Source organism: Nostoc sp. CCY 9925, assembly GCF_963920935.1.
Classification (GTDB): Bacteria; Cyanobacteriota; Cyanobacteriia; order Cyanobacteriales; family Nostocaceae; genus Nostoc.
On sequence record NZ_CAWUDO010000029.1, the window covers coordinates 1 to 57,671 of the forward strand.

A 57,671-nucleotide genomic window follows, 5' to 3' on the forward strand; every position below is an offset into this window, starting at 1 on the left:
GATGAACGAGTATCTGAGGTGGATGAACGAGTATCTGAGGTGGATGAACGAGTATTTGAGGTGGATGAACGAGTATCTGAGGTGGATGAACGAGTATCTGAGGTGGATGAACGAGTATCTGAGGGATTACCAACAAATAAATTATCCAATCTTGTGGGGTGGACATCTTGTCCGCCCTTCCTTATGGGCCAATACAGTTTAGTTAGTGCCAAAAACCTTAAGCTGCGTAGGTTGGGTTGAGGAACGAAACCCAACAAACCCCGGAAATGTTGGGTTTCACTTCAGTTCAACCCAACCTATAATTATCCTTAACTGAACCGTATTGCCTTATGGGCGGGCGAGACGCCCACCCCACAAGAAAAGTCGAGTGTTTTTTATTTGGAAACCTTTAATTATCCTCGTCCCTTAATTTCCAGTTACCGTCAAGCCTTTTGCGCCAATTGTTGATGGTTAAGGTAGAAATAATGACCTTTTTTGGCGATTAATTGATCGTGAGTACCGCTTTCGACTAGAATTCCCCGGTCTAAGACTAAAATCAGGTCAGCATGACGCACCGTAGAAAGACGATGAGCAATAATTAAACTTGTGCGTCCTTGAAGAATTTTTTTGAAGTTGTTCTGAATAATCCGCTCAGATTCAGCATCTAAGTGACTGGTTGCTTCATCTAATACTAAGAAAGAGGGATTTCCTAGCAAAGCACGAGCGATGGCTAAACGTTGGCGTTGTCCACCAGATAACATACCGCCACTTTCGCCAATTTGGGTTTCGTAGCCCATTGGCATTTGCTGAATAAATTCATCTGCCCCTGCTAAATGTGCTGCTTCAATTACCTCTTCTTGAGAGGCTTCTGGATGAGCAATACTGATGTTTTCGCGAATTGTACCGCCAAATAAAAATGTATCTTGGTCAACAACACCAATTTGAGAACGTAGCGATTGCAAGGAAATATTAGTTACATCTTGAGCGTCAATCAGCACTTTACCATCTGTCGGCGGGTATAGTCCCAAAATCAATTTTGAGAGAGTTGTTTTACCAGAACCGCTACGCCCTACGACTGCGACAGTTTGCTCAGCTTTGATTTCAAAACTGAGATTTTCTAATACGTTAATGTCGCTTTCTGGATGATAGCGAAAAGTTACATTATCAAAGATTACATGACCACGTAAACTACTTAAAGTCTGACGCGGTTGATATTGTAAATCCTCCTCTGGTTCTGCTTCCAAGACATCATTAATCCGCTCTGTGGAAATAATCACTTCTTGTAATTGATTCCAGAGCACAACCAGCCTTTGAAACGGTCTAATGATGTTGCCTAACAACATATTAAAGGCTACCAATTGTCCGATAGTCAGTTGATTTTGAATTACTTGCCATGCACCAAACCAAAGTAATCCTGTAGTTACCAGGGCTTCTATACCGGAACTAAAAATTTGTAGTTGATTACCAATTATCTGTCCGCTAAAAGTCTTTTTAATGACATTATTTAACAGTTCTTCCCAACGCCAGCGTACTGTTTGCTCAATTGCCATAGAGCGAACTGAGCGAATACCAGTGAGAGATTGAATTAAATAACTGTTCTCGTTGGCTGAGGCGTTAAAAACTTCGCGGCTGATGCGGCGCAAGAAAGGTGTAGCTATGAGCGCCAATAAGACAAACGGCGGTATAATTGCTAAGCTTAATAATGCCATTTGCCAACTATACCAAAACATCAATCCTACATAGATAAATACTGTTAGTAAATCCAAGCCGATAGAAAGTGCTTCTCCAGTTAGAAACCGTTGAATTTTTTGATTTTCTTGGACGCGAGAGACAATATCACCAACATAACGCGACTCAAAAAAAGCTAGGGGCAAGCGAAAAGTATGTTTAATAAAACCTACCATCAGCGATAATCCCAAGCGATTTGCTGTGTGGTCTAGTAGATATTGCCGTAGTCCAGTGATAGCAACCCGAAAAAAACTAAAAATTAGTAATCCTAAACCAACGGCATTTAAAGTTAAGGTACTACCTTGGACAATCACTCGGTCTAATAGTAACTGAGTAAATAAAGGTGTCACAAGTCCAAGTAACTGAATTAATACCGAAGCGATAAACACTTCTATCAATACTTGGGAGTGGGGTTTTACTAAATCAAAAAACTGCCAAAATGTTGTAACTGCTTCGTCGGTTTCTCGGAGTAAATCTGTGGGTTGTAATAACAAGGCATAACCAGTCCAACCCTTTTTAAATTCGCTATGGGTAAGGCTACGTTGACCAATGGCGGGGTCGCCAATAATCACGCGCTTTTTATTAATTTCATAGACAACAACATAGTGCTTACCTTCCCAGTGAGCGATCGCTGGTAGAGATTGTTGTGCTAATTTATCTAAACTAGCTTTTACCGGACGGGTAGCAAAGCCAATACTTTCTGCGGCTGCTGTTAAACCCCTCATTGATGCGCCACTGCGGCTAATGTTAGTTAAATCCCGTATGCGGTTGACATTAAAGCGCTTACCCCAATAGCGACTAATCATTACCAAGCAAGATGCACCACAGTCTGAGGCGCTTTGTTGTTCAAAGAACGGATAACGTTTGGTCAAACGTCCTAAAAAGTGCCCTGCCGTCACTGTTGGACTAGGAAAGTAGGCTCGTTGTCTATTTTGCTTTTGTTTCGGCTCAATGCTGGGAATTGGGTATTGAGGATTTGGCATTGGCGATTGGTTAAAACTTTCCCCACTCCCCACAGACGCGATTAATCCTGTCTCTACCGACTCCCGACTCTGAATTTCAACTTGACGTTCTTGAAAATCTATTAACTCTGCTAATTGTGACCAGTGTTGTACTGCTACTTGCCAATCAGCGTTACTCAAACTGTAAGCGATGGTGGGTTGAACTACTTGCCAACTTCCATTTTTTGGATTTAGGTAGATGTTTCCGGGTGTCAATCTTCGCCCATTAGAGTCTTGTATTTCTCCGCGATGGATTAACCATAGGTGATTATCTTTGATGAGGTTATTAATCGGAGAACCACTCTCTAAATCGTGACGATGAAATAGGGAGAATGCTTTAAATATCTCCTCCACAGAGCCATTGAGACTAATTAAGGAATTGCGACAACATAACAGCAGTAAATCCCAAGTTTCTGCACGTTTTAAAAGGCGATCGCCAATGCTAGGCAATGTAGAAATTACTTCTTCTAAAATTTCTCGTCTGATACAAAAAAGCTTTAAATTTACCGAAGCTCTAGCAACATAAGAACTGAATTTATGTTCTGGAAATAAAGTCAACTCGCCAAATGATGATCCAGAAAAAAGGGTAGTAATTAAGTTATTAGAGCTATCCAGCAGTCTAACTTTACCACTCAGAATGATATAAATTCCTGGCTCGGCTGTAGTTGCCTCCCAAAACTGCTTTGCTACTGGTGGTTCGATAATTTCCAGTACTCTGAGACATTTCTGAAGTACTTCATCTGACAGCGACTCACCCAAGTTTTGGGTGAGTTGTTCAGCTAAATATTGCCGAGAAAACGCTGATGGCATTTTCTATCCTCCCAAACTGTATTTGGTCATTAGTCATTAGTCATTAGTCATTGGTCATTAGTCAAATGACAAATGACTAATGACAGTTTAGTTATTAGACTGAATTAGATTAAAAGACCAATGCATACTAGCTTCGGAGTTAGATTGCAAATCGGAGATTGTAATGCCAGCATCCTTATTTTGGTCAGTTTCTTGTGGCTGATTGTTTTTACGTTTAGTGGAAAGCCCCATTTGTTTTAGTAAACGATTAATATGGCGATCGGTAATTTGAATACCAAATTCATTTGCTAGATGTTTGCTCAACCATTGTGCTGTCCAATAACTAAATGCATAGCCATATTCACGTGGGCTATTATTTACTAATTCTTTCAAACGTTCAATATAGCGATCGTTCACAGTCTTGGGTCTACCAATAGGACGCTCATTCCATTTGTGCGCCATACCTGCTTCTGCTATCCCAATCCAGTATCGCGCCATTTCCTGTGAACAACCTAAAATCTCACAAATTTGGCTTTGAGATTTACCCATATCCGCCAGCAACATAATTTCAATCCGCCGACGATATTCTGCCTGTAAATTAGCTTGCAAATTTTTCAGCAATGCTTTGCGCTGAAAAGGCGTTAAAAACTTGCTCTCGTGCATGTCATAGCTTTCAATAGCCTTGTCTTGACCGGAATATTCTGACATAGTTTCTACCAGTTGCCGTCAACTATCAAATGTGGGCAAATTTATCTTTTGCAACTGTTTTTAAACTCTGAAAAAAGGATAAAAACTGCAAAAGAAATTAGTCCTAAAAGGTTGATTAAATATTGTGATGGTGTGTAATTAACGCTATTACTCCCTAATTTTTGAAAAAATAGGAAGATTTCTGCTGTTTTTGCTCAGATTTTAATACTTCAAGCTAGGCGTTAATGGTCTTTACTTGGAAAAAAATATCTCAAAAGCCTGAGGCATATTACGTGAGTTTTTATTATGTCAATTCAGCAAAATTTTGCTTATAGACTGCACTCTCAAGCGGCAAAAGTAAGATAGCTCGCAAATAGTAAACAGCCTTGACAAAATATGCTCATTAAGCTGTCATGCATATAACTTGCATATCTTTTCGTGTTGGCTGTTGACGTTTGACAGTTAACTGTCAAACGCCAACAAACTTAGGAAATGACTATGCAATTTAAAAGCGTAATAACTTAGACATAACTTTTATGTGCCTTGATAAATAGCAGTTAATGGTAAAACACTTAGAACCAGTAAACTCTTCACTGGTTAACGCCTAGAATTTGACAGACTTTCCTGAAGCCCGGTGCAATAATGGTACTGGTTAAAACCATTCGCCCCTGGTTGATGGTAATAGGCAAACACTTTCGAGCCTTAGGGTAGCCCTTATTTTGATAATTTTACTAAATTCTGCAATACAGTTTTACAGGTTAACTACTTAATAGTTTTAATTACCGACAAGAGATTGAATCTTGTTTGGTAAATTGAAACTTAAAAACATTCAAGGTCAGGTGTAAATACAAATCTATTTCTTATAGTATCCTACAACTAGCTACTTTCTCATCAGCAGATAGTGATAGATTTGAACGTCTCTGAAATAAAAGCTCAACAAAAAAGTGACAGTTATTCAATCTTTATTTTCATCCACTGTTATTTATTTAAAAATAATCCAGGATTTAGTCAAGAGTTTTTACAAAAAATATGATATTTTTGTAGAAACTTGATAATAACTTTATTGAAATTTTACAATTGATATTTGTTGAGAAGCAATAGCTTATTTATTAAATTTTTGTTGAAATAATAATCTATAATTTAAAATTTTTATCAATAAACACTACAAGATATTTAACTTCTTGTTTGTTAAAAAATGGGTCTAAAAATGCAGTTATTTCATAAATTTATCCTAGATTTACATCTGTCCATAGTAAGAAAACTATGTAAATTACTATCTGCTATATTTGGCATATCTGTATCTATCTTGAGAATGAAAATAATTTAGGTTGGCGCAAAACATTAGAAATAAGTAAGCCATCGTTAATAATTCAAGGTGTGTTGTGCTGCACTACAGGAGGACAGCATCTGGTATTAGGCACTATCCACAACGTAAAAATCACGGTTACAGCCCACACCAAGCAGTATTCAGGCTGTAAACTAAATAATTTTCTTCACATATCAGGAAATGACTCAGGACGATTTGTAGTAACAAATAGAAACTAAATCAGGAACCGAAGCCTCTGGAGATTCCAGAGGTTTTTTTCTTTAATCAACGCTTATATATGTTTAACCGAGCTTATACATATATTTTATGAAGATTTTTAAGCACGCGATCGCCAACAACAAGCTGTAGCGTATTTAAGCGATAAAGCCGCAAAAATTGTCACAGCCCCTCAGCCAACTGGAGTAAGCTAAATTTAGGTTTGAGCTACTGGGAGTGGAGATGATGTTGTTGGAACTAAAGCGCATCCATGTTCCACCGGGACAAAGAGTGCTAGTGCAAGATGTAACCTGGCAGGAATTGGAAACAATTCTAGAGGAATTAGGGGAACACCGTGCAGCCCGAATTGCTTATGACAGGGGAACATTAGAGATTATGGCACCACTGCCAGAACATGAATATGACAAAGAAATTATTAGCGATTTACTCAAAGCACTTCTAGAAGAACTAAATACTGAGTTTATCAGCCTTGGTTCTACGACTTTCAAAAACCAAGCAATGGTTCAAGGTATAGAACCCGACCAGTGTTTCTATATAAAAAATGAATCGAAGGTTCGCGGGAAGAAGCGACTAGATTTAACAGTAGACCCGCCTCCAGATTTAGCTTTAGAAATTGATATTACTTCTCGGACTCATCCTAATATTTATCAAGCACTAAAAGTGCCTGAACTTTGGCGTTTTGAACGAGGAAAGCTCCAAATTAATATTTTGCGAGATGGTCATTATGTAGAGTCTCAGCAAAGCTTAAACTTTCCTTTATTTCCACTAATTGAAGTAATTCCCAAATATCTTGAACAAAGTGTAATATCAGGCAGAAATGTAACAATTAAGGCTTTTCGTCTTTGGGTACAAAAGCACATATAACAATAATCAATACAGTCCATGTAAACCCAAAACCCTCATATAGAGACGCGATAAATCGCGTCTTCAAATACCGCCATCACCATTCCAAATATAAAAAATAGGGTAGCAACTGCTGTGCTACCCCATAACTCACCTGTATTTTCTTCTACAAAAGTTTCAGATTATAAATCCAAGTAAATTAGTAATGATTCAAGTTAAGACCAGCTTCTTTTGCCATTGCTTCTATCCCTTTAGTTTCTAGGGATTTGATTGCTTTAGTAGAAAGCTTTAATTTCACCCAGCGATTTCCGCTTGGCCACCAAACACGCTTTACTTGTAGATTAGCGTGCTGAAGGCGTTTAGTACGGCGGTGGGAGTGGGAAACAGAAAAAGCGTTATTTGCCTTTTTACCAGTTAAGTCGCAGCGACGAGACATAAAAACTATCTCCAGATTGTTATTTTAATACAGCCTTTCCATTTTAGGGCTTAGGCAACAGAAGTGGAGAGGGGAATGGGAAGATGGGGGGATGGGGAGATGGGGAGATGGGGAGGTGTGGGGAGTGTGGGGGAAATAGAATTTATATTTCCCCCTCTTTCCGTTCCCTTCTTCCCACACCTCCCACACTCCCTGCTTGCCCCATGCCCCATGCCCAACTACTTACTAGCTTGTTCTGTCAGCTTAGTAAGTACTTCATTCGATCGCTCAACAAAAGATTTCATGCCATCAGCGTCAAAGCCTTTTTGAGACATCAGCGCTAAATCGTAGACGTGTTGGCAAATCATTTTTACTAACTGATCTGTAGGTGATTCGCCATCACCTTGAATGATACTACCTTGGCTGAGATGCGCCAGATTTTGAATCAGCGGATGAGCAGTATTCACCAGCAAAATGTGGTCTTCGGGAAACTCTGCTGTCTGCTGCATCATCATGGCGTTCATTTCCCGCAAGCGGCGGAGAATTTCTGGTAAAAGCACCATCGCCGGTGGTGTTCCTTGGGGATCGTCTGATTTTAAGGCTTCGGTGCGGATGTTCAGTTTGGGTTTGTTGAGGGATTTCTCGAATAACTCTTTGATGGACTCACTGCGGGTTTTGTTGGTTTTGGGATCAACAATTTCCGTAGATTTGTCTTGTTCGAGCAGAGTATTATCTAAGTCGGAGTCTACACGCGTAAACTTGACATCATTGTATTCCCGCTCTAGGAAATTAATGAAGTGGGTATCGATGAAAGAGTCCATAAACAGGACTTCCAAGCCTTGATTTTTGTGTAATTCTATGTAGGTAGCTTGGGTAGCTTCATCGGTGCTGTAAAAAACCCGGTTTTCGTGGCGTTCTTTGTTACGCTCTAAGTATTCTTTCAGCGTGGTGTAAGGAGTCGTAGGTGTTGAGTTTTCATCACTGGAGGAAGCAGGAGTCACATCTTGCCAAGCGTCCCCTTCAGCAGATTGAACTTCAACTGCTGGAGTGTCGGCAGCAGGTTTTTCTGTCAGCTTGGCGGTGCTGCGAAAGATGATGATGTCTTCGATTTGTTTTTTGAATTTTTCGTCGTTGAGGACGCCGAATTTCACAAAGGTGCCGAGGTCTTTCCAGACGCTAGTGTATTGTTCGCGGTTGTCGCGGAAAAGTTCTTTGAGGCGATCGCCAACTTTTTTGGCTATGTAATCACCAATTCGCTTCACGGTGCGATCGCCTTGCAATGCACTGCGGGATACGTTCAAAGGAATATCGGCGCTATCAATCACACCCCGCATCGGCATCAAAAATTGCGGGATAATTTCTTCGCAGTTATCGCTAACAAAAACTTGATTGCAAAATAGCTTGATCTGCCCTTTAGTAACATCTACATCCGGTCTCATTTTCGGAAAATACAAAATCCCGTTGATGATAAACGGATAGTCAGTATTTAGATGTACCCACAACAGTGGTTCTTCTTGGAAAGGATACAGATAGCGGTAAAACTCTAAATAATCTTCCTTAGTCAGGTTACTCGGAGACTCTCGCCACGGTGCTTTTTGCTGATTTAATACTTCTCCATCCAGCTTAATTGGTACTGGTATGAAGTCGCAGTAAGTCTTGACAAGATTTTTAATCCGTGCAGATTCGAGAAATTCTTCCTCTTCTCCTTGTAAGCTGAGAGTGATAGTCGTGCCGCGAGTTGTCCGGGATGACTCTTCTAAGGTGAATGCTGGAGAACCATCACAAGTCCAGTGAACCGCCTGCGCTCCTTCTTGGTAGGAAAGAGTATCTATTTCTACCTTTTGCGCCACCATGAAGGAGGAATAGAAGCCAAGACCGAAATGACCGATGATCGGTTGATCGGATTTGCCTTGATACTTATGAATAAATTCTTCAGCACTAGAAAAGGCAACTTGGTTGATATATTTCTTGACTTCTTCAGCGGTCATCCCAATACCGTTATCGGAGATGGAAAGCGTCTTGTTACTTTTGTCAATGGCAATTACAATTTCTGGTTCGCCTATCTCTCCGGTATAATCTCCGGCGCGGGATACCATTTTCAGCTTTTGAATGGCGTCTACAGCGTTGGATACCAGTTCCCGCAAGAAGATTTGGTGATCTGAGTAGAGCGACTTCTTGATGATCGGGAAAATATTCTCAGTATGAATACTGATAGTGCCTTGTTCTAACATGATTCGTAATCTTTGATGTTAGTATCTGAAATGATGATATCGCCCTCTGCTTTCAGGGATAAACCCGGAGAATACAAGAGAGCATGATACCAATTAGGATTTTAAAAGCATAGCTTAAGCGATCGCTGCTTGTTTGAGCGTTGTTTGCCCCCACTTGATGATTCGGATTTCCCTACTCCCGACTCCCAATTTTCCAGAGCATGAAAAGCGCTGAGTTAGGAGAGACGCGATTAATCGCGTCTACAAGCAAGAGTTAGGAGTTATTATTCTCCCCTCCGTCTCTCGCCTCACCATCTCTCGACTCCCTAAATACTGTGAGTATTTTTTTCTAGCACCAAAAAATAATGGTATGGATAGGTGGGATCGATATATTCTTGTTTGACAGTTAACCCAGCTTTGCTAACAGAGTCTAAAATCCGCTGCTTGGGATATCCTTTGAGACCCATTTCCCAGAAATGTTCGTCGCACACTGGCGTTGTACTCCAGAATTTCGGCATATTGAATAATAAATGCCTTGGTCTACCTGAGAAAGAAGTTTTGATTTGTAATGACAAATATTGAGTGCAATAAGGAATTGAAATTACCAAAAATTTCTTTGTTGCTTGTGCAAGTGTTTTCAAAGCTTGTTCTGACTGTTCATAAGGGAAGTGTTCCAATACTTGAAACAAGACAATCGCATCAAATTTATCTTTTGGCAAAGAAAAATCTGTGGTCAAATCCAAAATCATATCTGGCTTGAGATTAGGATCAACATCAGCGGTGGCGACGTTGTATCCATTGTTCTTTAATAGGTCTGTTAACAGCGAATTAAAAATCCCAATTTCCAAAACATTTTTGACCTGATTACCCAGTGAAAAAATTAGACGCAACTGATGGTGGTAACTGATAAGGCGATTTTTTGATAAATATTCGGAATTTCTAATATCTAAAGAGGTGATGAGTTGCATAAATAATGCTTACCTAGACTGATGGAGTGACAAATCCAGTGAGTATACAACTACAGGATTCCCAGAAAAATAGCAAAAATAACAGCATGATGATTTTGATTGTCTTTAAATAATTCCACAGACAGAAGAAGCATTTGCAACAATTACTTAGGATTCCAACATATACTAGTAACGTATTTTTCACTAAAATCAAGGTATATAGGATTCTTCTTTGGATACCATAGGCGATCGCGTAGTACAGCTAACTATACTACCCTACAAAGGCAAGCCAATTTGCCTGTCTAACTTTCACGCGCCTTATAGAAATTTCCAGATTGTTAAGAAAGACGTAACTACTGGATAGCTCTTGTATTGGAAAGGTTTCTAGAGAAGTTTTTCAGATTTCGTGAAAAATTCAGTTAGTTATCAGTAATATCTATCGTTGTAAGAGTATAAGAAAAATGAGGTTTACAGACTGGGCGACTAGAGTAATGTTCATCTCGCTGATGCTCGCCGCTCTAAGTATAGTGCTGCTCATTGGACGAGGAACACAAGTAGAAAATAATACAATTACATCTAATACATCAAAACCAGAGGTTACAGTCTGGAGTCAATATCCGCAAGCGGAATTTCAATCAGCTAAAGAACCAAAGCAAAAATCTCAGGGTGTTCTCAAGTCCCCAGTCAAGACAAATCAGCCTGTAGCAAGGTACGCAACTACTCAAGCTTTTGCACAGTACAAACCTAATTATCAAATTGTCTCAGTTGACCCAAGTAACTATGGAGAACGTTACACCACAGACGTTAATGGTACACCTCTCAACAACCAACCAATTATCGTTCTCCATGAAACTGGCTATTCTGCTTCCAGTGCGATTAATTTTTTTCAAGTCACTCATACTGATGAAAATGTGCAAGCAAGTTATCACGCTTTAATCAAGTTAGATGGGACGGTAGTTTATCTAGTACCGCCAGACAAACGAGCTTTTGGTGCAGCTAACTCAGTATTTGAGGGTTCCGAGGGTTTGGAAACTGTGAAAACTAATCCAACTTTGCCTCCGTCTGTGAATAATTTTGCTTATCACGTTTCTTTAGAAACACCACCAGATAGCTATGACAGTGGCAGCCAAGAAACCCATAGCGGCTATACGGAAGCTCAATATAATTCTCTTGCTTGGTTAATTGCTCAAAGTCAAGTTCCAGAAGATCGCATTACCACCCACAAATTAGTAGACCGTTCGAGTAAAAAAGTTGATCCAATTAATTTTGATGGTAACAAGCTTTTAGATTTACTAAATATTTACCGCCAGGTAAGACCAATTTATAGATGAATTAAGCTTCGCGTTGACTGTTGACTGATGACTGTTAACCGTCAACCGTCAACCGTCAATACGGACTGCCAATATAAGGACATAGTTTGTCCCTATTTGCTAAAGCTATAAATTTGCTGTGTCTCTAAGCGATCGCTAATCGATGAAGGCAGTGTACCATCCGAGAACATCTGCCGATCTAGTTGAACTTGTAAATTACTCAAAGGATCGCAACCAGAAGAAATCAGAAATTCTAGTTTCTGGATGTATGGTAAAGTTGCGAGTTTATCTAGAATCTGGAAGATTGCTTGCACGTAAGGATGGCCGGTTTGGCGATACCAATCACAGCTAGCAACTTTTGGCTGATCTAAACCCAAGTGTATTGTTAAAGATGGCTCATCAAATAGAGCGATCGCCAAAGGACGCGCTTCTTCCTGCAATAATAGATCGTGACTTCTTGCTATATGTCGCAGTTTTTCTAAGCGTTCATAGCGTTTTGTCACCAACTGCGGGTCATCTTGCCAGTGAATTGCCACTGTTACCAAATATGTTTGTAACAGCATATGACCCAGCTTTTTAGCTTTTGTGGCTAGGTAATAAGAATTGTAATCATTGGCCTCAATCAATAATGGCACGCGATCGACTACTTCCAAACCATAGCCCTTGACTCCAGCAATTTTACGAGGGTTATTGGTAATTAGGCGAATTTTTTTGACGCCCAAATCCATGAGCATTTGCGCCCCCATACCGTAGTCTCGCAAGTCGGCGGGAAATCCCAAGCGCTCGTTGGCTTCCACTGTATCCAGCCCCATATCCTGCAACGAATAGGCTTTGAGCTTATTAATCAAGCCGATTCCTCGCCCTTCTTGCCGTAGGTATACAACGACACCCTGACCAGCATTTTCAATCATTTTGAGTGCTGCTACCAACTGCATCCGACAGTCGCAACGCAAAGAACCCAAAGCATCGCCAGTTAAGCATTCTGAGTGCATCCGCACCATAACTGGCTCATCTTTGAAATTAGCGGGATCTCCCTTGACAATCGCCACATGTTCTGTATTATCTAGGGTGTGGCGGTAAGCGTAAATTTCAAACTGACCGAACTGACTAGGTAACTTAGTAACGACCTCACGATACACCAGGCGATCGTGTTTGAGGCGATAACTAATTAAATCTGCAATACTGATAATTTTTAAATTGTGGTGTTTCGCATATTCAATTAACTGCTGCAACCTCGCCATTGAGCCATCAGGGTTTTGGATTTCACAAATTACCCCAGCTGGGTATAACCCTGCTAACCTAGCTAAGTCTACAGCTGCTTCTGTATGTCCTGCGCGTTTGAGTACGCCTCCAGCTTTAGCCCGAATGGGAAAAATATGTCCAGGACGACGTAAATCGGTAGGTGTTGTAGCTGGATTGAGAGTAACCTGGATAGTGCGGGCGCGGTCTTCGGCTGAAATGCCTGTTGTCACACCCAAATGCGGGCCGGCGTCGATACTAACAGTGAAGGCTGTCTGGTTAGTATCTGTAATATTGCTCACCATCAAGGGTAAGTCTAATTCGTCTAAGCGATCGCCTGTCATTGCCAAACAAATTAGCCCTCTAGCTTCCACCGCCATAAAATTAATCATGTCGGGTGTGGCAAATTGAGCAGCACAAATCAAATCGCCTTCATTTTCTCTATTTTCATCATCTACCACCACAATGACACGACCAGCTTTGAGGTCTGCCAAGGCGGCATCAATTGTATCAAATTGAAAAACTTGGGTAGTCTTAGGCTGTGACACAGAAAAATTTCCAGCTACCAACGTAAATTTTTTTAACAATTTCTTCTTTTAGATTGTAGCTCCTTTATAAGCCAGAGAAGTAGACTAGCAATGATTTGATAACATGGCAAAAATTTCTGCCACTATGGGGGACGTGGGGATATGGAGACGCGGGGACGCGGGGACACGGGGACGCTTGGGACGCGGGGACGCGGGGAGTTATTTCCACACGTCTTTGTGTCACCCCCTCCCTACGTCCTCCTCTTTCGCCGCGTCCCCGCGTCACCCCCTCCCCGCGTCCTCTTTTGTACGCTCTGGATTTGGTGGCTGATATGTTGATGGCTGGGAACGAATTAACCATTCATGGGATAAGGATTTGGGATCATGGGCAAATTTAGACGCGTACCCGTTGGGATTGTTGGCGCGTCGGGCTATGGCGGAGTACAGTTAGTACGGCTGCTGATGGATCATCCAGAAGTCGAACTGGTTTATTTAGGTGGTGAGAACAGTATCGGAAGATCCTTGGGGGATCTTTACCCTCACTTGGCTCATGCAGCTAATCTGCCAATAGAGGCGGTAGAACCAGAAATAATTGCTCACCGCTGTGAAGTAGTTTTCCTGTCTTTACCGGATGGTCTGGCTTGCCAAATCGCGCCCACACTGTTGGAAAAAGGATGTAAAGTACTGGATTTGAGTGCAGACTATCGGTTCAGTGATTTGGCAACTTATACAAGTTGGTATGGTGTTGAAAGAAGCGACCGCTCTACTGCTGTAACAGCTGTTTATGGATTACCAGAACTTTACCGCGATCGCATTGCCGAAGCTCAACTTATTGGCTGTCCTGGTTGCTATCCCACTGCGAGTTTGCTTGCACTTTCGCCACTCTTAAAGCAAGGCTTAATTGTGCCACAAACAGCGATTATTGATGCCAAGTCTGGCACATCCGGCAGCGGACGGCAAGCTAAAACTAACTTATTACTAGCTGAAGCAGACAACTCCATTGCAGCTTACAACATTGGTTGTCACCGTGATACCCCAGAAATTGAGCAAATATGCAGTGACTTAGCTGGTCATGAATTGACGATTCAATTTACACCACACCTCATCCCAATGGTGCGCGGCATTTTAGCAACCATATACGCCACAATGCGCGATCCCGGTCTCGTGCGAGACGATTTGATTACAATTTTCTCTGCCTTCTACCGCAATTCTCCTTGGATAAAAGTCTGCGGTAGCGGCGTTTATCCCCAAACCAAATGGGCTAATGGCAGCAATCTTTGTTACATCGGCGTAGAAGTTGACCCGCGCACAGGTCGCGTGATTGTCATTTCAGCAATTGACAACCTAATTAAAGGGCAAGCGGGTCAAGCGATTCAGTGTTTAAACCTGATGATGGGCTGGGATGAAACCTTGGGGTTGCCGAAGTTGGGGTTTTATCCGTAATTGGGCATGGGGCATGGGGTATGGGGTATGGGGAAAGGGAAAGGGTAAGGGGAAAAGGGGAAAAGGGGAAAAGGGGAAAGATTAAATTTATTCCTTTTCCCTTTTCCCTTTAACCTTTTCCCCTGCCCCAGTCCCTACTTCGGCCCTAAGCCTACAGCACCAGCATACACGGCGCGATCGCCTAGTTCATCTTCAATTCGCAGCAAGCGATTATATTTTGCTACGCGTTCGCTGCGACAGAGGGAACCTGTTTTGATTTGACCGGCGCGGGTGGCTACGGCTAAATCGGCGATGGTTGTGTCTTCAGTTTCACCGGAACGATGGCTGATTACTGAACGGAAACCGTTGCGAGTTGCCAAGTCAATTGTTTCTAAAGTTTCAGTCAGCGAACCAATTTGATTGAGTTTAATCAAAATGGCGTTACCAGCTTTTTCTTCGATACCTCTTTGCAAGCGAGTAGCATTAGTGACAAATAAGTCATCTCCTACCAATTGCACCCGCGAACCTAATTTCTGGGTGAGCAATTGCCAACTTTGCCAATCTTCTTCGTGTAAGCCATCTTCAATTGAGACGATGGGATATTGGTCTACTAATTGTCCCAGGTAATCAATAAACTCAGCAGGCGCATGAGGTTTACCATCGTAAACATACTGACCGTTTTTGTAAAACTCGCTAGCCGCCACATCCAAGGCTAAAGCTACTTGCTCACCTGGCTTGTACCCAGCTTTTTCAATCGCAGCAACCAGCAATTCCAAAGCTACTTGATTGGACTCTAAGTTAGGCGCAAAGCCGCCTTCATCACCTACACCAGTTAGCAAACCTTTCTCGTCTAATACCTTGCTGAGGGTAGCAAACACCTCGGCACCCCAGCGCAGGGCTTCGCGGAAGGAAGTCGCCCCAACTGGAACAATCATAAATTCTTGGAAATCAACGTTGTTGGCTGCGTGTGCGCCACCGTTAATCACATTCATCAACGGTACCGGCAGTAAATTTGCTAGTGGCCCGCCTAAATAGCGATAAAGAGGAATTGCTAGAGATTCGGCACCCGCTTTGGCTGCTGCCAGGGAAACCGCCAAAATCGCATTTGCACCCAAATTGGATTTGTTAGCAGAACCATCGATCGCAATCATTGTACGGTCTAATAGTTCTTGGTTGAGGACATCCAAGTCAAGTAATTTTGGGGCAAACACCTCTTTGACGTTTTGTACCGCCTTGAGGACTCCTTTGCCGCCATAACGGCTCTTATCGCCATCACGCAGTTCGTGGGCTTCAAAAGAGCCAGTGGAGGCACCGCTGGGAACTTGCGCCAGTCCTACGACACCGTTGGCTACATGCACTTCGGCTTCAATTGTCGGTCTACCCCGTGAATCAAGAACTTCACGAGCTGCGATCGCTTCAATTGCAGTATCTAGAATGTTACTCATTTATACTTTGTCCTTTGTTCGACTGTTTTACTTACGCACATAGTCCAGTGGCCTAACCCAATCGTTAGCATAGGCGTTGAAGGAGCTTTGTCGGCTGAGATTAAAGAATATTTCCAGAGATTTTGTCAATGAATTTTGAATTTTCTATTTTCGGTTCAACTGACTTTCATTTACCGGATTTTCTCAGCCAATCGTTAAAATTGAGTAAAATTTGGCACTACCAACTATATAGAAAATTTGCTTTCTGTATAGTAAATATATAAATAGTTACAATTATTTGTACTATAGAGAAATAATATTCCATGTCAAAATTTCAGATGAATCGAACATACTGGTAAATCTGATGATAGGCAAAATCCTGGATGGGCGCTACGAAATTATCAGCAAACTGGGAGAAGGTGGTTTTGGTGCTACTTACCTAGCTATTGATAGGAAATTGCCTGACAAAGACCAGTGTGTTGTAAAGCACTTTTCGCCTAAAGCAACGGATATAAATACTTTATCCCATGCGCGACGGCTATTTGAGACGGAAGCTAAAGTACTTAACCGCTTAGGTAACCACGACCGGGTTCCGCGTTTGTTGGCGCATTTTGAAGAAGACCAAAAGTTTTATTTAGTTCAAGAATTTATTGACGGATATGACTTGAGCCGTGAAATTAATCGCAATAAACAATGGACTGAAGAAAAGGTAATTGCTCTGTTGCAGGATATCTTAGAACCGTTAGAATTCCTCCATCAGCATCATGTCATTCACCGAGATATTAAGCCCTCAAATTTAATGCGGCGTCAACAGGATGGGAAAATTGTTCTGATTGATTTTGGAGCAGTCAAACAAATCAGTTCTCAAGGGATGAACAGTCAAGGGCAAATGACGGCAACAGTTGTAGTTGGCACACCTGGTTATATACCCAGCGAACAAAGTCAAGGTCAACCCAGGTTATGCAGTGATGTTTATGCAGTTGGAATCATTGCGATCGAAGCTCTTACTAATCTAAATCCGATGCAATTACCCAGGGATCATCTTACAGGTGAAATCATCTGGCGTGACCAAGCAAAAATTAGCTATCAGTTCGCGCAAATTATCGACAAAATGGTCAAATATGACTTTCGCCAAAGATATCAATCGGCAACAGAAGTATTACAAGCGCTGCAACAATTGACAACAGCCAATCATCCGCAAAAATCAGTTTTGCGGAAGGCTATTGTTGGTTTGTTAATAGCTAGCACAGCTACTTTTATTGCCTTTTTGTTTATCTTAATCCCGCGTAATAATACTTTTGAAGCTTATAACAATGCTATTTATGGTATTACGATCAAATATCCTTCAAATTGGGAAAAAACTGGAACTCCAGACCGCATTACGGGAAATGTGGTGAAATTTATTTCTCCAAAAGAAGCTGAGGCAGATAGCTATTTGGAAAATGTTAATTTAATTATTCAAGATTTACCAGAAAATCGTAGAGAACTAGAGCAATTTACTAACTTTTATTTGGATGAAGTCCAACAGTCAGATGCAAATATAAAAATTTTGGAACAGGGTAAAACTCAACTAACAAACCGACCCGCTTATCAGGTAATTTACACTCTTGAAGAGGAAGGAGTCAAAATTCAACGCTTGCAAGTTTGGATGGTCAAACATAACAAAGCTTATATCATTACTTATACGGCTGATGTTGCTAAATATTCAAAATATTTACAAACAGCACAAACTATGATTGATTCTTTGCAAATTAATTAGCCTAGAGTCTTTGTACGCAAATACGCAAATAAATTTTTACATTATTTTACAATGTAATATTGTTGTCGTTTTGTGGTAAATACATAGTATCTATGCTTTCCTCATCTCTTAGTGAGAACTACCAACGATGAAACCCCAGCTATTTTTGCAAGTACTGACCGCAGGTACAATTATTCTGGGTAGTATTGCTAGCATCAGTTCACCCAGTTTTGCTCAAGCTAAAACTTACTTTTGTGAAAAAAGTGGCGATGGTGTATGGACGACATACGCCAAAAACTACAACAATAAGAAGATTCCCATAATTCGCTGGGTTAAAACTTTAGGCAACTACACTCCAAAAATACGCTGCCAAGAAGTATCTTCCAGATTCCAGAGTGCCTATGAAAAAGGTATTTTGAACTACTTGACCTCTGGTATTTCTGGCAATCAAGCTGTGATCTGCGCGGCTAGTCAATACGGTGGCCCTTGTAGTCAATTACTCTTCACACTAAAATCTCATAAAGACGCAAGTTCAGTACTTCAAAACCTTGTAGAAATCGGTTATCGCGCTCGCGGCCCGATTCTGCAATCTGAAGATGCTTCTTCTCAAGTGTACATCGATATGAGTATGTTACTAAGTGAGAAAGCACCAGAGGCGGAAAACTAATACTCAGTTTAGTAAGTAGCAGAATGCTCGTTAAGCATATTTGTATAGAAATTTGCAAGCGGTAAAAGCAACATGAAACAAAAATTAATGTATCAGCGCTCACTGGCTATGATTGCCTGGATGGGCATAGTGTTGACGTTGCCTATACAAACTGTTTATCTGAGCATTTTTTCCCCAAGAGTTTATGCTCAACAGTCAAATTCTGAGCGATCGCCAGAACAACTCAAACAATTAGCTAGAACGATAACCGTAAAGATTTTATCTGGCGAAAACAGAGGCTCAGGGATTTTACTTAAAAAACAAGGTCAAACTTATACGGTTATCACCAATCGACACGTTTTAGAATCAGGCAAACCCGTTCAAATTCAAACAGCAGACGGGAAAATATACCAAGGCAATTTGGTTAAAGGAGTAAACTTTCAGGGCAAGGATCTGGCCTTATTGGAGTTCCGTGCTACCGGAAACTATAGCTTAGCCCCCCTGGGAAATTTATCAACGATCGCAGTTAACGAACCAATATATGCAGCTGGATTTCCCTTTGAGGGGAATCCGTCCCAATCCCAGGGGTTTGTCTTCAAAGCAGGCCAAATTTTGCTAGTAGCAGACCGAGCTTTTAAGGAAGGATATCAGCTAGGCTACAGCAACGAAATTGAAAAGGGCATGAGCGGCGGCCCGATACTGAATCGTCGAGGTCAAGTAATTGGTATCAATGGTATCCATGCCTATCCGCTTTGGGGTAACCCTTACGTTTATGAAGATGGTTCCCAACCGACCGAAGCTTTACGAGATTTAATGAGTCGTTATAGTTGGGGAATTCCCATCCAAACATTTGCTCGGTTAGCTCCTCAGTACACTTCAAAAGAAACCTTACCCGCAGCTAACGCAGCCTCTACCCCAAGCCTTCCTCCCATCGCCAATGAAGTTAACAACATCGCCCAAGAAATTACGGTGCGAATAGATGTGCCAACTTTACGCGAGTGTAGCGGATCGGGAGCGATCGTTGCCAAACAGGGAAATACCTACAGTGTCCTCACAGCAGAACACGTTGTTCGGGGATCTCAAAAATGCGATCGCACCATTTTAGAAATCATCGCCCCTGATGGCAAACAACATCAAGTCAGGGTGAATGATAATAATCTGAAAACCGTCCCAGACACAGATTTAGCCATATTACAGTTTACTAGCGACCAAAATTACCGCGTCGCTACTCTGGCAAACTACGACATTGTTAAAGATAAAAACTTCATTTTTGTTTCCGGTTGGCTGGGGCTAAAACCTGGAACTGGAGAAACACAACGCCAGCTAACCACAGGGAACGTAGCATCTAAAATATTTGCGTCCATTGTTGCCAAGAACTCTTTATCTTTGAGTTATGGATATGAATTAATTTATACAAATTTGACTGAGCAAGGAATGAGCGGCGGCCCAGTATTAGATACTCGCGGACGAGTCATTGGCATTCATGGAACAGCAGAACTGGAAAAAATTACTGACAAAACAGGTCAGCCTCGTTTAATCACATTGGGTTTTAGTTGGGGAGTTCCCATCCGTAGCTTTGTGCGTTGGGCCCAGTCAGTTGGCATGACTCCTATGTTGCGAGTCGAGAATACTTTACCACCACCACTGACCACACAAGAAACAAATTCAATTCTCGAAGCTTTACTGAAAATAGAAAAACCCAAAAATAATGCAGACGCCATTGATTGGCTCAATTATGGTTGGCAAATGGCGCGCAACTCTCAAGAAGGAACAATAGGAGAAGAAGAAAGAAAAGAAGCAATCAAAGGTATTGAAAAAGCAATTGAACTTGAGCCTAACTTTTATCAAGCTTGGTATTTACGCGGCTTTGTGCTGATGATTAGTAAACAATACGAAGAAGCCCTGAAATCTTTCGATCGTGCTAAACAAATAGAACCAAAATTTACTTCTGCTTGGCGTTTTCATGGGCTGACACTTCTTGGCTTAGAACGATTCCCACAAGCATTAGAATCCTTCGACCAAGTAGCAAAATTAGACCCCGATGATACTAGCGTTCAGATGTTTCGGAGCTTGATATTATTTGGAACAGGGCGTTTTCAACAAGCACTAGATCTATCAAACCAAGTTGTCAAAAAGAATCCTAGTTCTTGGGCGTACTTTACTCGAGGCGCAGCGCGTTTTGGTGTACAAGATTTAAAAGGAGCGCTGGCTGATTTAAATGAAGCAATTCGCTTAAATCCAGAATATATAGAAGACACAGCCTACTCGGTTCGAGGTTCGATCCGCGCTCAACAGGGAGATTTAAAGGGAGCGATCGCTGATTTAAATGAAGCTGTACGTCTTGATCCAGAAGATGCCAACAATTTTAAAAATCGTGGGGAAATTCGCTTTCAACAGAAAGACTACCAAGGAGCTTTAGCAGATTTTAGCGAAGGAATTCGACTCAAACCGAAATATTTTGAAGCTCTCAAAGCTCGTGGGTCACTCCATTTCATACAGCAAGACTACAAAAACGCAATTGCAGATTTGAATGAAGCACTTAGTCTGAAACCTGAAGATATTGAGGCTATACAAATACGGGCAGGAGTTCGCTTTCAACAGAAAGACTACCAAGGGGCCTTAGCAGATTTTAGCGAAGTAATTCGGCTCGAACCTAAAAATTTTCCAGCTCTCAAAGCTCGTGGATCAGTCCGTTTCCTACAGCAAGACTACAAAGGGGCGGTAGCAGATTTGAGTGAAGCACTTCGTCTGAAACCAGAAGATGCTGAAAGCAAAAAAATTCTGATGGCAGCTACTCGCTTGCTAGACTCAAAACCAGGAAATGTAGATGCTATTAAAACTCGTGGGAGGAGTTTTTAGCGCTAACTGAACTGTATTGGATTATAAAGGAGCGATCGCGGATTCTAGCGAATTAATTCGGCTCAAGCCTGACGATGTTGAAGCTTACTACAATCGGGGACAAGCTCAGGCTGAAATTAAAGATTAAGCTGTTCCACATCTAGCTTGCATATCTAAATTTGGTAAAAGTCTTGTGGGGTGGGCATCTTGCCATTGGTGTCAACTTAAGCTCAAACACGCAATTTTACCTCGTTTTAGATCCCCCAACCCCCTTAAAAAGGGGGCACAAGATTCTAGTTCCCCCCTCTTAAAAAGGGGGGTTAGGGGGGATCGAAAATCTAGGTGGTACATCGACAAATGTTCAAATGCTTATCAGGCTGGGCTTTAACGTTAACTTGACACCAATGGCATCTTGTTCGCCCTAATTATGCAATTTAAATGTGCAGCAGCTTATCAGCGTCATAGTTTATTACTCATCACTCAGAACTCAGCACTTTGCCATAAGATAATGCCAAACCTGAAAGAAGATGATAACGCCCTGCGTCACGTGTTGACCCAAGCCAAAATTATTGCTGTTGTCGGTCACTCTGATAAACGCCATCGCACCAGCTATCAAATTGCCCAATTCTTACGGCAAGTGGGCTACACAGTCTATGCAGTCAACCCGCTAGTTAAAGAAATTGACGGAAAGCCCAGTTATGCTGCACTTGAGCAGTTACCAGAACCCGTGGATATTGTTAACGTATTTCGTCGTTCTGAATACTTACCAGAAATTGTAGATGAAGCAATTGCCGTTAACGTTAAAACAGTGTGGGCACAATTGGGCATTTGGCATCAACCATCAGCACAAAAAGCTTTAAATGCAGGACTCAATGTGGTGATGGATGCGTGTATCAAAATTGAGTATCTGCGGTTAAAAGTAGATTTAGCAAGCGATGTCTAATTTTCCATCCTTCGTTATGCGTAGAGATAACACAAAAAGCAATGTAGATTGTAATTATTATGCAATCAACCAGCATTGAGAGATTCTATGTGTAGAGATATTGCATACCAAGTCATTGGTTGAGTTACTCGCCTAAACCCTTCTAGAATGAAAACTATTGTGGAAAAATTTTATTACTAAACAAGTTTTTATTGTGGGAGGAAGCATGAGCCGTCCAATAATTCTTGGTATTGTAGGCGACAGCGCAGCTGGAAAAACAACACTAACGCGGGGAATCGCTCAGGTACTCGGCCCAGAAAATGTCACGCTCATTTGCACAGATGATTACCACCGTTACGATCGCCAACAACGTGCAGAAATTGGCATCACCGCCCTCCACCCTGACTGCAACCACTTAGATATTATGCAGCAGCACCTGTCGCTACTACGCACAGGACAGCCGATTCTCAAGCCAGTTTACAGCCATAAAACAGGCACATTTGAGCCACCGCAGTATATCAAGCCGAATAAATTCGTGATTATTGAGGGATTACTCGGTTATTCTACCCGCGCCGCCCGCGATTCTTACGACGTGAAAGTTTACCTTGCGCCTCCCGAACAAATACGCGCTAAGTGGAAAGTGAAACGAGACACGCAAAAGCGGGGCTACAGTGCTGAACAAGTGTTGGCGGAACTAGAAAAGCGCGAACCAGACTCAGCACAATTTATCCGTCCCCAGCGGCAATGGTCTGATATTGTTATCAGTTTCTACCCACCCACCGAAGAAGAAGATGAAACTAACGGACACCTGAATGTCCGCCTAGTACTGCGTCCGACAATTCCTCATCCAGATTTCACCACAATTACTAACTCTGGCGGTAATTCCGAGTCAGCTATCCGCCTGGGACTAGACAGGGATATGGGCAAACCTGTAGATGTGTTAGAAGTTGATGGTCATGCCACCTTAGAACAGGTGAATAAATTAGAGCATATTATCTGTTCTGATATGCCTCATTTAAGAAGCATTTGCGATCGCGAAAGCAACCCAGAACTTGGCAAAATTGCTGGTACAACTGGGGAAACACTCCAAAGTTACCCCCTTGCTCTCACCCAGTTAATAATTACCTACCACATGCTCAAAGCAACGCAAATGTTTTTATAAAAATACATTGTAGAGACGGCGATTTATCGCGTCTGGTAAACCCACAATTTTGTACAATTAGCCTTTAACTGAACCGTATTAATTTATAAAATACGCATTATGTGGATTAGACGCTAAAATCCTTAATTTATCGTTGTAGAGACGTTGCAATGCAACGTCTCTACAGGACGGATAATTCTTGATATTTCGTTGATTTGGATAATTCACATCAGACGTAAAATACAACGAGTTAAAGATAACTGTTTCCGCTTTCCTTGTAGCACTTTCCGCCTTCCCTGTAAGAGCTTCCGCCTTGACATTTCTGTGTTTCGCGCACCCTGTAAGAACTTCCGCCTTCCCTGTAAGAGCTTCCGCCTTGACATTTCCGTGTTTCGCGCACCCTGTAAGAGCTTCCGCCTTCCCTGTAGCAGCTTCCGTTTTCACGTTTGCGTGTTCCGCGCAAGCTGTAGCAGCTTCCGCCTTGACGTTTGCGTATTAGGCGCAGCCTGTAGCATTAAAATTGAAATATTGCTCATGATTGTGGCTTAACGGGGGCTTGCAGCAGTTCAATGTCTCTAATCTCAAGAATGCCACTACTCTCAAATTGCACGCTAATTTGAACTTTTGCAGCATCCGCTTCTTTTTTAAAATGGGCACGCACTTCGTAAGGCTGAAAATCTTGAGTTGGTGAAATTCCTGTAGACCATGAAGTTGTTGTCATTGCACCCCACTGTCCAGGCTTACGTAAACCTAAGCTTATTTTGATTGGTTTTTCTGTGTTTAAAGCTTTCGCGTTAAATTGACAAGCAAAAACACACTCTTGGACATCGGGTTCTGCAACTTCAAACAAGATGACATTTCGCAAAGGATCGACACTGCTTATCAACCGCTGAGTATTATCGTCATAAGCTTCAATTTCCCAGGTTTCTCCTACAGTTCTAATGCCTCCCCTGGTAATTGTGGAATCAGCAGTCGTGAATCGACGAATCAGCACAAACGGCTCTGCGGGTTCGGGAATGCCAAAGCGCTTTTGCAGCTCGTTACCAACTTCTTGAATTTTAGAATCAATAAAACCTTTGAGATTATTGAATAGATCGTCAAACATAGCGATCGCCACAAAATCATAATATTTTTAGTATTCCCTGAGAAAGTTGCAAATGAGATTAGCCGTAGAAATTCCCCAAAATTAAAGATTTTTTCAAATAAAGATAATTTTGAAAACAAACAAGGGATAACTAAAGATACTTCCATCTTTGGTGACTATTCCCAGAGTTTTCTATGACCGAAAACGCAAAGGATACAGAGCAACTAAATTGATTTATGGGAGTGATTAATTTTGAATTTTGAATTTTGAATTCGGAGCAAAGCGACGTGACCTATTGCCTTAGAATTGCTGACCTACCTACAAATGAGCGTCCGCGTGAACGGCTAATGACGCATGGTGCCAAAATTTTAGGCACAGCTGAGTTAATCGCAATTCTACTAGGCACTGGTCAAGGGCCAGGGAAACTCTCAGCTGTGGGTTTGGGACAATATATTTTGAGTGAATTGGGCAAACATCAGCGCGATCCTTTGGCAGTTCTGCGAGAAGTTACACCCTCAGAATTGATGCTAATTCCCGGTGTTGGCCCAGCGAAAGCGACAAGTATCTTAGCTGCAATTGAATTGGGCAAACGTGCTTTTCAATTTAGACCTTCCGAAGGGACACTAATTGATAGTCCACTTGCTGCTGCTGCTACCCTCAGTCAAGATTTGATGTGGCAGAGACAAGAACGTTTTGCAGTCTTATTGTTAGATGTGAAGAATCGTTTGCTAGGTACGCAAGTAATTACTATTGGCACCGCAACCGAAACCCTAGCCTCTCCCCGTGAAATTTTTCGGGAAGTTATTCGTCAAGGCGCAACCCAGGTAATAGTTGCCCACAACCACCCTTCTGGTAACGTTGAACCCAGCCAAGAAGATATAGAATTGACGCGCCAGTTATTAGCAGGGGCGCAGTTTTTGGGTATTCCCCTACTAGATCATCTCATTCTGGGTAATGGCAATCATCAAAGTTTACGTGAACTGACAACCTTGTGGGATGAGCATCCGCAGGGAGATTAGGAAGAGATAGGGAAATGGGGAGATAAGTTACTCGCTTGGGCGACTAGAAATCGCGGCTACACAGACAAAACCCACCTTCGTGGGTTAAAAACCTTGATTTTTCGTTAGTCCGTGCAGGCGGACTTTGCTTGTGTAGTAGCGAATTATAGCAGAAGGCAGAAGGCAGGAGGCAGGAGGCAGGAGGTAAAAGTATTACTATTCCTAGCTTCCATGCTTTCAAAATGTCCTAACCTGTGTGACTACGGCTATATATTTGCCCAAAACTTTTCAAACAACCTCTTAAGTCAACACTCCTAATGCCCATTTATTTTTAAGATTTAAAGTGCTCAATAAATAACTTTTTTTTGACTTCACAAACCTTTACTAAATATCTCTTAACTTCAGATGTTAAGTTACTAAAATTCAGTTGATAAAATAAAAATTATATTGCATCATTCAATTAACCACATTAGTGGGGATCATCGTCTTGATGATGTAAATCGGGAGCAGGATTGACCGAAAATTTAACTTACTGGCATACTGGCTGCACGTTTTGGCTGCTGCTTGTAATTTTGCACTGAATTGATTATCACGACCATCTATTTTAGAGGCCATTTGTAAAGTAAATATTAAATTCCCATTATGGAAAGCAGCGTCAATAGTGGCTTCTGCCGCTAATTGCTGCTGTTGTGTGAGGCGCAATTTCAGGTGTAATTTATTGACTAATTTACAAATTTTGATGCGGTAACACACCATTAATGGCTGTGCATCATACTCCTTTAATGCACATGAAAGCTTAAGATTTTCTTTATAAATCAAATCTTAAAAATATGGGTCAATGTCAGTAATTTTGTTATTTTGTTCTAGGCAGATTCAAGGAAATTTTTAACATCAAAATAGCCTTGGTATCTAGGGTTGACGAGATTTTAAATAATTTGCCAGGAGATGAAAATCATGTTTGGAATTCCGTGGCATAAATTGCCGACTCCCCTTGGACTTTTAAAATTAGTTCAATTCCGTGGAAAGCTGCGAAAAGAGAACCTCCACGATACTTCGCAACTACCGAATAAGGACAACCTGCCTAAGCCTGTTCCAAGCGCTGATGGTCGCCATTTGAAGGTTCGTAGCGCAGATGGCAGCTACAATGACCTTGAGCATCCAGAAATGGGTATGGCTGGAACTCGGTTTGGGCGCAATGTGCCACTGCAAGATGCAAAATTTGATGAAAAAAACCTACTCACCCCAAATCCCCGCACTGTCAGCCGAGTCTTATTGGCACGAGGTGAATTTCAACCTGCAACAATCTTGAATTTACTCGCTGCTTCATGGATTCAATTTCAAACACATGATTGGTTCAGTCATGGTGGAAACCAGCGCGATAACAAATTTGAAATTCCTGTAGAGCAAGATGACCCCTGGTTACCAGAACACGGGCGTCTAACAATCAACAAAACTTTAGAAGACAAAACCCGTAGCGGGGATACTAAAAAGCCTCCCAGTTTTATTAATGAAGTGACTCACTGGTGGGATGCTTCACAAATTTATGGTAGTAATCAAGAAACCATTGATGCACTGCGCTCTCATGTTGATGGCAAAATGCTGATTGGTGAAGACGGTTTATTACCATTTCACCCAGAAAATGGTATTGACAAAGTAGGCTTTGCTGGTGCTTGGTGGGTAGGACTAAGCATGTTGCACACCTTATTTGTCAAAGAACATAATACGGTCTGCGACCACCTCAAAAAAATATATCCTGAGTGGACAGACGAGCAACTCTTCGACCATGCTCGCCTGATTATCGCAGCTTTGACAGCTAAAATTCATACTGTTGAATGGACTCCTGCCATCCTGCCACATCCTGTGACCGATATAGCTTTGAATTCCAACTGGTGGGGATTACTCGGAGAAGATTTTAAAAAGCGCTGGGGTCGCGTTGGTGAGAGTGAATTGTTGAGTGGAATTGTTGGTTCACCAACTGACCACCATACCGCTCCTTATTACCTCACCCAAGAATTCGTATCTGTATATCGGATGCATCCTTTAATTCCAGATGACTTGGAGTTCCACGCAGTTAGTAATGGCAAATTATTACACAAAAAAGAATTTCCTGAAGTAGCTGGTAAAAATACTCGTGGGATTTTAAAAGAAATTTCCATGCAAGATTTGTTTTACTCTTTTGGAACTTCTTACCCTGGTGCTGTCAGATTGCATAATTATCCCCGCTTTTTGCGACAGTTGACAGGAGAACTGTTAGGAGATGACACACCAGCATTTGATTTGGCTGCTGTTGATATTTTACGCGATCGCGAAAGAGGCGTTCCTCGCTATAACCGTTTTCGTGAATTATTGGGTCGGGGTAAAGTCAATTCTTTTGAAGAGATTACAAGTAATAAACAATGGGTTAAAGAACTACGCGAAGTCTATAACAACGACATTGACAGCGTAGATTTGATGGTGGGTCTATTTGCAGAGGATCTTCCAGACGGTTTTGGTTTTAGTGATACTGCTTTTCGTGTATTTATTCTGATGGCATCTCGAAGACTGAAAAGCGATCGCTTTTTTACCAAAGATTACACAGCTGAAGTTTACACTCAATTTGGATTGGATTGGATTGACAACAACACCTTCCTAACAATCCTCCGCCGTCATTATCCCGAACTGGCACCTGCTTTCTTCGGCGTCAGCAACGGCTTTGCACCTTGGAGAAAGGTCGGTTAAATCGGGCATGGGGCATGGGGCAAGCAGGAAGTGTGGGAGGGGTGGGAGGATGGGGAAGAAATCTTTCCCCCCACACCTCCCTATCTCCCTATCTCCCTATCTCCCCTGCCTCCCCTGCCTCCCCTGCTCCCTCATCCCCCCAGTCCCCAATAAGAGAAACATCATGCAACATTTAGAAGAAATTCGGAAATTTTGGCATAATGCTCAAGATTTGGGTTCTTTGCCTGATGATTATCAGTCCTGGAAAGCTGCTCAAAAACAAGATTTTTTGTGGAATTCTAGAATTCTCAAGTCGAAATATGATCAACTTCCTCCGTTGAGGAAAATTGATATTGTTAGTTTATTTTTTACTGCTCTCAAAACTAAGATGGATCGTCAATTAGACGAAGCTCCTAGTAATTGGAAGAAAGCGATTCATGCTCACGGAAGTGTAGCTAAAATCAAGTTTATTTCCACAAATAATACTTCATTTTCTGGTTTATTTAAGGGAGCAGACTACGGACTTTTGCGTTTATCTGTAACTGGAGATCCCAGCGATCGCGGATTTGCTCCAGGTCTAGCACTGAAGTTGTTTGTGGATGAAAATCCTTCAGGTAATTTCTCGGCTTTAGTATCTTTAGTGGGGCAAGACAAAAACTATAATTTCTTCGCAAATGAATTATCAAATATCGTTCCCATAGCTAAGAGTTTTGGACCTATTGTCACCAACTTGATCTTTACCCGAGTTACCAAATATCCGACCAAACTCTATTTAGAGGATTTGGGAGAAATTGGTCAGCACGGGCAAAAAGAAAGTAAAGCTTATTATCCTGCACAAGTATTTCTTGTTCCTAATCCAAATATCAAGTTTGCTGAAAGTCCACCACATGACTTTAGGAATGACCTGGCTACTATCCCAACTGGAACATCTGTATATACTGTCTATGGCGTTAGTCAGGAAGAAGCTACAGATAAGAATGATAATCGTCAAAAAGCTAAGATTATAGGACACATTGAAACCACATCGGAATTTGTATCATCATTTTATGGTGATAGTCAATTGTTTTTTAGACATCAAAGATTTCGTAATCGCTAGTAGAGACGCGATTCATCGCATCTGTAGATAATGGGAAAATTTTTTATTGATTAATTTTTTCTCACGCAAAGACGCAGAGAAAGAGAACTTGAAAATATCCAAGTTATTGGTTGAAAAATTACGCGTTTGAATAAACAAAAATTATGAATAAAGAAGCTGAGTACGACTATATTGTTGTTGGTTCGGGTGCTGGAGGAGGCCCGGTAGCTGCAAATTTAGCAAAAGCAGGCTACAAAGTTTTGCTATTAGAAGCAGGTGGAGATCCGTTACGCGATGAAAAGGACAAAGATAGGGAACGGTACACTTACTCAGTACCAGCGTTTCATGCGCGGGCGACGGAAGATAACGATCTGAGGTGGGATTTTTTTGTTAAACACTACTCGGATGAGAAGCAGCAGCAGCGTGATTCTAAGTTTAGCCCAGAGCATAAGGGTATTTTGTATCCGCGAGCCGGGACGTTGGGAGGATGCACTGCTCATAATGCGATGATTACGGTGTATCCTCACAATAGTGACTGGGACAAAATTGCAGAAATTACAGGAGATGCTTCCTGGAACAGCGATAATATGCGGAAGTATTTTGAAAGGCTAGAGCGCTGCAATTATCTCGATCGCCCCATTAATCTTAATGATAATCCGACTCGCCACGGCTTTGATGGCTGGCTAACAACCAACTTAGCAGATCCTAAGTTAGTTGTGCGCGATCGCCAACTCTTAAAAGTTATTGTTAAATCTGCTATTCAAGCTTTAGGGGAACAAGGTAAAAGTTTACCCCAAGTAATTAAGGTAGTTTTTAAGAGTTTCTTGGCTAATATATTAGCTTTTCTCAAACTCCGCCAAAAAGATCCTCTGGAGTTCTTAGACACACTTTTAGACCCGAATGACTGGAAAATTACCAAAGTTAGTGGTGAAGGTGTTTTTTCTGTTCCACTCGCTATTAAAGATGGCAAACGCACTGGTACAAGGGAATATATTCGCGAAACCGAACGCCAGTTTCCCGACAAATTGATTGTGAAAACTCATGCATTGGTAACCAAGGTTTTATTTGATGAAAATAACACTGCGATCGGCGTAGAGTATCTTGAAGGTAAACACATATATCGTGCAGATCCTCAAGCCAATAAAACAGAAAATAACTCCCAAGATAGCCACACAGTGTTTGTGAAAAGAGAAGTTATTTTATCTGGAGGTGCTTTCAATACTCCCCAAATACTCAAATTATCTGGAATTGGTCCGAAAGAAGAATTAACTAATTTAGGAATAAAAGTGCGGGTGGATCTTCCAGGTGTTGGTACGAATTTACAGGATCGCTACGAAGTGGGTGTAGTAAGTGAAATGAATCAGAACTTTAGCATCCTGGATAATTGTACATTTACCGAACCAGAACCGGGACAGAAAATTAGTGATACTTGTTTATTAGAATGGAATCGTTCCAAATCAGGTGTATATGTAACTAATGGAGCGGTGTTAGGAATTATCAAGAAATCGCATGGAGATAGACCAGAACCAGATTTATTTATTTTTGGATTACCTGCTTTTTTCAAAGGTTATTTTCTCAAATATTCTGAAGATATTGGTAAGTATAAAAACCTGTTTACCTGGGCGGTACTCAAGGCTCATACCAACAACACAGCCGGTTCAGTAACACTGAGAACAACTGACCCTAGAGATATTCCAGAAATTAATTTTAAATACTTCGATGAAGGTAACGATGTCAACGAACAAGACTTATTATCTGTTGTCGAAGGAGTAGAATTTGTCAGACGCTTAACAGAACGTACTCAGTTGTTCACCAAAGCGGAAATGCTGCCAGGAAAGAGTATAGATGAACAACATGAAATCAAGCAATTTATCAAAGATGAAGCTTGGGGACACCATGCTTGTGGTACTTGTAAAATTGGGCGCAAAGATGACACAATGGCAGTTTTAGATAGCGACTTCCGAGTATATGGAACACAGAATTTACGAGTGGTAGATGCATCTGTGTTTCCTTTTATTCCTGGATTCTTTATTGTGACGCCCATATACATGATTAGTGAAAAAGCCAGCGATGTGATTCTGCAACACGCTGCAAATAAATCATCTTCAGCCAATTTTTAAATTTTAGACATCGGCTCCTTTCGGCTTAGCTCAAGGCAAGTCGCTCAGTCGAACGATTTTGGATTTTGGATTAAAAATCTGGCACAGGCGAATTAAATTTTATTCATCAAATTTTATCCTGATTATTTAAATATTCTGACTCGTGAATTCTAAATTTTTAACAATAAGGAATTTATATATGGAAGGTAAATTACCACACTTTGAAATTGGTTTAGTCATGGCTGGTGCTGTTTCAGCTGGTGCATACACTTCTGGTGTAATTGACTTTCTTTTTGAAGCTTTAGATCAGTGGTATGAGCAAAAAGCAAAACAGCAACAGCAATATGGTGATGATTTTTCCCAATGGGAAATTCCACCCCATGATGTTTTCATTAAGGCGATGTCTGGAGCATCCGCAGGTGCGATTGTTGCTGCAATTACAGCATCCTCGTTATATAGCGATATCATCCCTGTAACGGGGTATCCATTGAATAATCCAGTCAGGAATAAGCTTTATGAAAGTTGGGTACAAAGAATAGACATTTCTGAACTTTTAAAGACTCAGGATTTAGAAAATCCGAAAGCTCCTGTTTTATCTTTTCTTGATTCTACTATTCTTGACGATCTTGGCAAAGATGTTCTGAAGTTAAAATCTACAGGTACAAAACGACCTTACATTGACGATCCGTTTGAGGTTTATTTGTGTATTACTAACTTGCGTGGCGTTCCTTATGTAATTAAATCTCAAGGAGCCAATTCCAGCATTAAAGGACATTGTATGGTTAAACATGCAGATTTCATGCATTTTGCCATTGGTGACAAAAGTGATGAGGTTGAAGGTGCGATCGCTCTAAATCCAGATAAAATTGATATCAGTAATTGGAAACTATTAGTTGATTCAGCATTAGCCAGCAGCGCTTTTCCTGTGGGGTTTCCTCCTCGTGAACTTAAGCGAAGTAGTATAGATGAATACGAAAAACGTAAGTGGGAAATACCTGTTCGCAACCCAATGCTAACGGGTACGTGTTCAGAGTATCGCTGTATCACTCCTGATAAAGATTTACTGACCCAAGGTTCTTATGATTTTGTAACAGTAGATGGCGGGATTATTAGCAACGAACCCATAGAACTTGTTCGCTTGGCGCTGCGAGGTAATCAACAGCGAAATCCCCGTGATGGAGAGCAAGCAAACCGAGCTACTTTATTAATCGATCCATTTCCCAATGATGTAGATGCCGTGAATCCAAAGAATAATTTACTCAACATAGTATCGCGAATATTTAGGAGTTTTATCAATCAAAATAGATTCAAACCAGATGAATTAATTCTCGCTTTGGATGAAGATGTTTACAGCCGATTTATGATTGCTCCTGAACGTAGCGATAACGACCTTAAAAAACCCCTAGCTTGCGGTAGCCTCAATGCTTTTGGTGGTTTCCTATCCCAGGAATTTCGCCATCACGACTATATACTTGGTCGTCGTAATTGCCAAAGATTTCTTCAAAAATATTTTGTCTTACCAGCTTCTAATCCTCTGTTTGATTCATGGTCACAAGCACTGAGAAATAATCCGCAATTGCAAGTTGAAAAGGAAGGAGAAAAAGATATCTTTCTCCCAATAATTCCTCTGGTTGGTTCAGCAAAAAAAGAAGTTCATTTGCCACCTTGGCCTAAATATCAAAAAGAAAACTTTAAATCTCTTGAAAAACAAATACAAGAACGTATTGGGGTTCTTGTTCCTCGCTTAATTAATCAATCTATAAACGATTCTTTTACCCGTACTGCTCTCAAGATTCTTTGGTTTTTCAAGCGTGGAAGTTTAGCTAAAATGTTACGAAATATAATTAAAGACAATTTAGGAAAATACGATCAGCTATAGGATCGGAATTAATTAAAAAAATAAAAGGTAAGAGGCAATGGTCAATAGGCAATTAATCATTTTATATTCCACACTATATTATAGAAATCAGATTAAATTGCTGAATGAAATTCCCAAGAATTTAATCTTCTATAATTCTATTGCCTTTTGCCTTTCTTACTTCTCGTACCCATTTTGAAAAACATCTTCAAGTAAAGAAGCGAGTTCTTTATTTAACCGACCAGACTTGACAAATTCTGCATAGGTATCTGCTTCAATTGCCAATAATTCCCCTCGAAATTGTTCAGTAGTAAAGCTCTGAAGATTCGGATACTCAGTTTGTAATTTATTAATTTTTGTCTGTAAATTTGCAAGTTCACCTTCGAGAAGTTTCCCTTGGTAACGACGAAATTCTGGGTCGATACCAGGGCGTTTATCTGCTTGCAGGTGTTGTAAAACGCGTTCTAGCGCAACATTACGGGCTACTAATTCTAAATATTCCTCGCGTAAGGGTGCATCACCCAGCAAATTGAGTTTTTCTAGCAAAGGTTTGATGGTCAACCCTTGCACAAGCAAAGTAAATAAAACTACGCCAAACACCGTAGCAATGATTTTTTCTCGCTCTGGCAGTATTGTCGGTACACTCAATGCTAGGGCAATGGAGACGGAACCCCTTAGTCCACCCCACCATAAGATAGTTTGGTCTGGTAAAGTAATTTCCGCTTTGGTGATGCTGGTACTCAATTTGCTGAGAATGAAAATAGCAACTGCCCGCATCAAAATCATTGCTCCCACTGTCACCAGAATAATTTGCAGGTTGTCTCCCACGCTGGCAAAGCGTATTTGGTCCCCAATTAACAGGAAGACAATGGAGTTAACAAAGAACGCCAAAAATTCCCAAAACTCAGAAACAATAACGCGGGTGCGGGGATTCATCCCTATACGAGAGCCAAAGTTGCCCAAAATCAAACCTGTGGTTACAACCCCAATTACCCCAGAACCACCCAAGTCTTCAATAATCAGGTATGTACCGTAAGCGGAAACCAAAGTTAAAGATTGTTCTACTAAAGGCAAATCAAAGCGCTGGGTAAGGTAGGAAATACCAAACCCAATGAAAGCCCCGACTGCGATACCGATGCCGACAACTGTAAAAAGCTCAACTAAGATTGGCTGAAATTCTAATTCTACAGTTCTCAAAGAGAACGATACCAAAAAACCAAAGGCAACTACCGCCATCCCATCATTGAATAAGCTTTCGCCTTCCATTAAGGTGACAAGACGACTACCTACGCCTAGTTCACGAAACAAAGCGGTGACAGAAACAGGGTCAGTAGCAGATAAACTGGCTGCAATGAGTAAAGCTGTAGTCAGGGAGACAGCAACAAATTGATTGAGAGCGATCGCCACGCCTGCTATTGTTATCAATACCCCCAAAACTGCATACAAGCAAATTGGTACTAAATCCCGCTTCAGTTCCGACCATTTCAAATTCCATGCAGCTTCAAACAACAGCGGTGGCAAAAAAATGAACAAAATTAATTCTGGCGAAAGAATCACTAAACGAACATCGGCAAATGCCAACCCTAAGCCAACAATCACCAATAGTAAAGTGTAAGGTATCTGGCGAAACCAACTAAATATCTGCGGTAGTGTCGCCACACCTAAAGACACTGAAAGCACCAACAGAAATTGCTTGAGATTGTTGGTAATAACTTCCTCGGCGATCGCACCTTCAAGTACCATAAAAAGATTCCTAGTAGAATTTTGTACTTCTGCTCATCTGACTATTTTCAGATGACACCAAATTAATGTCAGACTTTCATTACCACAGAAAGAAGATTTAACAGTTAACCAAGTATTTAGGAGGAAGGTCTTGGGTAGCAACATTCGAGACCGCTTTAAAAATTTCCGCCGTCAGGGTTCCCAGCCAGAAAAACTCCAACAGCTACAAACAGAGTTGCTAGCAGAATCAACCCTAGACTCAGCTTACATAATTTTGATTATCAGTTCTTGTGCGATCGCAACTTTTGGTTTACTCTCCAACAGTGCGGCTGTAATTATTGGCGCGATGATTATTGCCCCCCTGATGTTACCGATTCGCGGTTTAGCTTTTGGTGCTTTACAAGCAGACATTACCTTATTTCGCAAGGGGGTAATCGCCGTAGCAGTCGGCACATTATTAGCAGTGGCGATCGCTTGTTTTTTCGGTTGGCTGGTGGGGTTGCCTAGGTACGGTAGTGAAATCCTGGCTCGTTCCAGACCAACATTGTTAGATTTAGGGATTGCGGTAGCGGCTGGTGGTATCAGTGGCTACGGTAAAATCGAACCGAAAATCTCAGGTACTGTGGCGGGAACTGCGATTGCAGTTGCCCTCATGCCGCCCATCTGTGTCATCGGTTTAGGCTTGGCCCAAGGAAATTGGTCGCTAAGTTTAGGAGCAACCTTACTCTACCTCACTAACTTACTGGGTATTGCCCTCGCCTGCATGGTGACATTCTCACTAGCAGGTTACACTTCAATGGCGCGGGCACGTCGTCCCCTAATTTTGACTATGGCATTGACAGCTATCTTGGTAATTCCCTTGGGTGTCAGTTTTGCCCGACTTATACGACAAACGCAACTAGAAACCAGCTTGCGAAAAGCCTTATTAAACCGCACCGTTACCTTTGGGCGATTGCAGTTGCTCAACAGCAATACCAACTGGTTGGCTAATCCCCCAGAAGTACGTTTGAGCGTCCGAGCAAGGGAATCAGTCACACCTCGACAAGTAGAGCTATTAGAAGAATTTATCGAACGAGAAATGGGGCAACGATTCACCCTAATTTTTGAAGTTGGTCAGGTGGAAGAAATTCGACGTTCCCAGCCTACACCCTGAAATATGGGGGCAAGGGCAATACAGTTCAGTTAAGCTTTTATTCTCTTCCCCTGCTTCCCCTGCTCAAGAACAGCCTGCCTTAACAGATAAATTTGCTTAACCCAAGCGTATTGGGGAAGTTGTCATTGGTGTCAACTTAAAATAGAACCGATGTCTCGCAAGGAACTTCAGTTCCTTGCTGATAGCAAAAGTAATCTAAAGATTACTAAATATCCCACAAGATTTTGAGTCTACTTCAGTAGACTTAAGCTAAAAGCCCGTGAAATTTATTTCTTGGCGGGTGAGGAAGCCAACACCGAAGCTATTTCTAGCTTAAGTTGACACCAATGGACAGCTGTTTTGCCCCTACTATAATCTGTACCTCACCAACTTGCAATCTGGTGTAAAAAGTTTTTGATACTTGGGCGATGAATCCCACGGCTTAAAGCCGTGGGAGCGTCAATTAGCCTGCAACTGCTTGAGTTTATTATTCGCTGATAGTAGTAACTCTTGAGCTTTGAGATACGCCGTTGTGCCATTCTGCACTTTTTCTAATTCATTAATAATACTCTGCAATTGGCTGCTGACACGATTGCGGTCTAGAGTTTGAGGATCGTCAGGAATTGAAGCTAGCAAGTTTTCAATTTCTCGTTGCGCTGCTGATAAAGCCTCCACAGCATCTCCCTCAGCTTGCCGTCTGACTTTAACTTGACCTAAATTAGTCTCATAAATAGCTAGTAACTGTTGTGCTTCGGTATAACCAGCCACATCGTTTGTAGGAACGTCTTTAAGTCTTTCAATAGCTTCTTCCCACAAATGTTCTATCTGTCGCCATTCGCTGACAGTGTGGGGCGGATTTTGACCAGCTTTGGCAGCTTGCCAGGAAAATTGCCGTGCTGCGGTGATTAAGGCGCTGATGCGTTCATTTCCGGCGGCCAGTCCTACAACTTCCTGAAACTCACGGTTGTAGGCATCTAGTTGATTTCGTGTAGTTTTTCCTGCTAGGGTTTGACTGGGAATTTGTTCTAATTGATTTAGTGCTGTTTGCCAAGCAGCGATCGCTATTTTTTTATCGGTTACTGTTGCAGACTGTTGATATTGCTGTTTTGCATTTAATAAAGCCTGCATATTATCTGTGAGCAAAGTTTGAGCATTCTTTTCCTGAAAAACCTTAGCTTCTAACTGCCCAACTAAACGACGAGATGTATTAAAACCGTAGATGCTAAACTGCCCATGATACCACCAATATCTATATTCAGACAAATCGCTGACAAACCAAGTCGGCAATTCATCGAGATGTTTTTGGGCTTCTTGTAGCTTCTGTTCTCCCAAAGCCAAATCGGCTGGACTGGTAGCTTTTTCAATCAATTGTTCGGCTTGTTCGACTGTTACTAATGCCTGTCGATAGTGACGATCCACATTCATATAGCTAGGTAATAATAAAACAGGCGCATTTCGCAACACCGGACGGCGAATCACTGCGTAAGGCAGGTTTGCCACCCAAATCACACCAACAGGAATGCCTATAAGTATTGCCATCCAAATAAGTTTAGTGCCTATACCCCGCTTGGTTTTGACAGTTGGTTGATGGCGGGATTGGACTACAGTTTGTTGGCTAGTACTAGGCGAATATATCCCAGAACCATTTTGAGAATTTTTACGCAGAATATTCCAGTTAAGTTTGTTGAGAAAACTCATAAATATAGCCATTACTGTGTTTATTATTCCCAGTTTTTTCCAAGAAATATAAACAACAGACTATTTCGGGTTTTCTAGAGAATTCAATATTATTAACTGACTCTTTTTGAGGATAATTTCAAAGTATTTTATCAAAAAAAGTTTCTTTAAATCTAGTCTTTGGAATTGCGATCGTTAATAACTAAAGCACAAAATTCAAACCGTTTCTCCTTCTATGAGAGAATTTAAAAGTAGATTTCGGGATTGCTCGGACATCCTCTAAGATGAAAATTGATCGATATTGTTCAAATAAGTTTTCAGAACGTAATAGTGGATGTAACTCAACTAGTCAAAATTTCAATTATTCTCTTGCTGCTGGCTACAGGTGTAGCTTTGCTATCTCGGCAGTTACGAATTCCTTATGTCACCGGTTTAGTATTGGCAGGTTTACCAATCACTGAATTGTTGTCTCGTCCCCTTGGTTTAAATCCAACCCTTGTTTTAAATCTTTTTCTGCCAATTCTGATCTTTGAAGCTGGTATTAATACAGATGTCAGCCGCCTACGCAGCACCTTTAAACCAATTGCCCTGTTAGCCGGGCCTGGGGCTGTGCTTTCCAGTGGTATTATTGCCGTCCTCTTGAAATTTGGGCTGGGACTAAGTTGGATACCTGCCTTATTTGTCGGAGTAATTTTGGCAAACACTGATACAGTTTCCATGATTGCCGTCTTTAAGGAAATACCAGTACCTTCTCGGCTTTCCACCATTGTGGAAGGAGAAACCTTATTTAATGATGCTGCTGCCCTAGTTTCCTTCAACCTAATATCGCAAGTATATTCCACAGGTTCACTCACCTTACTAGAGGGAATTCAACAACTGTTATTTATTTCTCTAGGAGGCTGTATCGTCGGGTTAGTCTTGGGCTACTTAAGCATACCTGTGTTCGCTCGTTTAGACGATCCTCTCAGCAGCCTATTATTAACAGTTGCAGTTGCCTTAGGAACTTTTCAGGTCGGCCAATATCTAGGAGTATCCGGTGCTGTAGCTGTAGTTGTAGCTGGATTAATTTTTGGGAATTTAGGACTTTCTCGCAATACTTCTGCTTCTAATCGCATCACGTTATTGAGTTTCTGGGAATATGCCAGTTTTACCGTCAACACCTTTATTTTTCTATTGATTGGTGTAGAAATAGACCTGGGAACGCTCTGGAAAACTTTACCCGCAATTCTATTTGCAGTTTTAGCTTATCAAGTCGGGCGATTTCTTACAGTCTATCCCTTGCTAGCAGGAATTCGTTGGTTTGACCGCCCAATTCCTCTGCGCTGGCAACATTTACTGTTTTTAGGCAATATTAAAGGTTCACTCTCAATGGCTTTGGCTTTGAGCTTACCCACCACACTACCGGGGCGAGAAATCCTCATTGCTTTAGTATTTGGCAGTGTGTTGGTGTCATTAGTGGGACAAGGTTTGAGTTTACCTTGGGTAGTAAAACGCTTAAAATTATCTCAATTTTCAGAAGCTCAGCAACAAGTTGAAGAATTGCAAGCCGAGTTGATGACGAGTAAATCTGCACAAGAGGAATTAGATAGCCTGTTGAAATCAGGAGTGTTGCCAAAAGCCGTCTATGAAGAAATGCGTTCAGCTTATCAGGTGCGAATCGCAAAAGCTGAAAAAGCACTGCGGGAACTTTATAATCGCCGCCCTGAAAAGTTAGAAGCCAAAAATGGCGAACTCAGTAAACTCGACGCCATCCGTCGCCGTTTACTCTTGGCAGAAAAAGGAGCGCTCAATGATGCATTGCGAAAGCGAATTCTTTCAGAAGAAATTGTGCAAGGGCGGATACGAATTATTGATGAACAATTGCTGAAACTTGAAGATGATTAATTAGTTGTTGGGCATGGGGCATGGGGCATTGGGCATGAGTCTTGGATACTCGTGAACGAGTCTTTAATACTCGTGAACCAATACAGTTCAGTTAAGACTGTAGGCTAATGCATCCTACTTAAGGTTTACTAAGCTGTTCCACATTTACAACATGTGTACACTGTAGCCCTGTAAAGGGGTTTATTTTCTGCTATTTTGAGAGCGATCGCTGTCCATTATTTTGACTTTTAATAACTCTACCACTACTAGTAAAAGAAATTCCTTGCTGAAAATCAGTGCCAATCATCACTGCTTCTACTATCGGTTCAGATATTTGTGTTTGCGCTACCCACTCAACAATAAAGTTGGCTCCTAAACCTCCACTAGTGTCATTTCTATTAATAAAAAAATCTGTAGAAGCTAGGGCATCAAGTTGAATCGGACGCTCTAAATATTGCTTAACTAATTTACCGTCTGAGTTATAGTAACGCACAGAAGTCACAACCATCGAATTATTCAAATCTGTATTCCGAATGCTCAGGGTAATTGCTAACTCAAAAATTTCCTGTCGATTGTGATGATAAATATGAGAATAGACAGGAACATAGATAGTTTGACCCATTGCAATCTGAAAATTTTTATCAAGAGTCACTATCTTTTGAGATGTGCTTGTTTGAGTAGTGTTAGTTTTGGATTCTGGCGGAATTTCTGTTGATTGACAAGACGTAAGAAAAATTATAATAATTGCCAGATAAATATGGGGATACAGCTTCATCAAAACTATTAAAACCAATTAAATAGAAGGCAGTTTTGTATGGTGTGTTATTGACTAAGGTTGATAACACACCAAAAATGTAGGATCGTCATGTATCCTCAGCACTTATGAACTTAGTTTAAATCGTCTAATTGCCACCGGAGTGCCTTTTTAGCTTTGATAAGTGCGATCGCGGCTTTGGCATTCTCATCTAATACGCATTCTGGAAACACTGCCACAATTTCTTCAATCTTTTCTAGAGGATACCACCAACTCTCGCTTTCTCGATGAAAACGCCATCCCTCTATCGACCTGGCTTTAATCTGAAAACTTCCTCTTGGGTCATAGGGGCCAATCACCACAACTGCATTATATTCTTGACGAATTTCAATGCGTTTGTCTGGTTTTTGTGCATCCAGTTGGCGAGCGTACTGCAACACCTTTTGCACAAACACCTCTGGTACACGAATCGATTTAGTCGGTAAATGCTGCCATTTTGGAAGATAAGGGATTAAATTTGCAGCCTTGCCGCGTTTATTCACCATCTTTATCTCTGTAATTTCTAATTTATCAGGTTTTTGTTGCTAATTTTACTGATTGTTAACAGAGAAATATGGTTAACAGCCTCTATCTCTAGAAATATATACTGAGAAAACTTTTACCTACAGCCATGGTGGATTTTCTGCAATAATGCAACTTAGCGCGAAACCCTGGAAGTGACGGATCTGCGTAAATTAGCTAGAGCGCGATTGTAATCCAAGATAGCTGTAACTCGATTTCCCTGTGCTCTTGTCAGGTCGTTTTCCGCAGCAATTACCTCTGTTTGAGTCCCGACACCAGCTTGCAATCTCAACCTGGCTAAATCCAAAGCCTGCGTAGCTTGATTTAAAGCCACACTAGAAGTTTGCACATTATTTAAATTGGATTGTAATTGAGAATAATACTGTTCTACATTAAAGCGAATTTGGTCGCGCTGGCTAGCAAATTGAACTTCTGCGATCGCAATATTAGCTTTCGATTGAGCCGCACGTGCTTTTGCTGCTCCGCCATCAAATACATTTAAACTTGCTTGCAGTCCCACAGAATAGCTATCACTAGAACTAACGCCATCATTAAAGCGATCGCGCAGGCTGTAGCTACCTGCTAAACTAATTTGCGGCCCCAGTTGTGAAAGTGCCTGTCGTCGCTGTTGTTCGCTAATATTACGTTGTGCTAATTGCTGTTGCAATTCCGGACGATTTTGAAAAGCTTGGACAATAGTTTCTTCCACCGTTGGCTGCCAAAGACCTGCTATTTGTACAGGATCTGAGGCAGTGATATTAACTGACTGTGCCAAACTTAACAGGGTTGCAAGTTGCCGACGGGCGATTTGCTGCTGAGAAATAGCATTAGTCAGTTCTTGTTGAGCGTTAGCTAAATTCACCTGAGCTTGCAGTACATCAAACCCGGTACCGACTCCAGCGTCTTCTCTAGCTTGAGTATCCCGTAAACTCGCTTGGGCATTATCTACAGCAGACTGATTAATTCGTACTTGTTCATCTGCCTGTTGCAAATCATAATATTGAGTCGTGACATTCAGCTGAACTTCCAAAGATCTGCTTTCAACATCTAATTCATCTACCCGTAACTGTTCCTCAGCGGCTCGAATAGTAGCTTCTCGGTTACCAGAGGTATACAAATCATAATTGAGTTGTGCTGAACCATTAAAAGAAGTACTGGCTTGAGACGAATTGCTCCTAAAACCGTTACCACTGTTAGTCAAATTTCCGCTGATTCCAAGAGTAGGAAATAAGGCCGCTTGAGACTCCCGGAGTGCTGAACGACTGCGTTCTAGTTCTAAGATGGCTATTTGTAAATCTCGATTATTGCGTTGAGCTAATTCCAAAGCTTGTGTCAAACTGATTGACACAGTTTGCTGAACCCTCACTTCCTCAGGCTTGGTAGGAAATTGTAGAGGATTGGGATTGGGATTGAGAGAATTAGGAACCTGTAAAGTGCTTGAGGAATTTTGTGGTTTTGGGGGAGTTGTTGCACTTGCGAAAGTTGGAAAAAAAATAGCGATGCCTGACGGCAAGGCTACCGCCAACGCTAAAATAACCCAGGTAGAATTTACACACCAATAAATCAAATTCACATTCATAATTCATAATTCGTAATTAGATAGGATGTTGGCGAATGAAGGAATGGAGAATAACTGATGAAAAATGCCCCATGCCCAATGCCCCATGCCCTAATTTACAATCAAACCATCTTGAACTCGGATAATTCTTTTAGTTTGAGCAGCGATATCTGGTTCATGAGTGACAATTACAATTGTGATGCCTTGCTGATTCAGTTCTGTCAATAAATTCATCACTTCATAAGAAGTCTCAGTATCTAAAGCACCTGTTGGTTCGTCTGCCAAAACTAATGCAGGTCGGTTGACTAAAGCACGAGCAATAGCTACCCGTTGTTGTTGTCCACCAGAAAGTTGACTAGGACGGTTAGAAATGCGTTCTCCTAGTCCTACCTTTTCCAATGCTTCCAATGCCCTTTCGCGGCGTTTTGGTTTAGGTAAGTTAGCATAAACCATTGGCAACATGACATTTTCCAATGCTGTCGCCCGTGCCAATAAATTAAATTGCTGGAAAACAAAACCTATCCTTTGATTGCGGATATAAGCTAATTCATCATCATCAAAAGTTGTGAGGTTTCTGCCTTCAAAAATATAGTCTCCAGTTGTGGGTCTATCCAGACATCCCAAAATATTCATGAGCGTGGATTTACCCGAACCTGATGCACCCATAATGGAGACATATTCACCTTCTTCAATAGAGAGTTCAATACCTTTGAGTATGGGAACATTGATTTCTCCTAAATGGTAGGTCTTAGTAATAGATTCCATCCAAATCATTGTTGGCATATTGATTTTTGATTAATAAATAGTTAGTTATGAGTTTCAATTAAAAAAACTACTTAGTTCCTGAAATCCAATACGATAATCACCATCTAATTAAAATTGGTAATTCCGAGCCAAAATCTTGGGAATTACCTTCCTTGGCATTATCAAACTCTATTTCTAGTTGGTAAAAATTTCCCTGTGAAAATTGCACTAATCCAAGTTCAATTAGCGTTCTAACTTCAGGAGAAAAGTTTTGACCGCTGGGTAAGGTGACTTGTAATGCTGTAATTTCTTTGAATCCAACTTGATGAACTAAAGGAATTTGCCGTTCTAAAGCGTAATCTGTAGGTTTTTTAGTTGTGGGTGAAATGAAAATTAATGGTTCTGATAAATTGTCACTATTGGTTGCGATGGGAATAGAAGCTTTTGGTGGCAGGTATTCTGCATGGTAATCCCAAGTAGGAAATGGTATTTCTCGTGAATCTGATGCTCCTGTTGACCGGAATGCAATGCCAAAAGGGCAAGCCTGTGTTTCTTGCCAACGGCAGCGTTCCCACAAACCTGTAGGTCGAACAAGAGGAGATTGAGCTTCGTTAGCGTCAGAAAGCCAAAGTAACTCAAGATAAGCATTCTCAAAGAAAAAGCAAACGTTTGCACTCCCTTGACCTTGATGAATTCTCCGAGTACCTTCTGTGAGTCCAAAAACAGTTAGCAAATCTGCTGGTGGTGCTTCTGGTTCAACACACACAAAGATATGGTCTAGTTGAAGTTGCATATATTCACCTCTTTTCAGACAAACTTTTAATTTTTAAATTTTTAAATTTAAATTATTTAGTCACTACGTAAAGCGGTAATTGGATCTAATTTGGAAGCGTTGCGTGCGGGAACAACTCCAGCAATTAAGCCAACGGTTATCGAAAGCCCAAATCCAGCAATAATTGATAAAAAAGAAATTACGAATGGAAATTTAAAAATATTTGCAGCTGCATAAGCAATCATAATACCACTTACCATACCAATGCATCCGCCAACAATGGAAATGACGATCGCCTCCGCTAAAAATTGATTCAGGATTGCTGAATTGGTGGCACCTACGGCTTTACGAATACCGATTTCCCGTGTGCGTTCGACTACGGAAACTAACATGATGTTGGCAATACCAATGCCACCAACTACTAAAGAAATGCCAGCGATCGCTACTACCATGACTGTAAATAAACCCACAACATTAGTGAAGGTACTAACAATATCAGCTTGGTTAGTGAGCCGGAAATCATCAGCTTGTGGTGGATAAATATTATGCCGCAAACGTAATAGATTGGTGACTTGAAACTGAGCCGCTTCTAAATCTTCTTGATTGGGGGATTTGACTAAAATTCCGGTTACAGAAACGCCGACCAAAGCATTATTACCAACTAGTCTTGCTGACATACTAGTTAGAGGAATGAAAATTTGGTCATCTCGATCCATCGGTCCTTGAGAACCTTTAGGTTCCATCACCCCAATGACTTCGTAAGCTTCTCCCTGAATCCGAATTCTTTGGCCAATAACATTGCTACTTTGTCCAAAGAGTGTGCGTTGGACTGTAGGGCCAAGAACAGCTACTTGGACAGCGCTATTTAGTTCTTCTTCAGTAAAATATCTCCCCTGCTGGGGGTGGGTATTTCTCACTTCTGGATAGTTTAAATCTGTACCATAAATTGTTGTTGAGGTGTTCTGTCCTGTATAAACAACTTGGGCACTTCGTTGCAGGTAGGCAGAAACAAGTTGAACTGATGGCGCTTCTGTGGCGATCGCTTTGGCATCTTCCCAAGTTAAGGTACTGCTAGAACCTATTCCTTGACGGACATTCCCGCTTCTGGCTGCACCAGCCAAGATTTGCAGCACATCTGTACCCAATGCTTGGATTTGTTGTTCAACTCCCTTTTGCACTCCTTGACCGACAGAGGTAATCGCAATCACTGAGGAAATGCCAATAACTACGCCCAACATAGTTAATCCTGTGCGTAATTTATTACTCCACAGTGTTTCTACCGCCATTGACAATATTTCGGACAACGGCACTGTACGGTTATTCTTAACTTTGTAAAAACCCTTAAATATCTTAAACATAAGGTTGTATTTAAAACTAACTTTAAGGGGAACCGCCGCCTGAACGACCTCCTCTTCCTCCACCACCACCGCCACCACCGCCTCCGAGGCCTGGAAAAACTCCTCCTCGTGGTGTTGATTGGGGACGCGATCCTGGTGGGAAACTCAGCAGCACCCTTTCATCTCCTGTCAATCCAGACTTAACTTCAGTAAAGTTATTTGCGGTGACGCCGGTCTCAATGGGAGTGAACACAGGTCTGTTATTGTTTCCTGGTACAAACACGCCTGTGGCATTTTCTTGACGCACCACCGAGGCTGTTGGCACCACTAGGGCATTTTTCACTTCACCGACTTGAAAGTCTGCTTCTACATTCATCCCAGACCGTAGTACCCTTTGAGGGTCTGAAAGTGAGACTCTGACTTCAAAACTGGTAACGTTTTGTTCCACTACAGATTGAGCAGCAATTTGCCTAACTTTCCCTTCAAAGATTTTTCCTGGGTAGGCATCCGCCTGAATGGTGACTTTTTGACCAACGCTAATTTTGGAAATATTGGTTTCGGCTAAATTAGCGACAACTTCATTTGTGGAAGCCAGAGCCAAGATTGAAGAAGAAGTGGCAGAAGATAACTCACTACTGGCAGTTGTGGGAGTTACGAAAGCACCTGGATCGGCATACTTTTTGGTCACCACGCCATCAAAAGGAGCGCGAATGATCGTGTCATTGATTTCGGCTTGGATATTTTGCAGTGAACCACGAGCAGATGTTACCTGGGCGCGGGCTGCGTCTATATCTTCTTGGCGGGTTCCGGCTTTGAGGAGTGCCAAAGCTTGTTGTCTTTGATTGACTACAGCTCGTGCTTGTTCGATGTCTTCTGGACGCGACCCAGCTTTTTGTAGAGCCAGTGCTTGCTGTGCTTCATTAACAGCACCTTGGGCACTATCCTTGTCGGCACGGGTTTGATTTAGAGCTTGAAGAGAAATTCCCCGTGCATTGTAAAGTTGTTGATTGCGGCGAAAATCATCTTCCGCTCTGCTCAAGTTTGCTTGAGCGCTTTGTAAACGTGCTTGTGCTTGGGCAATATCTTGAGAGCGATTACCTGCTTGTACCTTTTGCAGATTCGCTTGGGCTTCGTCGAGTTGTGCCTGTGCTTGGGCAATATCCTGAGGGCGATTACCTGCCTGTGCTTTTTGCAGATTCGCTTGGGCTTGTGCCAATTGTCCTTGAGCGGAAGTCAGTTGTCCCCGCAGATTGGAATCATCCATGTAAGCCAAAATCTGCCCTTGTCTGACGAGATCTCCTTCCTTCACCAGTAGTGTTTTGAGTACGCCTGAATTTTTCGGGCTGAGGTTGATTGACCGTTCCGGCTTCACTTCTCCATTTGCTGAAACTTTGATTACTAAATTCTGCCTTTGTACAGGCCTTGTTAGCACTCGGCGTCTGGCTTCTTGACGGGGAACAAGGGCTACTTGGTAATAAACCGCGTAACCAATGCCACCCAACAGGGCAAGTACGAGTAGCCAAGAGAGCCAATTTTTCTTGCCCTTTTTTTTCTTTACCTCTGGAACCAAAACTGGTGAATCTACAGTGTCTGGTGTATTAAATTGCATATTCATTTAAGTCTAGAAGGAACGGCTACCGAGCTGTTCTTCACGGCTAAAACTATAGCCTGGTAGCTCCATACTGACAATTATTTTGAGTTTTTAGTTTTAAAGGTTAATTTGCAGTACCAGTCCATCAGGAAGCCTGAAATAACCATCACGTACTCTAACTAACCTTGCAGCAGGAACAATTTCCTGACTGGGAAGAAGAATATCCCCATTGGGAAGTCTAAAGTAACCTTGATTACGTAGTCTAACTATGCTCCTAGCAGGAATAATTTGTCCATTAGGATATCTAATGTCACCATTACCAAGTCTGACTACTCTGCCATAAGGTTGGTTGTCACGGTTCCAATTGTCCCAGTTTGAGCGATTTCTGACTTCTCTGGGATTGGGTCTGCCGTCACGGTTCCAATTGTCCCAGTTTGAGCGATTTCTAACTTCTCTAGGATTGGGTCTGCCGTCGCGGTTCCAATTGTCCCAGTTTGAGCGATTTCTGACTTCTCTGGGATTAGGTCTACCGTCCCGGTTCCAATTGTCCGGGCTTGGGAGAGTTCTGACTTCTGTAGAATTGGGTCTGCCATCGCGGTTCCAATCTCGATCGCTCTCACCAATCACGTAAACTTCAGTTTGAGCATTTGCAGGCGCACTCAAAAGAGCAGGAAAAGCGATCGCGGCAGCAGTTAAGACTATACATGCACAGTTTTGTTTCAACATAATATTGACTCCTTTGTGCTTCGATTTTGATTCAACAATTTTTAGACAGTTGCTTTGTTTTGGTATTACAGCAGAACTGAGAATTTGGAATTTTAGCAGGCAATAGGCAACAGTTGAAAAAACCCATCTGCCAAACAGGCTTAATGTCTGGCTACCAAAGCCAAGCTGTATAATTCATCAAGTTGAAATCCGCTGTAAAATGTATAATTTTTACCTCCTCGTATAAATTCATACATAACAATTATCGATCAAAACGTCCAAACTGATGTAGGACTAAAGTCACAAGTAATTCCAGCCTGGTGTATGACCAAAGTCATCAGTTTTTTTAATGGGGGAGTGGGGAGGCAGGGGAGGCAGGGGGAGAAATAATCAATGCCCAATGCCCAATACAAGATTTTACTGCCGCCAATAGCGGAGATCGTTTAAGCTAGCTGAAAGATTCTTTGATTAGTGGCTTAGAGGCGGTAGTGTGCCTAAACATTTTTATTTGATTTTTCTTGTGGTTGTCTGTAGTTTGTGGAGTGTACCAAAAGCCGCTAACGGGCAGGCATTAATACCCCATACACTGCAACTAGATGCAGCAAAGTTAGAAAAGCAGGGGTTGACTCTGGCGCAAGAAGCGGCTCAACTAGCTCAGTTTCAACAGGTTGACTTAGCTTTGCCACGAGCGCGACTGGCTGCTCAACTGGCTCCCAATAACGATAAAGTATGGTTACTCTTGGGTGGATTGCAGTTACAAACCAAAGAGTTTGATGCAGCGATCGCCACCTTAAAAAAAGCTCAATCTCTCAACCCCAAAAATGCTGATATTGTGTTTGCTATAGGATCGGCTAATTTCCAACAGCAAAAGTACCAAGAGGCTGTTGTTAATTACCAAGAGGGTTTGAAGTTAAAACCTAACGATCCAGAAGGATTGTTTAATTTGGGTAATGCTTACTTTCTCTTGGGTCGATTGCCAGATGCTATCGCTCAGTACAATCAAGCTGTGACTTACGATAAAAAATTCTGGCCGGCGATCAACAACATAGGCTTAATCAACTACGAACAAGGTGATACCTCAGGAGCGATTAAGCAATGGCAATCGGCTGTAACCATTGATAAACAAGCCGCAGAACCTTTACTAGCTTTAGCAGTGGCACTGTATACTAAAGGCGATGCCTCCGGCGAGCTACGCTTACGCCAACAAGGACTCAGCCTGGGAGAAGCCGCACTCCGCATCGATCCGCGCTATGGTAGTTTGAATTTTCTCAAAGAAAATCTTTGGGGCGAGCGCCTACTATCTGATACGAAAAAATTCCTAGAATTACCTCGTATTCAAGCAGCTCTACAGCAAGGGGGAAACTCATCAGTCCCTGAACAACGGCCTACCCAATAGGGGTGGGGAGTGGGGAGGCAGGGGAGATGGGGGGATAGGGAAGTGTGGGAAGTGTGGGAAGTGTGGGAAGTGTGGGGAGTGTGGGGGGAAAGATTTCTTCCCCATCCTCCCACCCCTCCCACACTTCCTGCTTGTCCCATGCCCAATGCCCAACTCCTATTACCACTTGCGGAACAGTATCTGCTTGTAGTACATATATACTTAATTAAAGATAGGAACTAGTCGGCCAAAAACATTGTTGGGCGAGTATTCCGAAAATCAGTCGTGATTTTTCAGTCGTTGTCTGTGGGTAGAAGTGTGATAATTTGCTCAACAAACTGTTGATGGTCAACAACTGGCTTAGAAATGTAGCCATCAGCACCGCTTTGCTTGAGGAAATTCTCGCGATCGCCTTCCATAGCGTGCGCTGTCACGAGAATAACGGGTAAGTTTGCTGTTTTTGGGTCTGATTTCAACATTTGTGTAATCTTGATGCCATCAACTGACTTGCCTTGATAAACACTTCTTGAGAGAGAAACGTCCATCAAAATCAAGTCTGCTTCTCCTGATTGGGCAATTTTTATTACTTCTTCCACATTTTCAGTGTGTTTTACACCCAAGCCGCCGCGCTTGGACAAAATCTTGGAAAAAACACGAGCATTAATTAGATCGTCTTCGACAATTAAAACAGTTTTCATGAGAATTTTAGTTATGGAGGTGGGGGATTCAAAAATTGGTCTTGGACAGTTTTGAGCGTTAACCGTACCCTTTGGAATATTGCTACGCTCAGGGGCGACCATAAGAGAAGTTCTGAACTCAATCAGCTACAAACTTTTGGTAAAATTCAAAATTCCTGTGGAAAATTTGAGCCACTTTGTTGTACGGCTATCCTAGCTTGTTTACCTTTGGCCTTCCTAGAGGATTTAAGTGGCGTCTGTTTGCCTTTAAGGTTGGCACAGCCATCACCTCAACTGGCTCAGAGTTTGCCCAAAATTTCAAATTAAGAAATGCAATCATGGTAAATATCCTGGCTACTAAATGTATGTAGATTATAGTCGTCTGCCTTCTTTTTAATAGTCAATCAAGAGCCTCATCATCAAGGATGATACTACTGCTTTTTCTTCTGTGACTATCAAGATTTTGTCAGGAATCCCATTTCATCCGTTATGCTGTGGTTGCTGGAGTATTGAGTTTCGTCGGTTTTTGTGTAGTTAAATTTCAGGGAAAAAACTCATGGCAAAACAGTTAAACCTTCTCTCAACGGGACAGGTCATTACAACAGCCCTGCACACCGAGATGCAACGGTCTTACTTAGAATATGCCATGAGCGTGATTGTCGGGCGAGCGTTACCAGACGTGCGTGATGGCTTAAAACCAGTGCATCGCCGTATTTTGTATGCAATGCACGAACTCGGTTTAGTACCAGATAGACCCTATCGGAAATGTGCCCGTGTAGTAGGTGATGTACTGGGTAAATACCATCCCCACGGTGACCAATCAGTTTACGATGCCTTAGTAAGGCTGGTGCAGGACTTTTCTAGCCGCTATCCTTTACTGGCAGGACATGGTAACTTTGGTAGCGTCGATAATGACCCTCCAGCAGCGATGCGCTACACAGAAACGCGTCTTGCACCCATCAGCTATGAGGGAATGCTGACCGAAATTGGCGAAGAAACGGTGGAATTTGTCGGCAACTTCGATAATTCCCAGCAAGAACCAACGGTGTTACCTGCTCAGTTACCATTTTTGTTACTCAATGGTTGTTCTGGTATTGCCGTAGGGATGGCGACGAATGTCCCACCGCACAACTTAGGGGAAGTGGTCGATGGATTGATTGCCTTAATCGACAGCCCAGATTTGTCAGATGAAAAGTTATTCGAGCTAATTCCAGGGCCGGATTTTCCCACTGGTGGGGAAATAGTTGGTGAGGCGGGAATTCGGGAGGCTTACACTACGGGTAAGGGTGGAATTGTGCTGCGGGGACTGGCGACGTTGGAGGAAATTCCAGCAACGAGAGGAAGCAAGCGCCGAACGGCAATTATTATCACAGAATTGCCATATCAAGTAAATAAAGCAGGCTGGATTGAGAAGGTAGCGGACTTAGTAAATCAAGGTCGCCTACAAGGAATTTCCGATCTCCGAGACGAAAGCGATCGCGAAGGTATGCGGGTGGTAATCGAACTTAAACGCGATACAAATCCCCAAGAAGTTCTGCAAAATTTATATCACCAAACTGCTTTACAAAGTAACTTTGGGGCAATTCTGTTGGCAATAGTCGATGGACAACCCCGCCAGTTAAGTTTGCGGCAACTTTTACAGGAGTTTTTGAGTTTCCGAGAACAAACTCTCAACCGTCGCTATAGTTATGAGTTGGGGAAAGCCCAAAATCGATCGCATTTGGTGGAAGGTTTGCTGAAAGCTTTGTCTAATTTAGATGAAGTAATTGAAATTTTGCGCCAAGCTACTGATGGTAGTACTGCCAAAATCAACCTTTGCAGCCGACTCGATTTAAGTGAGGTACAAGGAGATGCAATTCTAGCTATGCCGTTGCGCCGCCTCACCAGTTTAGAGCAGCAAAACTTACAGCAGGAATTTGAAGAACTCAGCGAGCAAATCGATTTATTACAAAGATTACTAAGCGATCGCCACGAATTACTCAAGGCGCTAAAAAAAGATTTGCGATCGCTCAAACGCAAGTACAACGATGCCCGACGCACAAAAATATTAGAGGAACAAAAAGGCACAGTAGGCCAGGAGCACAGGAGTAGAGGAGCAGAGGGGCAGAGGGGCAAAGGAGCAGAGGAGGAAGAAGAAAACGTCAAACCTTCCGAACCAGCACAGGAAGCAATTTTAGAGTTTACCCAACGGGGTTATGTCCGCCGCATTCAGACATCTGGGAAGAAGTCGAAAATTGAAAATGGTCTGCACGACCATGATTTTCTGATCCAAACTGTATTGACAGATACAGAGAAAGATTTGCTAATACTAACCAGTGGCGGTAAAGTCTACCCTGTGAAGGTGGGAGAAATTCCCCAAACCACTGGACGTTCTCCACGGGGAACACCACTGATTACCATGCTCAGCAATACTGCTCAAGGCGCTCAAGAAGATGTGGTTAGCCGATTTTTACTACCAGAAAATCTTGAAACTAACCAGATGGTTCTCCTGACAAAACAGGGACGAATTAAGCGTTTGTCTTTGGAGGAATTTACTAATTTGACTCGTCGCGGAATTACAATTTTGAAACTCAAAGACGACGATCAATTGTCATTTACCCAGTTCACTATTCCAGGGGAGCATCTGATTTTAGCTAGTTCTGGTGGGCGAGTATTACGCTTTGCTGTTAATGACGAACAACTACCAATCATGGGTCGTACAGCGATGGGTTTACAAGCATTTCGACTATTGAGAAATCAGCAAATGGTTGGTTGTGTGAATGTCAGCAAAGATGACCAGCTATTGTTAGTGACTCAAGAAGGATATGCTAAGCGGATGGTTGCGAGTCAATTAAGAGGAGCTAATCGAGGCGATTTAGGCACGCAAGCGCTGAAATTTACCAGCAAAACTGACAATTTAGCTGCTATGGTAAAGGCGATCGCTTCTAGGGAAGTAGCTCTAGTGACAAACAAAGATCGGGTAGTGCGGATACCTGTAGAAGCAATCCCTATTTTAGGCAGAGATGTTAAAGGTGAAAGCATCATCCAACTTAACCGGGATGAAAAAATTATCACCGTCGTTGAAGTCCGCTCATAAAGAACGCCAAGGATTCGTAGAGTGTGCGTAAGTCCTAACTAAGTAAAAATCAAGCAACATCAACAGTGAGCGCGAAGACAGATTGAGTAGCAAGCATTTTCCTTACCACTTCTTTCTCGATGCCCAAAATTTCTAAGCAGCTTAACTCGTCTATGATGTTCAACATACTATGTTCTGTTACACGAAAACCTTGTTCGTAAACAAACTGCCGTGCTAGATCGAGTGTGCCAAAATTATTATTTACTAAAGACCTGCCTGTGAGGTTAGTGCCTGTTTGTAATAGCTTTTGTAAACCTGAGTCATCTTGTTGCGATCGCACTAAACTACCTGTATCAATGAAATCAGGAGTAATCCAAACACCACCATAAGAGTGAAGCATGTCGCGGATATTGGCACACACAAGTTGTTTTTCTGCCAAAGTTAGATGTGTCAGCAATCCTTCACACAAAATCATCACTGGTTGTTTGGATTTGAGTAAAGGAGTACTCTTGGAAAACTCGCTAGGACGCCTTGTAGCATCAATTTCTATAAAATGCAGGTTAGGACGTTCCCCGACTAATTGCCGAATTAGTTGCTGTTTGCAACGAATCATCTCAGGTAAGTCACTTTCAATAAAAGTGATATTCGGATTGCTAGACATCAAAAGTCCACGCGGTAACAAACCAGATGCCAGTTCTAAAACTTGTGTTATTTGATATTTAGCTATGACCTGGTTGATGGCTTTATAACGAGCTTCCACACGCGCGGTAAGCAAAACACTTCTGTCTTGATTTTGTGGTTGAGGTAGCTTTACCAACCCTTGCTTTTCTATTAATTGTGCCAACTCCTTAGCATAAGGAATATCTGTGAACTGTCTAGCTAGACTAACCAGGAAACCAGTAAGGACAATTTTGTCAAAGTCATTAGTTTGCTGTTTGTTCATAAGTTTTTCAATCTACTAACAAACAGTCTAGATATTAATTTATTAAATTGAAATTGGTTTAAATTATAAATTAGTTTTATTGGTAATAACTCTAACTTAACTATCTCGATGACAAAGCTAAATTAATAATTTTAGTAAGTGCGTAGATAACAAGCACTCTTAATTATTTAACTCTTTAACCACAAGATTTCTAAACAAGGTACTTTCAACCTAAGTAGAATGGCGCAAAAAAACCAAAGTATGTAACGGAAAGTAAAGTTGCTCAAAAAGCTTTTCCCTTCTGCCTCCTGCCTTGTCATAACGACAATTTTCAACACCGACCTACTTATGAACCGTACCCTAGATTCTGAATTAATGCTAATAAATCCTAATTAAATTCTAGTTAATACATATTATTTAGAATTTAAATTGTTGTTTTTAAAAGGTTATAGTTATCCATAACTAGTTAAATGTTAAAATAATTGATAAATACTCTCAATAATTTTATCTACTCTGCAAAAGTCTTCAATAGTTGTATCGAAAGATAGATGTTTCAATTCTTGTAAATTCACTATTACATTAAATGTCAAGAAGTCGCAACAAAAATATAATAATCGTTGTTTTTATTAAAATATTTGTTATATTAGTTTACGTAAGGCAATAAAGCTTAAAAATTTAATTTGGAGTGTCAACAATGACAAATGCAACCACAACAAAAGTTACTACTCCTGTAGTTGAAGATCGTAATGCTTGGCGTTGGGGCTTTACTCCACAAGCAGAAATTTGGAACGGCCGTTTAGCAATGATTGGCTTTTTAGCGGCAGTACTCGTTGAAGTTTTTTCTGGCCAAGGTTTCTTACACTTTTGGGGCATCCTTTAATACCATTTTGGATTGAGAATTTCTTTTCCACAAAAGGTTCTGCTAATTCATTTTTCAAATTGGTATAAGTTTCAATATCTAAGATGACCCATAAATAAAAAAACCTGGAGTGATTACCCACTACCAGGTTTTTTATTTGTCATTTGTCCTTTGCGTTTTGTTTCTTCACTAATGACTAATGACTAATGACTAATGACCAATGACTATTGATAAATGACTCTTGATTACCGAATATATTCCTTGAGAACGCTGTTGCGATTTGGGTGACGTAGCTTGCGGAGTGCCTTCGCTTCAATTTGACGAATGCGTTCGCGGGTGACGTTGAAAATCTGCCCAATTTCTTCAAGTGTCTTCATTCGACCATCATCCAAGCCGTACCGCAGTCTGAGAACATCGCGTTCGCGAGGGCTGAGACTGTCGAGAACTTTTTCTAGGTCTTCGCGCAGCAGATTTTTGGAGACTTGATCTTCTGGTGTTTCACCATCGGATTCAATAAAATCGCCCAACCGAGAGTCTTCTTCTTTCCCAATGGGCGTTTCTAACGAAATAGGTAACTGGGCGGATTTAGCAATAAACCGCAACTTCTCAATGGTCATTTCCATGCGAGTGGCGATTTCTTCTTCCGTGGGTTTGCGACCCATTTCTTGAGATAATAATTTGGTGGTTTTCTTAATTCGAGAAATGGTTTCGTAAAGGTGGACTGGAAGGCGAATTGTGCGGGATTGATCGGCGATCGCGCGGGTAATTGCTTGACGAATCCACCATGTAGCGTAGGTAGAAAACTTATAACCCTTTTCGTGGTCAAACTTTTCAGCGGCACGAATCAAACCAAGACTGCCTTCTTGAATTAAGTCTTGGAATGACAAACCACGATTCATGTATTTCTTAGCAATTGAAACTACAAGACGCAAGTTAGATTGCACCATCTTGTCTTTCGCTCTGCGTCCAACATGCAGGCGATAACGAAAAGCTGGTAGTGGCAGTTGCACGGCTTCTGCCCATTCACTATCGCGAGGATCGCGATCTAACTGTTCTGAAAGTCTTTCCCTTACCCTTTCTAATTCGAGTAAATCAGCAATTTTACGGGCTAATTCAATTTCTTCATCTGCCCGCAATAGCCGAATTCTACCAATCTCTTGCAAGTAAAGCCGAATCGAATCTTCTGTGTAGTGCTTTTTCTTGCTTTGTGTCCGACGACGCGATTTAGCGGCTTTTCCAGACTTTGCGTCGTCCTCATCAGACTGAGGCTCTAAAAACTCATCTTCACCTTCATCTACGATCAGCAAGTCCTCTTCATCATCAATTAAGAGTTCTTCTAACTCGAGCTCAGGCTGATTCATTATTTCTAGGTCAGGCTGATATATGCTTTCGAGTACGTTGTTAGCCTGGTTCATGCCGCGTTCCTCATGCTCCTTGCAGAATCAATTACTCAAGATGTGTTTAATGCTCTTTAAAACGAGCTTGTTGACAACCGAAAATAAGCTTTTTGGCAGATTTACCAGAGATATTTTCGGCACTTTTGCACCTCTTTTAGAGGGCTTTTTACTTTAGTTTAAGTCACTAACAAAAGGTGACTTGCTCAATGAAAGTAAATGTCATATGTGTTGCTATCACACATATTTTTTAAGTGACTGGTCTTAAAAAAAGACTCACCTTTACCAAAAACTTGCCACTCAATACAAACTAATTCAGACTTTTGGCAGATTTTCGTATAAAGACTCTTCCGATTGTAGCCTGTTTCACAGAAATTGCACTCTATTTTGTGTATCGATCATGAATTTATTAAACAAGTGTTAGCCACTTTTACCAAAAAGACATTAAACACGGGAATTACACCCTTAAACATTTTCTAGACTTTTCGGAATTGCAGTGGTTCTTTGATTACGTTTAAAAGTTAAGTACACTTTGTTTTGCTCAATTTCATGTATTTTACACAACATTAATTACTGAGAAAGAGTGCATTGTTATGTTAACTCAGGCGAAAAGTCTTAACCTACCTATTTTACATTTCCTTCATAAATCATTCAGTCCTTGGATCGAAGTGGATTTTTCCTATGAGTAAATACAACAACAGTGGTGGTACTTGCCTTAAACCAGTTAACCTTCTGCGTAATAATTACCTTAACTAAGGAGTTGAGGTTGTCACAGAATCGACCTGATAGCAGATCGCTTTAGGTTTAACTAATTTGGCCTTATTCACACGTTAGCGCACTGTGGCGATTTCAGCCCTATGAAACTTGACAAACTCTTCTTATTGTATACAACGATATTTTAATCAATTCAAAAATGATTTGCCCTGAAAGATCGTTGATATTAGTTTACCTAAGGCACAAGTACATTGAATACATGCGATGCAATAACTATTCCCCGAGTCGTACATGAAGATATTAACAAGTTTTCAGCCAGATGGTGTTTGCTCCCAGTAGGCATTGCCTTGAGGAAAGAAAACTCAAAGATTTGCCTGATGACTTGGTTGAGAAGCTTTTGTAAGTAAAGTATTTGTAATCTTAGATACTTTAAATTCAGTAAAATTTTGTCATTTTGTCATCTGATTATGAGAAATCCTCAAGATACTTATTAACTGTTGTTTGATAGATGATATTTAGTTATGTTATCCAAGCATAACAAATGTGTTTCTCGCTGGTGGGCAAAAAGCATTAATCGACTATTTTCCAACAATGTTGGTAGTTTTACAGGTACTTTTGCATTGATTTTTTTAAATCTTTACAATAACTTAAATTATATGATGAGTTGCTAGCTGAAAAATTGAGATTTTATGTAGTATGTGTATTAATGAATTATAGTTTTTGCAGGCTTGAATTTATTGGCTCTTAAGCGCTGAAGACAAGGACGTTTTTCTTTTTACCCTTGTTCGATAAAGGTTAAGTGGCGTTTCAACAATGTAGATGTATTAACTTTCTTGAACTAACGTGGTGTTGGTGTGGCATTTAGACTTGCGGGAAAATTGGGTGGCAAGATTACCTGGTCAACGATGTGAACGATGCCATTGCTAGCTGGAATATCAGGCTGAGTCACTTTAGCATTGTTAACGGTTATAGTTTTAGTACTAGGATCAACTGTGATTTTAACGGTAGCACCCTCGACAGTTTTAACTTGTCCAGATTTCAACTCTTGGGAGGTAATTCGTTCGGGTATAACGTGGTAAGCCAAAAGTCTGACTAATTG

The 57,671-nt window shown here is 41.5% G+C and carries 44 protein-coding genes (1 of these 44 running past the window's edge); 21 read left to right on the forward strand and 23 right to left on the reverse strand.

What is annotated here, in order from left to right; translation table 11 throughout:
* A partial coding sequence (locus ACM0OY_RS16630; protein ID WP_414569951.1) for a hypothetical protein occupies positions 1-240 on the forward strand: 240 nt, incomplete at its 5' end.
* Between the two features lie 182 nt (positions 241-422).
* Here the strand turns inward: ACM0OY_RS16630 and ACM0OY_RS16635 are convergent.
* On the reverse strand, positions 423-3,518 hold the full coding sequence (locus tag ACM0OY_RS16635; RefSeq protein WP_414569952.1) for a peptidase domain-containing ABC transporter: 3,096 nt from the start codon (positions 3,516-3,518) through the stop codon (positions 423-425).
* Positions 3,519-3,605: 87 nt separating this feature from the next.
* Entirely contained in the window at positions 3,606-4,205 is a 600-nt protein-coding gene (locus ACM0OY_RS16640) for a helix-turn-helix domain-containing protein (protein WP_414569953.1), read from the reverse strand.
* Positions 4,206-5,952: 1,747 nt separating this feature from the next.
* Here ACM0OY_RS16640 and ACM0OY_RS16645 point away from each other — a divergent pair.
* A complete protein-coding gene (locus ACM0OY_RS16645; protein WP_414569954.1) occupies positions 5,953-6,591 on the forward strand; it encodes a Uma2 family endonuclease in 639 nt (212 codons plus the stop codon).
* Between the two features lie 178 nt (positions 6,592-6,769).
* Here the strand turns inward: ACM0OY_RS16645 and rpmB are convergent, their stop codons facing one another.
* From rpmB to ACM0OY_RS16660, 3 genes are all read right to left on the reverse strand, one after another.
* Positions 6,770-7,006, reverse strand: coding sequence for a 50S ribosomal protein L28 (gene rpmB, locus ACM0OY_RS16650; RefSeq protein ID WP_073639460.1), 237 nt, complete (start codon positions 7,004-7,006; stop codon positions 6,770-6,772).
* 218 nt (positions 7,007-7,224) lie between these two features.
* Positions 7,225-9,216 (reverse strand): molecular chaperone HtpG, encoded by a 1,992-nt coding sequence (htpG, locus tag ACM0OY_RS16655; protein ID WP_414569955.1) that lies wholly within the window; start codon positions 9,214-9,216, stop codon positions 7,225-7,227.
* Between the two features lie 305 nt (positions 9,217-9,521).
* Entirely contained in the window at positions 9,522-10,163 is a 642-nt protein-coding gene (locus ACM0OY_RS16660; RefSeq protein ID WP_414569956.1) for a class I SAM-dependent methyltransferase, read from the reverse strand.
* Positions 10,164-10,603: 440 nt separating this feature from the next.
* Here ACM0OY_RS16660 and ACM0OY_RS16665 point away from each other — a divergent pair, with 440 nt between their 5' ends.
* A complete protein-coding gene (locus ACM0OY_RS16665) occupies positions 10,604-11,473 on the forward strand; it encodes an N-acetylmuramoyl-L-alanine amidase (RefSeq protein WP_414569957.1) in 870 nt (289 codons plus the stop codon).
* A 92-nt stretch (positions 11,474-11,565) separates the two neighbouring features.
* On the opposite strand, the gene ribBA is transcribed toward ACM0OY_RS16665, so the two are convergent.
* Complete coding sequence (gene ribBA, locus ACM0OY_RS16670) at positions 11,566-13,239, reverse strand: bifunctional 3,4-dihydroxy-2-butanone-4-phosphate synthase/GTP cyclohydrolase II (protein ID WP_414569958.1); 1,674 nt, start codon at positions 13,237-13,239, stop codon at positions 11,566-11,568.
* A gap of 95 nt (positions 13,240-13,334) precedes the next feature.
* On the opposite strand from ribBA, the gene ACM0OY_RS16675 reads away from it, so the two are divergent.
* Positions 13,335-13,616: a hypothetical protein gene (locus ACM0OY_RS16675; RefSeq protein WP_414569959.1), complete on the forward strand. Its 282-nt coding sequence runs from the start codon at positions 13,335-13,337 to the stop codon at positions 13,614-13,616.
* Positions 13,603-14,661 (forward strand): N-acetyl-gamma-glutamyl-phosphate reductase, encoded by a 1,059-nt coding sequence (gene argC, locus ACM0OY_RS16680; RefSeq protein WP_414569960.1) that lies wholly within the window; start codon positions 13,603-13,605, stop codon positions 14,659-14,661. Before ACM0OY_RS16675 ends, argC begins: the two co-directional genes overlap by 14 nt.
* Before the next feature lie 134 nt (positions 14,662-14,795).
* Here the strand turns inward: argC and eno are convergent, their stop codons facing one another.
* The gene (eno, locus tag ACM0OY_RS16685) at positions 14,796-16,085 is read right to left on the reverse strand and encodes a phosphopyruvate hydratase (RefSeq protein ID WP_414569961.1); all 1,290 of its coding nucleotides are present in this window, start codon (positions 16,083-16,085) and stop codon (positions 14,796-14,798) included.
* A 343-nt stretch (positions 16,086-16,428) separates the two neighbouring features.
* On the opposite strand from eno, the gene ACM0OY_RS16690 reads away from it, so the two are divergent.
* From ACM0OY_RS16690 to ACM0OY_RS16715, 6 genes are all read left to right on the forward strand, one after another.
* Positions 16,429-17,823, forward strand: a complete 1,395-nt coding sequence (locus ACM0OY_RS16690) for a protein kinase domain-containing protein (protein WP_414569962.1) — start codon at positions 16,429-16,431, stop codon at positions 17,821-17,823.
* Between the two features lie 127 nt (positions 17,824-17,950).
* Positions 17,951-18,469: a COP23 domain-containing protein gene (locus tag ACM0OY_RS16695; RefSeq protein WP_414569963.1), complete on the forward strand. Its 519-nt coding sequence runs from the start codon at positions 17,951-17,953 to the stop codon at positions 18,467-18,469.
* Between the two features lie 72 nt (positions 18,470-18,541).
* Positions 18,542-21,307: a tetratricopeptide repeat-containing serine protease family protein gene (locus ACM0OY_RS16700; protein ID WP_414569964.1), complete on the forward strand. Its 2,766-nt coding sequence runs from the start codon at positions 18,542-18,544 to the stop codon at positions 21,305-21,307.
* A 16-nt stretch (positions 21,308-21,323) separates the two neighbouring features.
* Positions 21,324-21,434: a tetratricopeptide repeat protein gene (locus tag ACM0OY_RS16705; RefSeq protein ID WP_414569965.1), complete on the forward strand. Its 111-nt coding sequence runs from the start codon at positions 21,324-21,326 to the stop codon at positions 21,432-21,434.
* 279 nt (positions 21,435-21,713) lie between these two features.
* A complete protein-coding gene (locus ACM0OY_RS16710; protein ID WP_414569966.1) occupies positions 21,714-22,229 on the forward strand; it encodes a CoA-binding protein in 516 nt (171 codons plus the stop codon).
* 205 nt (positions 22,230-22,434) lie between these two features.
* A complete protein-coding gene (locus tag ACM0OY_RS16715; RefSeq protein WP_414569967.1) occupies positions 22,435-23,370 on the forward strand; it encodes a phosphoribulokinase in 936 nt (311 codons plus the stop codon).
* 511 nt (positions 23,371-23,881) lie between these two features.
* Here the strand turns inward: ACM0OY_RS16715 and ACM0OY_RS16720 are convergent.
* Positions 23,882-24,454, reverse strand: coding sequence for a hypothetical protein (locus ACM0OY_RS16720; protein ID WP_414569968.1), 573 nt, complete (start codon positions 24,452-24,454; stop codon positions 23,882-23,884).
* A gap of 266 nt (positions 24,455-24,720) precedes the next feature.
* On the opposite strand from ACM0OY_RS16720, the gene radC reads away from it, so the two are divergent.
* Complete coding sequence (gene radC, locus ACM0OY_RS16725) at positions 24,721-25,452, forward strand: RadC family protein (protein ID WP_414569969.1); 732 nt, start codon at positions 24,721-24,723, stop codon at positions 25,450-25,452.
* A 435-nt stretch (positions 25,453-25,887) separates the two neighbouring features.
* Here radC and ACM0OY_RS16730 read toward each other — a convergent pair whose 3' ends face one another.
* The gene (locus tag ACM0OY_RS16730; protein ID WP_414569970.1) at positions 25,888-26,250 is read right to left on the reverse strand and encodes a hypothetical protein; all 363 of its coding nucleotides are present in this window, start codon (positions 26,248-26,250) and stop codon (positions 25,888-25,890) included.
* Positions 26,251-26,385: 135 nt separating this feature from the next.
* Here ACM0OY_RS16730 and ACM0OY_RS16735 point away from each other — a divergent pair, with 135 nt between their 5' ends.
* From ACM0OY_RS16735 to ACM0OY_RS16750, 4 genes are all read left to right on the forward strand, one after another.
* Positions 26,386-28,149, forward strand: coding sequence for a peroxidase family protein (locus tag ACM0OY_RS16735; RefSeq protein WP_414569971.1), 1,764 nt, complete (start codon positions 26,386-26,388; stop codon positions 28,147-28,149).
* Positions 28,150-28,312: 163 nt separating this feature from the next.
* Positions 28,313-29,224, forward strand: a complete 912-nt coding sequence (locus tag ACM0OY_RS16740) for a hypothetical protein (protein ID WP_414569972.1) — start codon at positions 28,313-28,315, stop codon at positions 29,222-29,224.
* Positions 29,225-29,367: 143 nt separating this feature from the next.
* Positions 29,368-31,323, forward strand: coding sequence for a GMC family oxidoreductase (locus ACM0OY_RS16745; RefSeq protein ID WP_414569973.1), 1,956 nt, complete (start codon positions 29,368-29,370; stop codon positions 31,321-31,323).
* A gap of 178 nt (positions 31,324-31,501) precedes the next feature.
* Entirely contained in the window at positions 31,502-33,181 is a 1,680-nt protein-coding gene (locus ACM0OY_RS16750) for a patatin-like phospholipase family protein (RefSeq protein ID WP_414569974.1), read from the forward strand.
* Positions 33,182-33,337: 156 nt separating this feature from the next.
* Here the strand turns inward: ACM0OY_RS16750 and ACM0OY_RS16755 are convergent, their stop codons facing one another.
* Positions 33,338-34,903: a cation:proton antiporter gene (locus ACM0OY_RS16755; RefSeq protein ID WP_414569975.1), complete on the reverse strand. Its 1,566-nt coding sequence runs from the start codon at positions 34,901-34,903 to the stop codon at positions 33,338-33,340.
* 130 nt (positions 34,904-35,033) lie between these two features.
* On the opposite strand from ACM0OY_RS16755, the gene ACM0OY_RS16760 reads away from it, so the two are divergent.
* Positions 35,034-36,035, forward strand: a complete 1,002-nt coding sequence (locus ACM0OY_RS16760; protein WP_414569976.1) for a DUF389 domain-containing protein — start codon at positions 35,034-35,036, stop codon at positions 36,033-36,035.
* A 438-nt stretch (positions 36,036-36,473) separates the two neighbouring features.
* Here ACM0OY_RS16760 and ACM0OY_RS16765 read toward each other — a convergent pair whose 3' ends face one another.
* Positions 36,474-37,724, reverse strand: a complete 1,251-nt coding sequence (locus ACM0OY_RS16765) for a hypothetical protein (RefSeq protein ID WP_414569977.1) — start codon at positions 37,722-37,724, stop codon at positions 36,474-36,476.
* A 297-nt stretch (positions 37,725-38,021) separates the two neighbouring features.
* Between ACM0OY_RS16765 and ACM0OY_RS16770 the strand changes: the two genes are divergently transcribed.
* Positions 38,022-39,575: a cation:proton antiporter gene (locus ACM0OY_RS16770; RefSeq protein ID WP_414569978.1), complete on the forward strand. Its 1,554-nt coding sequence runs from the start codon at positions 38,022-38,024 to the stop codon at positions 39,573-39,575.
* A gap of 190 nt (positions 39,576-39,765) precedes the next feature.
* Here the strand turns inward: ACM0OY_RS16770 and ACM0OY_RS16775 are convergent, their stop codons facing one another.
* The 8 genes from ACM0OY_RS16775 to ACM0OY_RS16810 all read right to left on the reverse strand — a co-directional run bounded on the left by ACM0OY_RS16775 (position 39,766) and on the right by ACM0OY_RS16810 (position 47,597).
* On the reverse strand, positions 39,766-40,329 hold the full coding sequence (locus ACM0OY_RS16775) for a DUF3124 domain-containing protein (RefSeq protein ID WP_414569979.1): 564 nt from the start codon (positions 40,327-40,329) through the stop codon (positions 39,766-39,768).
* Between the two features lie 113 nt (positions 40,330-40,442).
* Complete coding sequence (locus ACM0OY_RS16780) at positions 40,443-40,853, reverse strand: hypothetical protein (protein ID WP_414569980.1); 411 nt, start codon at positions 40,851-40,853, stop codon at positions 40,443-40,445.
* Between the two features lie 152 nt (positions 40,854-41,005).
* On the reverse strand, positions 41,006-42,448 hold the full coding sequence (locus ACM0OY_RS16785) for a TolC family protein (protein ID WP_414569981.1): 1,443 nt from the start codon (positions 42,446-42,448) through the stop codon (positions 41,006-41,008).
* A gap of 90 nt (positions 42,449-42,538) precedes the next feature.
* Positions 42,539-43,210 carry an ABC transporter ATP-binding protein gene (locus ACM0OY_RS16790; protein ID WP_414569982.1) on the reverse strand — a complete coding sequence of 224 codons (672 nt, stop codon included), beginning with the start codon at positions 43,208-43,210 and terminating at the stop codon, positions 42,539-42,541.
* A 79-nt stretch (positions 43,211-43,289) separates the two neighbouring features.
* The gene (locus ACM0OY_RS16795; protein WP_414569983.1) at positions 43,290-43,964 is read right to left on the reverse strand and encodes a VOC family protein; all 675 of its coding nucleotides are present in this window, start codon (positions 43,962-43,964) and stop codon (positions 43,290-43,292) included.
* 56 nt (positions 43,965-44,020) lie between these two features.
* A complete protein-coding gene (locus ACM0OY_RS16800; RefSeq protein ID WP_414569984.1) occupies positions 44,021-45,301 on the reverse strand; it encodes an ABC transporter permease in 1,281 nt (426 codons plus the stop codon).
* Between the two features lie 22 nt (positions 45,302-45,323).
* A complete protein-coding gene (locus tag ACM0OY_RS16805; protein ID WP_414569985.1) occupies positions 45,324-46,889 on the reverse strand; it encodes an efflux RND transporter periplasmic adaptor subunit in 1,566 nt (521 codons plus the stop codon).
* Between the two features lie 99 nt (positions 46,890-46,988).
* Positions 46,989-47,597: a hypothetical protein gene (locus ACM0OY_RS16810; protein WP_414569986.1), complete on the reverse strand. Its 609-nt coding sequence runs from the start codon at positions 47,595-47,597 to the stop codon at positions 46,989-46,991.
* Positions 47,598-48,066: 469 nt separating this feature from the next.
* On the opposite strand from ACM0OY_RS16810, the gene ACM0OY_RS16815 reads away from it, so the two are divergent.
* Entirely contained in the window at positions 48,067-48,972 is a 906-nt protein-coding gene (locus ACM0OY_RS16815; protein WP_414569987.1) for a tetratricopeptide repeat protein, read from the forward strand.
* A gap of 272 nt (positions 48,973-49,244) precedes the next feature.
* Here the strand turns inward: ACM0OY_RS16815 and ACM0OY_RS16820 are convergent, their stop codons facing one another.
* A complete protein-coding gene (locus ACM0OY_RS16820) occupies positions 49,245-49,649 on the reverse strand; it encodes a response regulator (RefSeq protein ID WP_414569988.1) in 405 nt (134 codons plus the stop codon).
* 535 nt (positions 49,650-50,184) lie between these two features.
* Between ACM0OY_RS16820 and gyrA the strand changes: the two genes are divergently transcribed.
* Entirely contained in the window at positions 50,185-52,704 is a 2,520-nt protein-coding gene (gene gyrA, locus ACM0OY_RS16825) for a DNA gyrase subunit A (protein ID WP_414569989.1), read from the forward strand.
* A gap of 49 nt (positions 52,705-52,753) precedes the next feature.
* Here the strand turns inward: gyrA and ACM0OY_RS16830 are convergent, their stop codons facing one another.
* The gene (locus ACM0OY_RS16830) at positions 52,754-53,626 is read right to left on the reverse strand and encodes a class I SAM-dependent methyltransferase (protein ID WP_414569990.1); all 873 of its coding nucleotides are present in this window, start codon (positions 53,624-53,626) and stop codon (positions 52,754-52,756) included.
* A 673-nt stretch (positions 53,627-54,299) separates the two neighbouring features.
* Here ACM0OY_RS16830 and ACM0OY_RS16835 point away from each other — a divergent pair.
* Complete coding sequence (locus ACM0OY_RS16835) at positions 54,300-54,485, forward strand: chlorophyll a/b-binding protein (protein ID WP_414569991.1); 186 nt, start codon at positions 54,300-54,302, stop codon at positions 54,483-54,485.
* Between the two features lie 224 nt (positions 54,486-54,709).
* Here the strand turns inward: ACM0OY_RS16835 and rpoD are convergent, their stop codons facing one another.
* Positions 54,710-55,879 carry an RNA polymerase sigma factor RpoD gene (gene rpoD / locus ACM0OY_RS16840; RefSeq protein WP_190954291.1) on the reverse strand — a complete coding sequence of 390 codons (1,170 nt, stop codon included), beginning with the start codon at positions 55,877-55,879 and terminating at the stop codon, positions 54,710-54,712.
* 1,531 nt (positions 55,880-57,410) lie between these two features.
* A protein-coding gene (locus ACM0OY_RS16845) for a fasciclin domain-containing protein (RefSeq protein WP_414569992.1) crosses the window boundary here: on the reverse strand, positions 57,411-57,671 show its final stretch. 378 nt of this gene lie beyond the right edge of the window; only the last 261 of its 639 coding nucleotides appear in the window; its start codon lies off the right edge, out of view; it ends in the stop codon at positions 57,411-57,413.

Excerpts from the sequence above, each read along its gene's own strand:
- ACM0OY_RS16780 (WP_414569980.1), bottom strand. The coding sequence starts at position 40,853 with ATGGTGAATAAACGCGGCAAGGCTGCAAATTTAATCCCTTATCTTCCA.
- ACM0OY_RS16795 (WP_414569983.1), bottom strand. The coding sequence starts at position 43,964 with ATGCAACTTCAACTAGACCATATCTTTGTGTGTGTTGAACCAGAAGCA.
- htpG (WP_414569955.1), bottom strand. The coding sequence starts at position 9,216 with ATGTTAGAACAAGGCACTATCAGTATTCATACTGAGAATATTTTCCCG.
- ACM0OY_RS16720 (WP_414569968.1), bottom strand. The coding sequence starts at position 24,454 with ATGTTTGACGATCTATTCAATAATCTCAAAGGTTTTATTGATTCTAAA.
- ACM0OY_RS16695 (WP_414569963.1), top strand. The coding sequence starts at position 17,951 with ATGAAACCCCAGCTATTTTTGCAAGTACTGACCGCAGGTACAATTATT.
- ACM0OY_RS16735 (WP_414569971.1), top strand. The coding sequence starts at position 26,386 with ATGTTTGGAATTCCGTGGCATAAATTGCCGACTCCCCTTGGACTTTTA.
- ACM0OY_RS16645 (WP_414569954.1), top strand. The coding sequence starts at position 5,953 with ATGTTGTTGGAACTAAAGCGCATCCATGTTCCACCGGGACAAAGAGTG.
- ACM0OY_RS16665 (WP_414569957.1), top strand. The coding sequence starts at position 10,604 with ATGAGGTTTACAGACTGGGCGACTAGAGTAATGTTCATCTCGCTGATG.
- ACM0OY_RS16755 (WP_414569975.1), bottom strand. The coding sequence starts at position 34,903 with ATGGTACTTGAAGGTGCGATCGCCGAGGAAGTTATTACCAACAATCTC.
- ACM0OY_RS16810 (WP_414569986.1), bottom strand. The coding sequence starts at position 47,597 with ATGTTGAAACAAAACTGTGCATGTATAGTCTTAACTGCTGCCGCGATC.
- ACM0OY_RS16635 (WP_414569952.1), bottom strand. The coding sequence starts at position 3,518 with ATGCCATCAGCGTTTTCTCGGCAATATTTAGCTGAACAACTCACCCAA.
- ACM0OY_RS16715 (WP_414569967.1), top strand. The coding sequence starts at position 22,435 with ATGAGCCGTCCAATAATTCTTGGTATTGTAGGCGACAGCGCAGCTGGA.
- ACM0OY_RS16830 (WP_414569990.1), bottom strand. The coding sequence starts at position 53,626 with ATGAACAAACAGCAAACTAATGACTTTGACAAAATTGTCCTTACTGGT.
- ACM0OY_RS16765 (WP_414569977.1), bottom strand. The coding sequence starts at position 37,724 with ATGGCTATATTTATGAGTTTTCTCAACAAACTTAACTGGAATATTCTG.
- ACM0OY_RS16775 (WP_414569979.1), bottom strand. The coding sequence starts at position 40,329 with ATGAAGCTGTATCCCCATATTTATCTGGCAATTATTATAATTTTTCTT.
- argC (WP_414569960.1), top strand. The coding sequence starts at position 13,603 with ATGGGCAAATTTAGACGCGTACCCGTTGGGATTGTTGGCGCGTCGGGC.
- ACM0OY_RS16690 (WP_414569962.1), top strand. The coding sequence starts at position 16,429 with ATGATAGGCAAAATCCTGGATGGGCGCTACGAAATTATCAGCAAACTG.
- rpmB (WP_073639460.1), bottom strand. The coding sequence starts at position 7,006 with ATGTCTCGTCGCTGCGACTTAACTGGTAAAAAGGCAAATAACGCTTTT.
- eno (WP_414569961.1), bottom strand. The coding sequence starts at position 16,085 with ATGAGTAACATTCTAGATACTGCAATTGAAGCGATCGCAGCTCGTGAA.
- ACM0OY_RS16805 (WP_414569985.1), bottom strand. The coding sequence starts at position 46,889 with ATGCAATTTAATACACCAGACACTGTAGATTCACCAGTTTTGGTTCCA.
- ACM0OY_RS16820 (WP_414569988.1), bottom strand. The coding sequence starts at position 49,649 with ATGAAAACTGTTTTAATTGTCGAAGACGATCTAATTAATGCTCGTGTT.
- ACM0OY_RS16785 (WP_414569981.1), bottom strand. The coding sequence starts at position 42,448 with ATGAATGTGAATTTGATTTATTGGTGTGTAAATTCTACCTGGGTTATT.
- ACM0OY_RS16750 (WP_414569974.1), top strand. The coding sequence starts at position 31,502 with ATGGAAGGTAAATTACCACACTTTGAAATTGGTTTAGTCATGGCTGGT.
- ACM0OY_RS16710 (WP_414569966.1), top strand. The coding sequence starts at position 21,714 with ATGCAATTTAAATGTGCAGCAGCTTATCAGCGTCATAGTTTATTACTC.
- ACM0OY_RS16660 (WP_414569956.1), bottom strand. The coding sequence starts at position 10,163 with ATGCAACTCATCACCTCTTTAGATATTAGAAATTCCGAATATTTATCA.
- gyrA (WP_414569989.1), top strand. The coding sequence starts at position 50,185 with ATGGCAAAACAGTTAAACCTTCTCTCAACGGGACAGGTCATTACAACA.
- ACM0OY_RS16740 (WP_414569972.1), top strand. The coding sequence starts at position 28,313 with ATGCAACATTTAGAAGAAATTCGGAAATTTTGGCATAATGCTCAAGAT.
- ACM0OY_RS16790 (WP_414569982.1), bottom strand. The coding sequence starts at position 43,210 with ATGCCAACAATGATTTGGATGGAATCTATTACTAAGACCTACCATTTA.
- ACM0OY_RS16640 (WP_414569953.1), bottom strand. The coding sequence starts at position 4,205 with ATGTCAGAATATTCCGGTCAAGACAAGGCTATTGAAAGCTATGACATG.
- ACM0OY_RS16700 (WP_414569964.1), top strand. The coding sequence starts at position 18,542 with ATGAAACAAAAATTAATGTATCAGCGCTCACTGGCTATGATTGCCTGG.
- ACM0OY_RS16800 (WP_414569984.1), bottom strand. The coding sequence starts at position 45,301 with ATGTTTAAGATATTTAAGGGTTTTTACAAAGTTAAGAATAACCGTACA.
- ACM0OY_RS16835 (WP_414569991.1), top strand. The coding sequence starts at position 54,300 with ATGACAAATGCAACCACAACAAAAGTTACTACTCCTGTAGTTGAAGAT.
- rpoD (WP_190954291.1), bottom strand. The coding sequence starts at position 55,879 with ATGAACCAGGCTAACAACGTACTCGAAAGCATATATCAGCCTGACCTA.
- ACM0OY_RS16745 (WP_414569973.1), top strand. The coding sequence starts at position 29,368 with ATGAATAAAGAAGCTGAGTACGACTATATTGTTGTTGGTTCGGGTGCT.